A 57,671-nucleotide genomic window follows, 5' to 3' on the forward strand; every position below is an offset into this window, starting at 1 on the left:
AAAAAATGGCGTTGTTACTTGTGTTTCCATCGTCGCTGTGACCAAGGTCACGTCGACCGAAACTTTTAGGCGTGTGTGTTCAGTTTTCAAGGAACCAAAAGCTTTACGGACAGCACCGCTTGAAGCGGCGAGAACTAATATAACACGAGCTTCAAAACATGTCAAACACAACTCGACATTTTTTTGGTCGAATCGACAAATAGCGCTATGTCTTTTCAAAAGGGTAATCAAATGTGGAAACGGATATACATCCTACTGGGTAGAATTTCACAAGAAATGTCCTAAGGGACGAAGCACACATCACATCATACCGATATCGCGCATTCACGCGGACATCCCGATAGATAACGCCTTTTTTCAATAGCCAGCCATAGCCAGCCATAGCCAGCCATAGCCAGCCGCCTCGCCTCACCTGGGAGCTTATCCAACATCGGATATGTCCTCGGCAAGGGATAGGCGGCGAAATACACGGCGTTAGGCCGGACGGCGTTCACGGTGTTGCAACTTTGGCCGCTTGCGGATGACTTCACTGACGAGAATGCCAAAAAGAATGAGCAGGACACCGAGCCAGCGCAGCCACGTGATAGATTCCTGGTTGATAATCCAGGCGCCAAAGACAGCGGTCGGCAGTTCGATGGTGCCAAGGACGCCAGCCATCCTGCCGCCGATGCGCGGAATGGCAATCAGCATCAGTACCGTCGGCAGAACTTGACTCAACAATGCGACCCATCCGCCCCAATAGTAAACCGAAGGTTGATGAAGCATGGCATGAATGGTCGATCCCGGCGGGAACACGATGAAAATCAGCAGCATGGCGACCGTAACCACCAGAGCCGAGCGAAGTTGGGGGGAGACGGCGGGATCGTTATATTCAGACATGTACAAATTGAGCGCATACGACAACGCCGACAACAGCCCCAAGCCAACCGCCCAGAGCGGGATGTGCTGCCACTCGCCACCCTTCATGCCGACTGCCAGCACGGTTCCGACCAGAATGATGACAAGCCCTGTCCACTTGGCCACATTCGGCCACTGACGCTTGATGATAATATCGAGGACCACCGTCATCCAAGCGAACTGGAACAAGAGAATAATGCCAAACGACGCCGGAAGTATGGTGAGCGCCCGATAATAACAGTAACTCACGGAAGCATTACAAAGGCCAATAAACAAAATCAACAGCCACTGCCGACCACTGATTTTGGCGCCGCGCGGCGTGACAAGCGCAATAATCCAGAGGACGGCGAACGCCAACACATATTGAATATTTGTCATCACTGACGCGCTGAACCCATGCGCGTAGCCCAGCCGCAAAATTGGCGAGACAAACCCGTAACACGACCCAGCAATCAGCATCATAAGCATGTATAAGGCCATACCAATCCTCCTCGTGAAAAAACCGGGTCACAGCCCGGCTTTCCAACAAGAAGTATGATACCCAAAAGGAATTATTGCTGCCAATGACTTGCGATGTCGCGGCGATACTGCATCCCGCTAAAGCGTGCGACATCCAATGCACCATAAACTGACTCAATCGCCGCCGGAATGTCCTGTGCCACAGCGCTCACCGTCAGGACACGTCCGCCTGCGGTAACAAGTTGGTCACCACGGAGCGCCGTTCCTGCGTGAAAAACGCAAACGCCCGACGGCCAGTCAGATGCCAGTTCAATCGGCGTGCCACTGTCCGATTTTGCCGGGTACTCGCCCCCCGCGAGCACCACGCACACAGCCGCCTTCTCATACCAGCGCACAGCCACATCACCCAGTTCATCGTGCGCGACGGCCCACATAATCTCAAGCAAATCCGTCTCCAGTAGCGGCAGAACCACTTCCGTCTCCGGATCTCCAAAACGAGCATTGAACTCAATCACCTTAGGCCCTTCCTGTGTCACCATCAGTCCCGCATACAGAACGCCCCTGTACGGAATACCCTCGGCCTTTAGATACTGAACCGTCGGTTCAATAATCCGCTCCGTCGCAAACGCGGTCCAGTTCGCCGAGAGAAACGAGGGAACGGGTGCAAACGCGCCCATGCCACCAGTGTTTGGACCTGTGTCCCCATCGCCGACGCGCTTAAAATCACGCGCTGGAATCATCGGCACAACCGTATTTCCGTCGACAAAGTACATCAGCGACACTTCGGTGCCTCTCAAAAATTCTTCGATCACGACCTTGTGTCCAGACGCACCAAACCGATTCCCCTCTAGCATATCGGCGATAGCACGGTCCGCCTCCGCCAACGTCTGGGCTACAACGACGCCTTTGCCGGCTGCCAACCCGTCGGCTTTAATCACCACAGGCGCACCCAGTTCAGCCGCGAACGCCTGCGCCGGGGCCACCTCTGTGAACACCTCATAGCGCGCGGTTGGCACACCGGCGCGACGCATCACGTCTTTCGCAAACGACTTCGAGGCCTCCAACTGCGCTGCAGCGCGGTTTGGGCCAAATACCGGAATCCCTGCATCCTGCAACACATCCACCAACCCCTCGGCCAGTGGCTGCTCAGGCCCAATGACGACAAAGTCGATTTGCTCCGCCTGAACCCACTCCACAATCTTTGCGTGTTCACGAAGCGGGATATCCACTTTCGCAGCCAATTCCCACATCCCTGGATTCCCCGGCAACGCGTACAACACCGGCTCCAAATGACTTTGCGCCAACTTCCACGTAATCGCGTGTTCCCGCGCGCCCTGTCCAATGACGGCGACGCGCGGGTAATTCCGCAATGTCTTCATCTCGTGTTCCTCCGCTCCTCAGTGCAAAAAGTGGCGCGCGCCGGTAAACACCATCGCAATGCCGAACTCGTCTGCAGCCTGAATGCTCTCCTCGTCGCGCAATGAGCCACCCGGTTGCACAATCGCCGTGACGCCAGCTGCTGCAGCTACTTCCACCGTATCTCGCATCGGGAAGAAGGCGTCCGACCCCATAACGCTCCCTTTCGCTTTCGATCTCGCCTGTTCAATCGCAATCTTCGCCGCACCGACACGATTCATCTGCCCTGCGCCGATGCCAAGCGTCTGCACCTCGTTGGTGAGGACAATGGCGTTCGATTTGACGTATTGCACAGCCCGCCAGGCAAACCGCAAAGCCGCATCCTCGGCGCCTGTCGGCTGGCGTTTGGTCACGACGTTCCACGATGCTGGCTGCGTCGCCTGATCGACTTCCTGCACCAGGAAGCCACCGGAAACACGTTTCCACGTGGTCGCACCCGGCGCCCACAGCGGTTGCTTCATGTCGACCGTCAACAACCGCAGATTTTTCTTCTTTTGTAGAATCGCTCTGGCGTCGGCGGAGAAATCAGGCGCAATGATGATTTCCAGGAACAATTTTGAAAGCCGTTCGCCAAGCTGCGCATCCACTGGACAGTTGAGTGCCACAATGCCGCCGAATATGGAAACCGGATCTGCCTCGTGCGCACGCGTATAAGCCTCGTCAATCGTCGCGCCAATGCCAATGCCGCAAGGATTCATGTGCTTGACAGCGACGACTGCAGGCATTTGAAAATCGTCAAAGCCACGCAAAATCGTGAGGGCCGCATCCGCATCCTGAATGTTGTTATAAGACAGTTCCTTCCCTTGCAGCTGCTTGGCCTGCGCGATGGTCGCCATACTGGCGTTCGATTCTATGTAGAAATGCGCTGCCTGATGAGGATTTTCGCCGTAGCGCAGCGCTTGCTTGGAAATGCCTTCAACTTGGAACGTCGATGGCCAATTGCGCTGCGCAACTGTGTCGTCCGGTTCGTTCGCGGTCGTCGACGCCGAACGCGCTAGGTAGTCGGCAATCAAGGCATCGTAACGCGCAGTGGTCTGAAAGACCTTGCGTGCCAGTTCGCGGCGCAATGTCAGGTCTGGGCCACCCGCTTCGTAAGCGGAGAGGACGCGCGGGTAATCGGCGGGATCGACCACGGGAAGGCAAAATTCGTGATTTTTCGCCGCGGATCGGAGCATCGACGGCCCACCGATATCAATCATCTCAATGGCCAACGCTTCGGTCACGTCAGGGCGGGCGATGGTTTTCTCGAACGGATAGAGATTGACGACGACTAGGTCTATCAACTCGATGCCGAATTTCTCGAGTTGCGCCAAGTGCTCCGCATTGTCGCGACGAGCTAAAAGCCCGCCATGGATATGTGGATGCAGCGTCTTCACGCGGCCGTTGAGAATTTCCTCAAACCCCGTATAAGATTCGACTGTCGTCACTTCGAGTCCGTGTTCCGCCAGATGTTTTGCGGTATTGCCCGTCGATAAAATGCCGAATCCGAGTGATTGCAACGACTGGCAAAATGGCACGATACCCGCTTTCTCAAATACGCTTACAAGCGCCCACTTCTGCACGAATCCACCACTCCTTTGCCGCCCATGCGGCGACTTTTTATCGTAACTCGCAGCAAGCTGCGAACAGCGACTCACCGAAAATGAACAGCGGGCGTACCGGCCACAATCTCACCGATTCGATAGACCGTCTCCCCCTGTTCCTCAAGTTGTTTGGTCACTTGGTCAACTGCTGAAAGGCTGGTGACGACGATATAACCAATCCCCATGTTCCAAACGCGCGTGGCTTCCGTGAAGGTCATTTGACTCTGCTCCAACAGCCACGTAAACACAGGCTCGCGAGGCCAAGTTGCAGCATCAATCAGCGCCGCCGTTCCCTCCGGCAGAACGCGTGGCAGGTTTTCGTTCAACCCACCACCTGTAATATGCGCCATCGCGTGCACAGGCAGTCCAGCAGCCAGCAATTGGAGAATCGGTTTGACATAGATGCGCGTCGGCGTCAACAGCCTATCTGCCACGCACACTGTATCCCCCGGCAACACGTCACGCCATCCCAGCCCGGCATCCGCAATCAACTTGCGAACCAAGCTGTAACCATTGCTATGCAATCCACTCGAAGCGAGACCAAGGATGACGTCCCCCGGTTGTACCTGTTCCCCCGTGATCATCGATGGCCGATTGACCACGCCGACGGTGAACCCAGCAATATCGTACTCGCCTTCCTGGTACATCCCAGGCATCTCTGCCGTCTCGCCGCCAACCAACGCCGCGCCAGCGAGTTCACACCCGCGCGCGATGCCGGAAACGACGCTTTCCGCAACGTCGACATCAAGCTTGCCCGTCGCCAGATAATCGAGGAAGTACAAGGGCTCCGCGCCGACGGTCAGGATGTCGTTGACGCACATTGCGACACAGTCCACGCCCACGGAATCGTGCTTCTTCGCCGCAAACGCCACCTTCAGTTTGGTGCCGACGCCATCTGTTCCAGAGACGAGAACAGGCTCTGGATACTTTTCAAGATCAAGTGCAAACCCGCTGGCAAAACCTCCAATCTGACCGAGCACGCCCGAGCGCTTTGTCTTCTGAGCGAGTGCCTTGTAGCGGTTTGCGGCAGCATTGCCGGCGGCGATGTCGACGCCCGCTTGTTTATAGAGATCCAACTGTGGCACCTCCTACATGGACGAGCTCGTGATGGGGTGAACTGAGGGACTGGTCAATCAGCGCCGTTGGATAGTTTCGCGTGAAACACGCATTGCAAAAGGGGACCGCGTCACCTTTCACGAAGCCGAATCCGGCCATCAAGTCATCCACAGTGAGAAAATGCAGACTATCGGCTTCAATCAGTTCACAAATCTCCTGAACCGTGTTGTTGGCGGCAATCAATTGCCCCTCTGACGCCGTATCGATGCCATAGTGACAAGGGCTCACGTACGGTGGGCTGGAGATGCGAACATGAACTTCGCGCGCACCAGCAGATCTAAGCAATCGAACAATGCGCCGCGACGTGGTCCCGCGCACAATCGAATCGTCGATTAAGACGACACGCTTCCCCTCGACAATCGACCGCACCGCATTCAGCTTCAGTCGCACGCCGACGTCGCGCAGCTCCTGCGATGGCTGGATAAACGTCCTGGCAATATAGCGATTCTTGATGAGACCCGTTTCCAGCGGCAGTCCACTCGCCTCCGCATATCCAGCCGCAGCGGAGACGCTCGAGTCGGGCACGCCAATCACAATATCCCCGTCTGCGGGGTACTGCTCCGCCAAGATGCGACCCAGCCGTTTGCGAACCGCGTGTACGTTCCAACCGTCGACATCGCTGTCCGGCCGCGCAAAGTAGACATGCTCAAACGTGCACATCTTGCGTGCGCGGCGCGTGGCAAAGCGACTGGCGTGCAGGCCTTGAGCGTCGATGCAAATCATTTCTCCCGGCTCGATGTCGCGGATAAATTCCGCACCGATGGTGTCGAGCGCACACGACTCAGACGCCACGACGTACGCGTCGCTTAGTTGGCCAAGCACCATCGGGCGCAAGCCTAGCGGATCACGCGCGGCGATAAGCTCGTCGTTGCCCAGGATAACGACCGAAAATCCACCTTGAATCTGTTGCACTGCAGATGCGACAGCTTCCGTCAGATCTTGTGCGCCAGCCTTGGCGATGAGGTGCGCGATAACCTCCGTGTCGGTCGTCGTCTGAAATAGACTGCCTTCTTGTTCAAGGCGAATACGAAGCCATTTAGCATTGACCAAATTGCCATTATGCCCGATGGCAAAATTCCGCGCGTGCGTGTTCAACGTGATGGGCTGCGCGTTTTGCAATGTATTCGCGCCCGCTGTGGAGTAGCGAACGTGCCCAATGGCCGCGTGACCAGAGAGTCCTTCAAGTTCACCGTGTTTGAACACGTCGGCGAGCAACCCTAACCCTTTGTGACTGTACATATTCGTTCCGTCCGTCGTGGCAATCCCGGCGGCTTCTTGGCCGCGGTGCTGCAGTGCCACGAGTCCGTAATAGGTGAGCGGCGCAGCTTGCGGGTGCCCATAGATACCAAAGACCCCACACTCTTCCTGCGGTCTGTCCAGTTTCTCTGTCTCTATCAGAATGCTGTCCACGCAAAGGTCCTCCCCTTCGTCTCGGCAGTTCACGCAAATCCGTCCAGGGCAGATTGCCCCGGACGCGTCACTTAGTGAGTGGCAGTCAGTTGCTCAGCGACAAAGAATGATGGGATGGCCCCTTCATACGTGGCCACCAGTTCGTTGAGAGGTAATTCTACGAGAAGCGCGCCTTGCAGCTTAACGCAAAGGGTCTCGCCAGTGAGTTCGCCCATCTTCCTGGCTGGCACGTTAAAGGTTGCCGCGAGGCGCGCAAGCGCATCGGCATTCGCCGAAGTGACTGCGACCAAGACGCGGCCCTGCGCCTCAGAGAAGAGCCAGCCGTGCGCGTCAGCCCCATCGGCGACCTCCACTTCTGCACCGATTCCCGATGCGATGCAGATTTCCGTCAGTGTGATGGCGATACCCCCTTCGCTGACGTCGTGCGCCGCTGCCACCAGGCGTGCGCCTGCGACTTGTTGCAACAACTGGTGCAAGCGTGCCTCTTGTGCAAGATTCACGTACGGCGCGTCACCGGCCGGTCCACCACAGACCAGTTCGCCATACAGCGTCCCCGAGAGCGAGTCATCCTCGCGCCCTAAGACCCACAGTTCCGTCGGTTCCAGAACACTTTTCGGCGCACTCGGCACGCGATGCTCAATGCCGTCCATCACGCCGATTGCACCGACCACAGGTGTCGGCTGAATATCGACACCACGTGTCTCGTTGTACAGACTCACATTGCCGCTGACCACTGGCGTTCCAAGCGCCTCACAAGCCTCGGCCATCCCCTCGATGGCGTCGCTCAATTGACGCATAATTTCCGGTTTCTCCGGGTTGCCGAAATTGAGACAATTGGTGATGGCCAGCGGCTTCGCGCCGACCACAGCCAGGTTGCGAACCGCCTCGGCCACAGCAATCTGTCCACCGCGTCGCGGATTCAAATAGACGTAGCGGCTGTTGCCGTCCGTCGCCATCGCAACCGCCTTGTTCACTCCCGGCACCTTGACGAGTGCCGCGTCGTGACCAGGACCAAGAACTGTAGAAGCGCGTACGGACGTATCATACTGGCGATGCACCCACGTTTTGTCCGCCACGCTGGGATGCGCCAGCAGTTGCATCCACGCCTCAGAAATCGCAAGCGTCGTAGGAACAAACTGTGGGACGGGTGGCTTCCAATCCGCAATCGGCCGTTCATAAACGGGCGCCTCGTCGACCAACGCCGCCACGGGCATGTCCGCCACGACTTCACCTCGGAAGAAGAGGCGTAAACGACCGTCGTCGGTCACGCGACCGACATTGGCAACTTCCAGCCCAAAGCGTCGAAAGATTTCAAAAGCAACTTCTTCACGACCGCGCTCTAACACCACGAGCATGCGTTCCTGCGACTCAGACAACATCATTTCGTATGGCGTCATGCCCGATTCGCGCACCGGCACATCATCCAGATTCATCTCAATCCCGCCGCCGGCGCGACTGGCCATCTCCGCGCTGGAAGACGTCAACCCTGCCGCACCCATATCCTGAATGCCCACCACAGCACCTGATGCAATCAGTTCGAGACACGCTTCCATCAGGAGCTTGCCGAGGAAGGGGTCACCCACTTGAACCGCAGAGCGCTCTTTCTCGTGTGGGTCTTCCGCAGACGCGAAGGTTGCACCGTGAATGCCATCACGGCCTGTTCTCGCACCGACGACAAAAACTGGATTGCCGACGCCCGTCGCCGTGCCTGTGACCATCTCGTCGCGTTTGAGCAATCCGACGCACATCGCATTGACCAACGGGTTTCCGCGATACGTTGGACTAAACTGAACCTCGCCGCCAACGGTCGGGATGCCTACACAATTGCCATAGCCACCAATCCCGGCGACGACCTGCTCAAACAAGTACCGCGTCCGACCGTCTTCGAGCGAGCCAAACCGCAAGCTGTCGAGAAACGCAATCGGCCGCGCGCCCATCGTAAAAATATCGCGCAAAATACCACCCACACCAGTTGCGGCACCTTGGTAAGGCTCCACCGCCGACGGGTGATTGTGACTCTCCATCTTGAACGCAACCGCCAAGCCGTCGCCGATATCGACCACGCCAGCGTTTTCTCCAGGCCCCTGCAAGACTTGCGGACCGGTCGTCGGGAACTTGCGCAAATGCGCCTTCGAACTCTTGTAACTGCAGTGCTCCGACCACAGCACACCAAAAATACCCGCTTCGACGTAATTGGGCAGGCGGCCCAATTTCTCGACCACTTGCTGGTACTCCGCGTCTGTCAGTCCAAGTTTCCGGTAGATTTTCTCGTCACGAATTTGCGCTGCCGTTGGCTCCAACAAGGGCACGTGCCTCCTTCATATAACGGTGCATCGAGAGAAACATGCGGCGTCCATCCACCGAATCCATCCACTCCATCACAGCTCGCTCAGGATGTGGCATCAAGCCTAAAACGTTGCCTTGCAGGTTTAGAATTCCGGCAATATTTTGTACAGAACCATTGGGGTTCGCATGATAGGTGAAGGCCACGCGACGGTCAGCTTGCAGTTTTGCGAGCGTCGTATCATCCGCCACGAACCGCCCCTCACCGTGCGCAATCGGAATGCGAATGCGCTCCCCGATGGCATAGTCGGCGGTAAACGGACTTTGGTTGTTTTCGACGACCAATTCGGTCATCTCGCAACGGAATTGCAAATTGTCATTGCGCAACAACGCGCCCGGCAACAGGTGTGACTCCGTCAACACCTGGAAACCATTGCAAATCCCGAGGACGAGTTTGCCTTTCTGAGCCTCTCGCTTGACCGCTTCCACCACCGGTGAAAAGCGGGCGATAGCACCGCTTCGCAAATAATCCCCATAAGAAAAACCGCCCGGTAGCACAATCGCATCAAAATCAGACAGGTCACGCGCGTCATGCCAGATAAGATGTGCTTCGTCGCCCGTCACCTCGCGAATGGCAAAAGCTGCGTCCTCATCGCAATTCGATCCCGGGAACACAATCACAGCCCACTTCATGAAAGGGCGACCTCCTTGAGTGTGTACGCGTACGTTTCCATGACCGGGTTCGAAAGCACACGTTCACACATCTCCTCAACGCGCGTCTGTGCTTCGGACAGAGAGGCACTTTGAACTGTCAAGTGCATGTATTTGCCAATGCGCAAATCACTGGCCTCTGCATAACCTAATGTGTGTAAGGCTTGTTCTACAGCGTGCCCCTGTGGATCAAAAACGGATGGTTTGAGCCAGATGCGAACCTCAACTTCGTACGTTTTCACGTCGGTGACCCCTTTCGCGGTATGCGGTATGCGATGTGTGCTGTTTCACAAGTCTCTCAGAAAATGGCCGTGATGCGCGCGTAAACCTCTTGATACGCGTCTTCGACATTCCCCAAATCTTGACGGAATCTATCCTTGTCTAATTTTTTGCGCGTCTCCATATCCCACAAGCGACAAGTGTCAGGAGAAATTTCGTCGGCGAGGACGATATCCCCGTCGGTCGCCTTTCCGAACTCAAGCTTAAAATCCACCAGAATCAATTGACATGCCGCGAACTTGGCCTGTAGAAGCGCATTGATGCGAAGCGCCTGCGACCGAAGCACGTCTAGTTCCAATGCGGTGGCAAGGCCGAGGGCGAGGGCGTGATCGTCTGTAATCAGCGGGTCTCCCAATTCGTCGTTTTTAAGATAGAACTCGACGATGGGCCGAGGCAGCGGCGTGCTCTCCGGAACACCGAGCCGCTTCGAAAAACTCCCCGCGGCAAGGTTGCGAACGACGACTTCAATCGGGATGATGTCGACCTTTTTTACCAGCGTCTCGCGCGCTGAAATTTGTTCTATCAAATGCGTCGGTACGCCGTTCTCCGACAGGTAGGTAAACAAGAGGTTGCTCATCTGGTTGTTGATGGCGCCTTTGCCGACAATCTGCCCGCGTTTGACCCCGTTAAACGCCGTGGCGTCGTCCTTATAGATGACCTTCACCACATCAGCCTTATCCGTCGCGTAAACCTTCTTCGCCTTTCCTTCGTACAGCAGCGTCTCCACCGTCATCTCATCGCTCCCCTTCAATGTGAAAGCCAGGAATGTGAAAGCCAGGTTCGAGTATTACAGGCCAAGTCGTTCAAAAATCGTATCCACGTGCTTGATGTGCCAACTCGGATCAAAACAATCATCAATCTCCGATGGTGACAAATAGGTTCGCACCGTTTCCGAACTCGCGACCAGCTGTTTGAACGACGTTCCTTCTTCCCACGCCTGCATCGCCAAAGGCTGAACCGTATCATAGGCGGCTTCACGCGACAGCCCCTTGTCAATCAAGGCCGTGAGCACCCGCTGCGAAAAGACGAGCCCATGTGTCCTATCCATATTGCGGCGCATATTTTCCGGATAGACATGCAAATCTGTGAGAATGCGATTCATCCGATTGAGCAAGTAGTCGACCAGAATCGTGGCATCTGGCAAAATCACGCGCTCGACGGACGAGTGGCTGATGTCGCGCTCGTGCCACAAGACGACATCCTCCAACGCCGGCACGACATACCCTCGCAATACGCGCGCCAGGCCGGAAATCTGCTCGCAGGAAACCGGGTTGCGCTTGTGCGGCATGGCGGACGAACCTTTCTGACCCTTGTAGAACGGTTCCTCCAATTCACGGACTTCCGACTTTTGCAAACCGCGAATCTCCGTCGCAATTTTGTCGAGCGTCGTGCCAATCAACGACAACGTGAACATAAACTCCGCATGCCTGTCTCGCTGCAACGTCTGCGTACTGATAGGAGCCGGTTTCAACCCTAGCCGCGCACATACCTTCTCTTCAATGCGCGGGTCAACATTCGCATACGTGCCGACCGCCCCCGAGATCTTGCCATACCGCATGCGTTCACACGCGGCGTCAAACCGCTCGAGGTCGCGTGTCAGTTCGGCGTACCAAAGCGCCACCTTGAGGCCGAAAGTCGTCGGTTCCGCATGCACGCCGTGCGTACGCCCCATCATCACCGTGAACTTGTGCGCTTGCGCCAGCTTTTTCACCGTCGCCAACAACGTCTCCAAATCGTTTCGAATCAGTGCCATCGGCTCGAGCAATTGAGCGCAAAGCGCTGTATCGACGACGTCTGTAGAAGTCAAACCGTAGTGAACCCACTTTTTCTCCTCACCCAGTGACTCGGAAACAGCACGAGTAAAGGCGACCACGTCGTGGCGCGTCTCCCGCTCGATTTCGAGTACCCGGTCGACGTCGAACTTGGCATTCTGTCGAATCTTTTTGGCGTCTTCCGCCGGGATGACACCCAGTTCCGCCCATGCTTCCACCGCCAGAATTTCAACTTCGAGCCACCATTTCATTCGAGCTTCCAAAGTCCATAAGCGCGCCATTTCAGGTCTACTGTAGCGATCAATCAAAGTTGGTCCTCCTCTTTCTCACTTCACTCATATCCTAACACGAATCGCCCGGAATCCGAACATTAATTTTAATTCCATATAAAACGTTCGGATTTCCTGGCGGATTCAGCGAAAAAGAATCGGCGCCTGCGGTATTCCCTCGCAAAACGCCGAATTCCCCCTCGCTTAGCTCACGTAGAACACGTAACGCCAAATCGCGAGAATGACGATGATGTACATTAGCCAGTGAATTTTCACGTGCTCGCGGCGGAAGATCATCTGAATCAATCCGATGATGACAAACGATGCAAACCCAACCGCAATGCCATTGCTAATGCTATATGTCAGCGGCATCGCGATAATCGTCAAAAACGCCGGCAATGCGATGCCGATGTTCTCCCACTCAATGTTGCGAACCGCGCCCATCATCAACACGCCGACGATGATCAGCGCCGGTGCCGTCGCCTGATCAGGAATGACCAACGCAATCGGCGCCAAGATGAGGGCAATCCAGAACAAGATGCCTGTAGTGACGGCCGTCAAGCCCGTGCGGCCACCAGCGGCGACGCCGGAGCCACTCTCGACGAACGCCGTAATGGTACTCGTCCCCAGCAACGCACCGATACTGACGCCAAACGCGTCGACCAACATGGCGCGGCCCAGCCGCTTGTGCCCTGTGTCGCCTTCCAACAGCCCAGCCTTGCTCGCCGTACCGACGAGCGTGCCAAACGTGTCGAACATCTCTACGAACGTAAACGTGAATAACGCGCTCACTAACCCGTAGTGCCAAATGCCGGTCAGACTGAGGGAGCCAACTTCCAGACCACTGAAGTTCGGCAACCACGATCCGTGCAGACCCGAGAGTGACGTAACGCCCATCGGGATACCAATTAACGTCGTCACAATAATGCCGATAATCATGGCACCGGGGATACGCAGCGCCATTAATGCCCCTATCAACAGCACGCCAATCAACGTTAAATCGGTTTGTGGGCTGTGCAACGACCCTAAGTTCGGCTGCCAGCTGTAGTTATCGATGATGTCATTCGGCTTATAGGTCGCATTTTGGGCGCCCGTGAACGACATCGAGATAAGATCACCATCTTTAAAACCAATCATCGTGATAAACAGACCGATACCGACGGTGATAGCCGCCTTGAGTGAATCCGGCACCGCGACGACAAGCATTTGCCGAATTCGAGTCAATGTCAAAATAATAAAGACAATACCAGAGATAAAGACAGCGCCCAGTGCGTCCTGCCACGGCATATGGCCTGGTCCGTGACCGTTTTGGGCCGCAATGACGGCAAAATATGCGTTCAACCCCATACCTGGCGCCAGCGCGATTGGGTAATTGACAAACAGGCCCATCAGCAATGTGACGAGGCCCGACGCGACACAAGTCGCGAAGAAGACCGCCCGCTCGTCCATCCCCGTGCCAGAGAGGATACTTGGATTCAAAAAGATGATGTATGCCATCGCCATGAACGTCGTAATGCCCGCGACGATTTCACGACCGACGGTAGTGTTGTTCGCGCGAAGGCGGAACAGTCGTCCCAATACCCCTTGCTCTTCTATGTGCTCTTGATGTACGGCCAAGAAACTTTGCCTCCCCTAACGGATCCCCCGTGGTCTCTTTATTCCCACTCAATGGTGGCTGGTGGCTTCGACGTAATGTCGTACACTACGCGATTGATGCCGTCCACTTCGTTGACGATGCGCGTGGAGATGCGCGCCAGAACGTCCCAAGGGATGCGGGCGAAATCCGCTGTCATGCCCTCCTGCGATACCACAGCCCGAATGGCAAGCGTAAATGCGTACGTCCGCTCGTCACCCATGACGCCGACAGTTTGATTGCTCGTCAACACCGTGAAGTACTGCCAAATTTCGCGATTTAACCCAGCTTGCGCAATTTCCTGGCGCAGAATGTAATCGGACTCGCGGACAATGGCGAGTTTCTCTTCTGTGATGTCCCCCATCACCCGAATGGCGAGTCCCGGACCAGGAAACGGCTGGCGCCAGACCAATTCACTCGGAAGTCCCAGCTCTTCACCAAGTCGCCGCACTTCATCCTTAAACAGTTCCTTAAGCGGCTCGATAATCTCGAACTGCACATCCTCAGGCAATCCGCCGACGTTGTGATGCGACTTGATGGTCGCAGCCGTCTTCGTTCCGCTCTCGACGATGTCCGTATACAGCGTGCCCTGCACAAGGTAAGCAAAGGGGCCCAGTCTGTCGGATTCCGCTTCAAATACGCGGATAAACTCTTCGCCGATGATCTTCCGCTTGCGCTCGGGATCAGACACGCCGCACAACTTACCAAGAAATCGTCCAGATGCGTCAACCCGCACGACGTCAATCCCCAACTGCCCACCTAGATTTTCCATCACCGCATCCGATTCGCCTTTGCGCAGGAGGCCGTGATCGACAAAGACAGCCGTGAGCTGGCGGCCGATTGCGCGATGGACGAGGGCGGCCGCCACGGAGGAATCGACCCCACCAGACAGCGCGCACAACACGCGTTTGTCGCCAACCGCTTCGCGAATCTTGTCCACCGATTCACGAATCAGGTTTTGCATGGTCCAATCGCCTTTGCAACCGCAGATGTCAAAGACGAACTGGCGCAGTTGATCCATGCCATGAACACTGTGATGTACTTCCGGGTGGTACTGCACCGCGTAAACAGCTTTGTCCGGCGCGCTCATCGCTGAAATTGTGCCGCTGGTGGTTTTGGCATCCAGCTGAAACCCTTTTGGCACATGCGTGACGACGTCGCTGTGGCTCATCCACACTGGCTGCAGTGTGGGCTGTCCCGCGAACAACTTGGAAGCGCCCGGTTGAATTTCCAAGTCTGCGCGTCCGTACTCACGAACTGCACCACGGGCGACATCGGCGTGAAAGGTGTGCGCAATCAACTGCATCCCATAACAAATGCCGAGAACGGGGACACCCAACTCGAAAATCGCTGGGTCTACCTTCGGCGCATCCTCCGCAAAAACGCTCTTCGGGCCACCGGAGAAGATGATTCCCTTGAGGTTTTTGGCACGCAGTTCGCTAACGGACACATCGTGCGGTAGCAGTTCGGAAAATACGTTGAGTTCGCGGATTCGTCGCGCGATAAGCTGGTTGTACTGGCCGCCGAAATCAAGGACGACGACGACTTCATGCTGTGACATGCTGGCACTTCCCTTTCTATTTTGAGGTCCAACCCACGTTGGAACCCCCTTGAGGTGGTTATTTAATGTTCAACTGCAACAAAAAAGGCCGCCCTCGTGGTCTGTTTTCCTAGGTTGCCCATAGGGTTCCCAGAAAAATGGAAAAACAGATACGAAGGTCGGCCTTTTCGCAAACGACGGCCACAACCAGGCAGCAATAGAAAAGCTGCCGAGCTCGCTGGACGCAGCTTGGCGCAATTGATAATGAAAAACCGACCTCGTAGTCAGGCAATTTAAGGTTGCCCGGTAGAGACTGCCAGGCCATATCCCCGGCATTATACGAGTCTCCAAATTACGCACTCATTCTACCTGTGCGGCTCTATGTCGTCAATTGGAGATTTGTGTCGGCTTTTCGACTGATAGAGTAGACGCAGCCATTTCATACTCGTCTGTTGCATGGTCGCCGCATCCAACCCACTAATTTCCCCGCCCCCATACAACACGCGTTCAACGGTCTGCACGAAGGTCTGATATTCTTCCTCTGCAATGCCAACGCGCGCGGCAAACGGCCACAACTCCCGGACGGTCAGCGACTGCTTCAACTGGTACCTGCGACGCAGAGCGCGCAGCAAAAGGGCGTATACGCGAGCAAAGGTTCGCAACGGGTCACGCCCCCACTGACGCTCCAACCGCGCATACAACATCCGGCGCCGCCAAACCATCAGGACGACGGCTGCGGCGACCCCCACGCCTACAGCCACCCACAGCGCGACGCGCCCCACAACGATGACGATACGCAACCCATTGCCACCTTGACCGCCTTGCTGAACATCCGGCTGCTCCGGGTGCTGGGGCGGCACCTGAGGCTTGGCAGGCGTCGGTGCCGAGGTCGACGAATCTGGTGTTGTACTTCCTGCATCCTTCGGGGCGGCGAAGGGCATCTGAAAGTTCGGTGTCGGGTCAAACGGAATCCAACCGTACGTGGGAAAATACACCTCTACCCAAGAATGCGCATCATCGTTGGTAATAGTGTAGCTGTTGAGGTTCGCCGATGAATTCCCGTAATCTGGGGTCCCTGCAGCATATCCAGTCACCCAGCGCGTCGGCACGCCCAGCGTGCGCAACATCACGGCCAGCGCGGAGGAGAAGTTGTTGCAATACCCGACCTTACTCTGAAAGAGAAATTGTGCCACGTAATCCTGGTGTGGCCCGGGTACAGGCACACCGGAGGTCTGATAAGTATAGTTGTCCTGCAAGTACTCCATCAGCGCAGAAACCGCCGCATACTCTGTCTTGGCACCGGCCTGTGCAACAACCTGTTGCGCCAAAGTCTTCACGTCAGTTGGAAGGCTAGCGGGCAACTCCAAGTCGGCGTCCTGAATGTTTCGTGGCGCCTGCGACGCGACGCGGGCAACAGACGTCGTATCCTTCGCTAGTTCCTCGTACGGTGCCCGCAATTCCTCTACCTTGACCTGATAGGTTTGCCCTTTGCGCAGCTTTGGCGCATGAATGTTACCCTGTACATGATCGACAGAAAATGCTCCATGGTAGGCGCCAGGCAGGCTTAGCACATTGTCGATACGATATCCTCCGAAGAGATCGCTCGTATCGACGCTATCCGATTGGACGGTGATTGTCTCATCAAAAGAGACCGTCGGCAGGTCGTGAAACGTATAACCCTCAACGCCTGAAATCTTTTGCCCAACCGTCTGCTCGGCCATTTGGGCATCGGTCAGCGGCGCATAGGACACCCACCCCTTCCCGGTATAATCGGTCAGCGTCTGCCCTCTTAAGTAAGTCGGGTACGGACTTTCTACGGCGAGAACCGGTGTGTTATTTGTGACAAACGATCCGCCCAGATGACTGTTATCCAGTTGGTAACCAATCGTCTGCACGCCAGTGCCGCCACCGGATGCGGTACGGTGAAACGGATTGGGCCACACTGCGGGAGATTTTGGTGTCGTGAACCCGACCAACAGACAAAGTGCCAAAAGCCCGAGAACGGGCGTGTAAAAGCGAATGTCGACCCGTGACTTGTCCGCGGCAAACGCACGCACGCGCCGCAGTTGGTTTAATCCCAAAATGGCCAAAAAAATTATGGAAACCACGACGAGGGCGACATTCGGATGAACGTTCGTATTGCCGTCAATCGCCCCCAACACGACAAGGGCGAGCACATTGTAAAACATCCATAGGCGCAATCGATAACTGGCATAAGTGACCAGCCAAAAGACGACAGCGAGGCCACAGACAAACAAACAGGTCTGTAGGGGATCTTGCAGACCACCGCCGCGGACTGCCGCCACTGCCTGACGAACGAGAATCGCTGGCATGTGAATCAGCGAAAACCCTAGCGAATCCTCATCTGGGCGCCAAAAATAAACCACGTATCCGTAACAGGCGATGAGCGCACCGAGCACGTGCGCCCACCAGCGATGGACGATGGCGGCCGCCACAAAGACGAGCAGTGGAAAAAGAAACGTCTTCGGGCCGTTCAGCAAGCCCAAGTTCGCCACAGGTCCAAAAAAACTTTCCAACCAGACTGCACACAAGAGTGCGTGAACGGTCCGTTCGATGGTTTTAGTGTGACGAAACCGTCGCACCAGACACACCTCCTCTGCGCAAGAAGGACAGTTGATCGACATTGCGGATGAGATATACTGGTATGCCAGCCGCCGACAACCGTTCGTACCCCAGACGCTTGGCGTCTGTCAGCCGCTCTTCCGTCACGGGCACAAACAATTGCACGCGCCCCTGTCGCATGAGGTGCGAAAGGGCTACCGCCATCGGCTGATCAAGCCTCGGCGAAACGACCACGAACAGGGTGCCCCGGTTGGCATCGTCGGCGATGCGCTGCAGAAACGACAAAATATCGCGCGGACTTTGCGGCTGCATCGCTGCGAGCGCCTCCAGACAGCGTGCGAGCAGCGCGCCGTCGAGACCCGCCGGAAAAGACAGGTACGCATCTGCCGGGACGACCATGCCGAACTTACGATGATTGTCATACGCATTGCGAATGAGGGAAGCGGTTATCGACATCGCGACATCGAACTTAAGCGAGCCGTGCGCATCCCCCGTATACGATGCCGTCGTGTTGTCCGGAATAAACATAAACTCCGAGGTCACATGTTGCTCAAATTCCTTGGCCAACAACATGCCGCGTCTCGCGGTCATCGGCCAGTGGATTCGGTTCAACTTATCGCCGCGCACAAACTCGCGAACGCCAATGACGTTGCTGGACTCCTCACTCCTGCGGTGGGTCGGCTGGCGTTCGCCATACTCATCGGGTGCCGTGCCGGCCCAACCGCGCACAGGCACGACTTTCGGGTAGACAATGATGCGCTCTGGTTGCGCAAATGTGCGATGTACGCGTACAAAACCGAGCAAATCCCCCGTTTCCACCGTCATCTCCATCAATTCATAGACGCCACGCGGAAGCTGGTAAACGGTATACCCGTAGTCGATGGCACGCCGCCAAAGCGGTACGTGAATCCGGTCGAGACCCGATGTCTGAAACAACCAGCGATACGGCAGTTGCTCATGAATGCGCAACCAAAATAGCGGCCACATCGCCTGTCGCTCCACCAATACACGAACTTGTAAACTCTGTCCTGCTGTCAACCGATGCGCCGATACGTGCCTTTGAACCCGCATCCCCACCAGCGACGCTGAAAGGGTCAACCACTCGTATGCCGCCAGGGCCAAACAGAAGTAAAACAAAAACCAAGCGAAAAAACCGCCTGTGACCATCCCAAAGTAAAAGAGGCCCCCCATTACGAGAACCGTCATGAGTGCAGTGAGACCCACGCGCACGCGCATCAGCGGAGCGCTCCTTGCGTCGTTGGCACAGGAACGACATTCAGCAATTGGTTGACCACCGTATCGACATCCACGCCGGACAACCGAGCATCAGCCGTCAACAGCAGGCGATGGCCGAGTACATAGGGGGCCAAAAAGCGCACGTCGTCTGGTATGACATACGTCCGATTTGCAATAAACGCCAACGCCTGGGCCGCGCGAAACAACGCGAGACTCGCTCGTGGGCTCGCCCCGAGGTAGACATCAGCAAGGGTTCGGGTCTGTTGCACAAGCGCGACAATATACTTTTGTAGTTCCTCGTCGACACGCACGTCCCGCACCGATGTTCGCCATACCAAGATGTCCTTTGGCTCCACCACAGCATCTATCTCATCAATCGGGTGGCGGCGCTGTTGCCCTTTGAGAATCTGCAGTTCCTCTTCCACAGACGGGTAGCCCATTTGGAACTTCAACAGGAACCTGTCCAACTGGGCCTCCGGAAGCGGAAAAGTTCCCTCAAACTCAATTGGGTTTTCGGTGGCAAGAACAAAGAAAGGCGCAGGCAACGCATACGTTTCCCCATCGGCTGTCACGCTGTGCTCCTCCAGCGCCTGCAAGAGGGCGGATTGCGTCTTAGGCGAAGTCCGGTTGATTTCATCCGCTAAAACTACCTGCCCGAAAATCGGACCCGGACGAAACTCAAACGCCTGCGTTTTCTGATTGTAAATCGAAACGCCCGTTACATCGGAGGGCAATAGGTCCGGCGTGAATTGGATTCGGCGAAAGTGACACCCCAAAGTTTTGGCAGTCGCCCGCACCAACATCGTCTTCCCCACTCCCGGCACATCTTCAATCAGACAATGTCCCCCGGCTAACAGCGCCGTCAACACGAGGCGAATCACTTCGTCCTTGCCAACAATCACCTTGCGAATGTTTTGAATGACCGGCTCAACTTTTGGATTCCACTCATCAAACGTGATAGCTGTATTTGTCTCCGTCACACTTCCGACCCCTATCCGACATGTTTTGTCTGCGAAATGCTATGTGCTTTGCCGACGACATATCCAAACACCTTACATCCACGTAGTCTTTGTGCTCTATCCTACCAAATTGCTAGTTTACAAGCTATGGAAAATTGACAACAGATAGGGAATTGGTTCAAGAGGCTAGAGGACGCATACGGTGCCGCTGGCGAAGGCGGGTACTGGATAAAATCGTCCCTACCGCCTTGGCGCCTATCATGGCAAATTTAAACGCGCTCATCACACGACCGCCCACTAACAATTAAAGGAACGTCAACCCGCATTTGAAAACGGGTCACTTTTGGATCACGACTGGCGTACCGATTTTGACAAGTTGATAGAGTTTCTTCGCGGCTTTGATAGGCAATTCGACACACCCATTACTCTGAGGATAGCCATATGTTTTGCGCGGATATCCGTGAATCGCCGTATTCCCAACTAGGTCCATCACATAAGGCACGCCCTTGATGTGATAAGTCTCTCCATCCGGGTCTGTACCACTCATCGTAGCAGATAGCTCTTTCGCGTGAACGTAATACTGGCCTGGCGCAGTGGCGGCTCCCGTGACCCCTGTATTACATAGCGACTTAAAAATCTGCTTGCCATTTTTATAAAGCGTTAACGTTTCCGGCGACGTTTCGCGAACAACCACTTGCTCATCACTGGCCACAATAAACGGGCGCTCGATAGAGGTGTCCTGCAAGTACTGCCCCGTCTTGCTCACAGGTCCTTGTGGCCCACCAGTGAGCGTCATCTGTACGGTTTCCGTCGGCGACAATGGCTTGTCCGGTATAAATTCCGCAGTCGTGGGGCTCGTCCACTCAACTTTACCTTGCACATTCGGAGTAAAATGGATATCCTGAGTCAATTGTGATGGATTTGCGACAGGTGCGCTAAACGTAAATGTGAATGGCCCTTGGGCTGGCACGTTAAATTGCCACACCCCTGGATTCGTCGTCACCGTCAGTGGCGCAGCAGTTTCACCCTGCAGTGTCACCGCTTTGCGAAGCGGTTTTGATTGAGGTCCAGCGGCTTGCTTCACCACAATTTGATAGGTAGTCCCTTGCACGAGCGCTGCAGGCACCCAAACATCGGTCGACGGTTTCTTCAAGGCCGTGTGGTGTACCGTTGTGCCTTGTTCCCAAGTCATCTGCGAAACAGGGTGGTTAAACGCAATTTCGACACCCTTTATCGCGTTGACCGCAACGACGCGGCTATATTTCAATTGCGGCAACGGTTGCTCCGCCCGCTTTGAGCTGCACCCGACAGTGGCCGCGCAACTCACGACCACCGCGCCAGCAAGTGCGCACCGAACAACACGACTCAAATAGATTCCGTCTTTCTGCACTCTCATCACAATCCTTACGCCCACAACCATTCAGCTATCTCTTAAACTATCTGACGACGCACATGGCGTCAATGTTACAGAGAAGGAAGGAGGTCAACCATGAGCCCCGAGGAACGAATGTCAACGCTACGCCCCGGCCAAATATTTCGGCATTACAAAGGCGGACTTTACACCTATCACGCCATCGGACGACACAGTGAGACCGAAGAATGGTATGTGGTGTACGCCACGAAGACGGGGGACATCTGGATTCGCCCCTACGACATGTTTTTTGAAACCGTCGAGGTAGACGGCCAGGTGGTGCCACGATTCCAGCCCCTTGCAGACTAGGCCGCCGACGTGGCGGCCTGCGCCGGCAGGAGCGCGGTATCCACGGCCAAATCAAACTGCTGGCGGATCCTTATCCGACGGTGGACCGCCGCCCTCCCAATCGAAGTATGGGCGATAGCGAATGCCCGAATGGAACCCGATGATGCAATACAGGACCACGAAACCTATCCAGACCAGCGAAGAGAGATAGGGAACCAGCCATCCGATGAGGCCGAGTAGCCACAAGGGGCTCATCCCAAACGCCTTGAATAACCGGACTTGCCAGCGAATCGCCGCGATGAAGTAGAAAATGAGGGCAGTCGCACAAATGGCGACGCCCACCCAATGCCACAACAAAATCGCGATTCCCCCAACCACGGGTGCCAACAACCACAACCAGTTCCACATTGTCACGCGAGTCGTTCGAAAAAGCGGGTATAGGTTTGCAACTGGAATATATGAAAGCCAGGGTAACGGCACTTTCGCCTTGCGGAACATACAATACTGCGCCGTCGCAAACAGCAAGTACAGGATGACGGCAAAGGCGAGATGCAACGCTAAGAAACCAAACATCATACCCAGCACGAGATGAAACCCGATACTCGGAGGTAAACCGCTCACATACACCTCTCCTCACCTGCTACACAAGGCGTGTCGGCAGGCAACCAGTCGCGAACTCAGGCCACATGCACAACATCCATCCCTATGAATCTCAACTATCATATAGCATATCATACAAAATCAACCACATGGCCTGTGACCAGCCGAGTGGCGTGTTTTCGTTTGGTGTCTCGGTTATGGGTTGATAGAGTTCAGGCAGTTTGAAGTCTGCCGTCATTTGTTCCTGAGCGCGGGCCAAATAGGCGAATGCCTCCTCGCGATGGCCAAGCAGTGCGTGGCAGATGCCTAACCAAGGCAGGCCCATGCACCACTCTGCTTCCTGCCCCTGTTGTGCATAATATTTATCGTCAAGATAGCGAAGGACTCCGTGTCGGCGCAAAAGTGTTCCTTCCACGCGTTCGACAATCATTTCCGACATCCGGGCGGGTAGCAGCCGATATGGATACAGCAAACTAAGCAAAGCCATATCCACCTCTTTGGAACCGCTTTCAGACGGGAGTAATCGGTACAGTGCACAGAGCCCTTGTTGAATCGCTGCCCACGGGACGTCGACGAACGGGCGAATCGCAAACAACCCCGCTACGCAGGCGCCTATGCTGCTCGCATGTACTTCCCGGTTCTCCTCCCACATGCCATTGTCGGCGTCGTGCCAGTATTCCAGCGTAATCAAATACGAAACAAGTAGCGTAAGGATCAATTTGTCCTCATCGTCCCGGAGCATCGCTCGCCCCTGTCGCAAACCTTCGCCAACGCCGAACAAAAAGGCGCCGATTGCGTCATTTTGCGCGTTGCCCCAAGGTTCGTGGACTTCCTCCAGCGTGTCCGCTGTGTAACGTGGATGAATGTACTCGAATGCCTCATGCGGCTTATGGGTCGCATGATACGCTAATTTCCATTTGTACTTGCGGAAAATATCGAACAGACAGTGGTACGTCTCCTCAAATCTTGAATTGTCGCGATGAATGTCCGACAGCGCGATATAACAAACATCTCGAATCCAAACATAATGGTACGTGTTTGAAGGGCTTGCCACATAAAGGCCATTTGCCAGCCGTAGCGTGTCTAAAACCTGCTGCACTTGGTCTCGCATGAAACACCCTCCTCTCCCTACCAGTTTAGACAGGGAGGGTGGAGGGTGTGATCAAATTGGGCCCATATCTTAGCGGACCGCGACTTCGACCGGGAGATTGACATGGACACGACCGTTAATCATGTCAATTTGGGTCTGATAATACTGCTGCAGCGTTCCGACGTCCGACCAATATCCAGTGGCGACGTGTCCGTTCAATGGGATGCCTTTGCGAAGGAGGGCCGGAAATAATTCACGGCCAAAATCATACGGCCGATCCGGCGGAACAAAATGGAGGATTTCTGGTTCAAGAATGTAAATCCCAGTATTCACAAAATAAGACCTATCCCGGTTCCACACATCCGGTTTCTCTTCGAACCGGGTGATATTGGCGTTGGCGTCAAACTCGACAACGCCGTAACCCAGCGGGCATGCCACTTGCGTCAAAACCAGGGTAGCCAGTGCACGGCTGCGACGATGGCTTTGCATGGCCTCGGAGAGGTCAAAATCCGTCAAGCCGTCGCCACTCATCACAATGAAGGTCTGGTCGAGGTGTGCATGCAGCGCCCGGATACCACCTGCTGTACCTAAGGGAACAGGCTCATCCTGATAACGAATCTGGACACCCCATGCACGGCCGTCACCGAAGTAGTTACGAATTGCGTCCGCCAGATAACAAACGGTAATCGTGATGTCGTCAAATCCGTGTTTGGCGAGCAATTCCACAATGTACTCCATTGTGGGTCTATCGAGCAATTTCAGCATCGGCTTTGGCAGTAGCCTCGTCAAAGGTTGTAAACGGGTCCCCTTACCCCCAGCCATGATGACAGCCTTCATATCCAGCCCCCTTATCGTCTCGTGAAATCTTGTGATGTGGCAGTATATCAATTTCTCCTTCGCACTATGACGGAGGTATGCGCTTTCATTCAAATAAAAAACAGAAAATTATATGATCTAGCTATACGCTGATTCGTTACGCTGGAATTGTAAGGGCATAAAAAATGCACAGGCAGCGCCTGTGCATAACCATCATGTTACCTGCTCGGTTTCGTCCCAAGTCAGGGACTCGTCACGGTATCCGCCTTCGCCAGAACAGAGACGCGGTGGTAGACACCCGCCGTTTGTCGGGCAATGTTTTGCCAGTCAAACCGATGCAGCGACCGTTTCGCGTTGTCAGCCAATTGTGCCGCAAACTGCGGCTCTCGCAGCAACCGCCACACTTGATTCGCAACAGATGCGGCATCGCCGGGGAACGCGGTCAACCCGTTGTGTTCGTGCGAGACAATGTCTGAAAGGCCACCCACGTCCGAAACCACTACAGGTACCCCTGCCGCCATTGCCTCCAACGCCACAATCCCAAATGGTTCATACAAACTCGGGAACACAGCCACATTCGCCTGCTCCAGTAAGGCGTTACGCGTGTCATCCCCGACAAACCCGAGAAACTCCACGCAATGGGCCAATCCCAAGCGCTGTGCCTGCGCGCGCAAATCCTCCAGCATCGGCCCGTGCCCGACAATGACAAAGCGCACGTGGGGTGCGCGAGACACAATCGTCGTGGCCGCCTCCAACAAGACATGGACACCTTTCTCGCGGACAAGCCGTCCGACAAATAGCACCATCGGCCTATCTGACGAGCGCCCCCCTCGAAGCTCCGACTTCGTTGAGAACACATCCCATCCGCCCATGCCCTGCGCATCGGCACCATCCTCTGATGAATGCCGCAAAAGCGTTGCATCTACCCCGTTGGGGATCAGATGAACTCGATTCTCCTGTACCCCAAACAAACGAGTAACCTCCCGGGCCATATAGCGACTGCAGACAATCACCTCGTCGGCGTCGTTCGTCAACTCCCGTTCAATTTGGTCAATATGGCGCTGAGTGTCCGTCTGGATGCCTTGGTTGCGGCCATGCTCTGTAGCGTGAATGGTCACGACGAGTGGAAGTCCGTGATGCACCTTTAAAAACCGGGCTGCATCAGCCACAAGCCAATCATGGGCGTGAATCACGTCAAACTGGAGCCCATCTTCCTCTATCAGTTGGCGACACCTCGCCAGCATCGCTAGATTCAATTGAAAGGCAAAATGAATAAAGGCACCGCCATCCGGTTGCCAAACGTGAACGCGGTGCACATGCACCCCGACGACCAGTTCATCATTAGGGTAACCATTCACCTCGGTCGTCACCACGTGCACTTCATATCCTTGTTGGACCAAGTGTCGGCTTAGATCATAGACGTGTCGCGCAAGCCCCCCCACCGTCATCGGAGGGAACTCCCAAGATAGGAGTAAAATGCGCCGTGCTGGCTTCGCCGTTCGTTCATCGCCCGATACAGCGAAGCGATTTCCGCGAGAACAGAAGATACGATAGTCGACATTCGGAAAAATCGGGCTATCGCGTTCCACCTGCTCTAAATAGGCAACATCCATGTCCGCTTTATCCACCATCTCGCACAGGCGACGGCATCGGTTGACATGTCGCTTCGTCCGCTCAATGGCGTAATCCACTGTCGTTTTATTGTCCATCATAAACGCAAAATCACTACTGGCGGCCAGCATCCATTCCCGCACCGCCTGATTGAGCGCGCGGCGCACTGACAAAGAGGGATTTGGGTTGGCATTCGCAAGTCGCGAAAGTGTCAACTCGCACTCGTGTAAGGCGGGATAAATCCAGTCGTTCGTGCCGTTCAACCAGACGTCACCGTAGCCATCCCGCCCCCACGTCGAAAAATGTAGCGTCGTCGTTTGAAAATCGCTATACAGGGCGAGATATTCCGATGGCGTGATCGATTGAATATCGGTTTGGTCAAAGTGCATTTTGCGAAATAACATGTCGAGAAACACAGGACCCTCATACCACCAGTGACCAAACAGCTCCATGTCATACGGCGCAGTCACTACCGGTGCGCGGCCAATCTTCTCTTTCGCACGGGCAATTTGGGATGTGCGATTGCGCAAAAAATCTTCGGCATGCATGGCGGCTTTGGCGCGCGCGGCGACAAAATCATAGGGCTGTTTGTGCTCCGTGTGGCCCGTGATGCGGTCGTATTTGATCCCTGTGTTCAGGCGAATTCCGTCCTCGCGAAACAAAGGCGCCAACTCATCGGAGGACAGTTGAAACCCAATATCGCGATAATATTCACGGTAATCGTAGTCACCCGGATAACCGTACTCCGAGCTCCAAACCTGGTGAGAAGACGACGTGTCGCGCGCAAATGCAGATAACCCCGTCGGCGTCACCACGGGCGCATAAGTGCCAAAGATGGGCGCAGGTGTGGCACTTGTCAATCCATGCGTATCGATAAATACATACTGAACACCACAGTCTAGCAAAATCCTATCTACTCGCGCATCATATGCACACTCTGGCAGCCACATCCCCCTAGGGCGCGTTCCGAGGTGCTGGACAAAGACGTCTACAGCCGTCGCAATTTGCGCACGAATCGCTTCTTCTGTTAGCACATAAGGCAGAAATGCGTGTGTCGCAGCCGACGTGACAAGTTCCACATGTCCCGCCCTCTGTAGCGCTGCAAAAGCCGGCAGGATATTGCCCGCGTGTGCATCAAAGAAGGCGAGCACCTGCTCGAAGCGTTCCCGATACCCCTTCGCAAGTCCCTGCAAGATTGGATTCTCTGCAGTTCTCTCACACTCCTTATCACACAACTGAAGCAGCTTCGTCATGTGCTGGCGATAGCGCTGTTGCAGCGCCTCGTCTGCAAGCATCGAAATAAGTGGTGGCGATAGCGAAAGGGTTACACGGAAATCGACCCCCTCCGCCGCCAGCGTGTGGAAGACTTGCAAAAGTGGGATATACGTCTCCGTTAGCGCTTCAAAGAGCCAACGCTCCTCTATTCTGTTCTCCTCTTCAGGGTGCCGGACGTACGGTAAATGTGCGTGCAGGACTAAATTGAGATATCCGAGTGTCATTCGCTTCTCTCCTCCGACACATGTACGTGATAGCCGTCGAACGTCGCCTCGTAAGGGTAGAGAGCTTCCGCAGGCGACTGAGATCTTCGGTCGCGATGAAACGATGGGTTTGCTGCAACAGAGGAAAATTGAACACTCGGCAACACGTCACCCGCTTTCGCGGGTGGAAGCTGAATCACAGCGGACGACAGAATACAAAACAGTCTATTTTCAAGGGTTGTCGTAGAAAGATGGAGGATATAATTTCGGCCAGGTGACAGTGAATGCAAGTACCAGTTATCATCGTCATGCGTGACTGAATGTTGCGATATGAGCGGGGCATTATAGCCGTCGAACCAACAATCCGTCACGTCGTAGACGCACAAAAACAGCGGTAATGATCGCCAGTTGCAGTGAAAATGCGCGCCAAACAACCACTGAACATGTTCATCGACCTCCCAATAGACGAAAGCGGTAAACGGATCTTTGACCATCGCGACCATCCGACTACGACCAGCTTTCCGCGTCCAGATGTCGTCATACAGGTTGTCCTTCCCCAAGCCATCCACTCCATTTTTCGTTCACTTCAGGATTTGGCGCCGGTCTAGCGGATGCCATCCGCCATCATCCAGAGCCTAGTCCATACATATGTAGGGAAAGAAGCATGGATGCCTTTCGGCGCAACGCGCTCACTTGAAACGTTGTGCAGCGCAGCACCGTCTCATCTATGTAGACCTTTGATGTCCCGAGGCGGGCATCGTATAGTCAATCGTATAGTCAGATGAGCGACGCGTTAGGAGATTTTCCATTGAACAAATTGACCATGCTATTTGTTTTCCTGCTTAGTTGCGCACTCGCGGGATGTGCACCCGCTACACAACACACCGCGACAGCGAGCAACGAATCGAAGGCGTTTGTGTCCAACCCCAACAACGCAACCAAACCAACAGCCGCTTTGCCGGCTGCAAATTCGACCAACACGAAGCACAGGGATGCAAGCGCGGCGGTGAAGATATCCACTGCTTGTCGCGTTCAAATTACAGCGAAGACGGTAACATCAAAACACGACAACATTACGTATCCACAACTGTCCGGACTCTCAAGCCAAACTGTCGAATCAAAACTCAATGCGCGGCTACAGATAAATCCAGCCCACCTCCATACCATCGGCCCAGAGGACAGCTACACAGCAAACTACCAGGTCGTGTTCCAAGCAGGACCACTCTTGGAGATTGACGAAACAGCCTATGATTATCCGCAAGGTGCCGCACACGGTGAACCTATCCAGCAGATGATTTTAATGAACATGGAGACCGGTGCTATCTATCACATGGGGGATTTGTTTCGGGCGGGGTCGGATTACTTAGACGTACTCAGCCAGCAGATTCGACAAGAGGACACGAAATCTATACTCGATAGCAACTTCTCTGGCGTCACTGAAAAGGACGGGTTTGCGATTACACAAACGGGTGTGCGCATCTTCTTCATTCCCTACGAGTGGGCTGCCTTTGCCGCCGGATTCCCGACATTCGACATACCATATGACTCGTTAAAGTCAGTCATCAATGCACAAAGTGATTTATGGCAAGCCCTGCAGCGCACAGATACGCAACAGGACATCCGCGTCCAGACAGAAGACATGAACAGCATCAAATCACTAGGCTATCAACCCTACCGAGTGTCCCCCACAGATGCCGTACCCTGGTTTGCACAGAGCAACACGGTGCAAGACATTCCACTATACGCGTTTAGCGGCACGAAAGGCTCAGGAGCGGGAAAACTATTTTTCTTTCTCGGAGACAAGTACCTTGGCACGGATACCCTCAAAGATCACGCACTGCCTATCAATTTGTACCCGGACGGAAGTGGAAGCATGGTCGGCGAATATTCGACCACTGGGGCAAATGGCGAACTCGAATCATTCACCACCCGGTTTCACTGGAATGGCACGAAACTCACGACAACGCCAAACTTTCCAAGTACCTTCTCATAAACCAATCAAGTGGGAGGGGGCGTCTAGTCCCCCGACCTCTCACACCACCGTACATACGAATCCATATACGACGGTTCATGAAGCCCGGCAAAGTTGCAAGTCCCTCATCTGTAAACGTCGCAGTATGCGTCAAACGGATCACACCTAGTAGCAGGGCCTTGGGACGAGATAATCTCCTTAGGAATCGGATCCGTAAAAAGATTGGGTGTCGTGGGGCACCGCTCGAAATATCACCCTTCACCGCTTCTGGTACTTGTTCCGCAAACTTCGCACGCAGAGTCAGACACACCCTTCCGAAGAAATCCAGTGGCTGTCGGTAGGAATGGACGAGCCGTCTTGGAAGATACACGCACCGTTCAAGTGGGCCATGTCCGCATCGAGGTGAGACGAGGATTCAACCCTACTGATGCACGTTTTACAAAACCAAAAAAGAAAGAAGCCTCCCACAAGTTCGCTGAACTCATGAGAAGCTTCTAGTCTTTCGTTAGATGTGAGGAAGATGTCGGCAATCACTTCTCACCGACGATTCAAACCCTTGATAGAACGGGTTTTTAGAACCTCATTACATCATGCCGCCCATGCCGCCCATATCAGGCATGGATGAAGATGCCTTTTCTTTTTCCGGTTTGTCAGCGACTGCTGCTTCCGTCGTGAGGAAGGAAGCTGCTACGCTGGCAGCGTTTTGTACAGCAGAGCGCGTAACCTTCGCTGGGTCAACGATACCTGCTTGCAGCATGTCTACCCATTCGCCGGTTGCAGCGTTGTAACCGAGGCCAACTTTCTCGTTCTTCAGGCGTTCAACGATGATGGAGCCCTCAATACCTGCGTTCTCCGCAATTTGACGGACAGGTGCTTCAAGCGCCTTGCGAACGAGGTTGATACCCGTCAGCTCGTCGCCTTCAGCCGTGAGGTTTTCAAGCGACTTGATGACGTTGACGAGCGCCGTACCACCACCAGGGACGATACCCTCTTCGACAGCTGCACGCGTCGAGTTGAGCGCGTCCTCAATACGCAACTTGCGTTCTTTCAACTCGGTCTCCGTTGCAGCACCAACCTTGATCACCGCGACGCCACCAGACAATTTCGCCAAGCGCTCTTGCAATTTCTCACGGTCAAAGTCAGAGGTGGTCTCTTCGATTTGGTTCTTGATTTGGTTGATGCGAGCGCTAATTTCAGCGCGGTCACCACTACCATCGACAATGATGGTGTTTTCCTTGCTGACGCGAACCTGACGAGCGCGACCCAGTTGCTCAATCGCCGTGTTCTTCAGCTCGAGGCCGAGTTCTTCACTAATGACTTGGCCACCAGTCAATACAGCGATATCTTGCAGCATTGCCTTCCGACGGTCACCAAAGCCAGGTGCCTTCACAGCCACAGCGTTGAACGTACCGCGAATCTTGTTGACAACCAAAGTAGCCAACGCTTCGCCTTCAACATCTTCCGCAATCAAGAGCAGCGGGCGGCCGGATTGAACAACGCGTTCCAGCACCGGCAGAATTTCTTGGATGTTGCCAACTTTCTTATCGGTGATGAGGATGTATGGCTCATCGAGCACAGCTTCCATCTTGTCGGTGTCCGTCACCATGTACGGCGAGATGTAACCACGGTCAAATTGCATACCTTCAACGACTTCGAGCTCCGTCGTGAAGCCCTTGGATTCTTCAACCGTAATGACGCCGTCGTTCCCGACTTTCTCCATTGCTTCAGCAATCAACGCACCGATTTCTTCAGCACCTGCGGAGATAGCAGCGACCTGCGCGATGTTCTCACGGCCTTGAACCGGCTTGGAGATATTCGCAATCTCCGAAACAACTGCTGCTACAGCCTTGTCAATACCGCGGCGAAGAACCATCGGATTCGCACCAGCAGCAACGTTCTTCAAACCTTCGCGAATCATCGCTTGCGCAAGAACCGTCGCGGTCGTGGTACCATCACCAGCGACGTCGTTGGTCTTCGTTGCAACTTCTTTCACCAGTTGAGCGCCCATGTTTTCATAAGCGTCTTCCAGTTCGATTTCCTTCGCGATGGTCACACCGTCATTCGTGATGAGCGGAGAACCAAATTTCTTTTCCAACACGACGTTACGGCCCTTTGGACCAAGGGTTACTTTAACGGCATCAGCCAGTGCATCCACACCTCGCAGCATTGCGCGGCGGGCTTCTTCACCAAAGCGGATTTCCTTTGCCATGTTTCAAACCTCCCTGACCGTATTATGTAGTCGACTTATTTCTCGACGATTGCCAAGATGTCGCTTTCACGCAAAATCAAAACTTCTTCGTTGTCCACTTTAATTTCCGTGCCAGCATACTTGGAGAAGATCACGCGGTCTCCGACTTTTACGTCGAGTTCGAAGCGCTTACCGTCTTCTACTTTACCTGGGCCAACTGCAAGGACTTCGCCTTCTTGCGGCTTTTCCTTTGCATTATCCGGAAGGAAAATGCCACTAGCGGTTTTTTCTTCACGTTCTACTGGACGCACCACAACGCGATCAGCGAGCGGCTTCAGCATGTGAACAACCTCCCTTTAATAGTTCATCCTCTTTGTTAGCACTCTCGGTCAGTGAGTGCTAACACCATGGTCTATAATAAATCGTTCCGAAACAGAGTGCAACACGTTTTACAAACTTTTATGATTCGCGCCATATAAGTGGTTGTGTCGTCAAATGTCGAATTAAATCACCGATGTCGGATAGATGAAATTGCGAGAGTTGAACGCGCTCGTCGCGGACAATGTCGCCTGTCCAACAAACCGCAATGGCTCCCGCGCCAACGCTATCCAGCAACGGGCGCAACTGATTCAAATCGCGCGCGACCAAGACCTTTGGCAATGGGCTGCGCTTGGCCCCTTCGACCACCAGCCAGTCCAACTGTGCGCCCGTCGAGGCGATGGCGCCGAGCATCGTGCGAATCCAGTCGAAGACATTGGTGTCTGCACTCGCCCAATCGTGCAGCATCCAGCCGCGCCGACTGGCAATCATCGTCCACCGGGCGCCAGCCCGCGCCACTCTATCCGTATCCGACCCGCGCTTCTCCCAATCCGTCGGGTGGTCGGGACTATCGGCGTGGCCATCGTGTTTGATCACGCCGACCCCCGCACCCCCACGGCGCAACCCAGCCACCAGCGCTTCGACGACCTGCGTCTTCCCCGCATCTTGGTAGCCTACGACGGATATCAGCCGCACATCAGTCATTCAGCCAACCACCCACGCCAAGCAGCGCAATATCGCGCTTGCGCACGCGCGTGCCAGCCAAAACACGCGGCAACAACACATCAAACGAGGTTCTATCGTCGTGAATCACCGCGCCTGGCAGACCAAAAATAGCCGTTTTCTCGCGATAAGCGAGCATTAGCATGGCACCGGGAATAATCGGCGTTCCGTGCGTCACCACTTCCGTGGCGACCGTGCGAATCGCCCCCGGTGTCCGATCATCCGGGTCAACCGACATTCCCCCGGTCACACAGACGAGCGTCGCCCCTTGTTCACAGGCAGCTACAATCGCCGCGGCAATGGCCTCTGCATCGTCTCCGACAAACACCTGGGCAACCACCTGAACCCCAAATTCCGCCAGTTTTTGACGCAATACAGGCCCAGATTTGTCTTCCACGCGGCCGCTTTGAATCTCACTGCCCGTGGTCACGATGTGTACCCGCTGCACATGGTAAGGCAATACGTCGATAATGCTGCGTCCGCCATGTGTCTCCTCAGCAATTAACTCGACGGCCCGAATTTTATCAGCGCCAATGACAAGCGGAATGGGCCGGACGCTCGCGACCGCTTGCCCCTCGCGCACATGCGTATAGGGGCGGCGTGTCGAAATCGAAATGTGCTCAATGCTATTCATTGCGGCCACGCGTCGCGCATCCACCCACAACATCCCATCGTGTTTGGCTCGCAACACGACCTTGCCTTCCTCGACCTCAGACTGTACGAGGCCATCGCCAGCCAGGGCGTTCGCCATCATCTGCGCCGCATCCTCTTCGTGCAATTCGCCCTCCTCGAGCTCAAGCACGTAAATGTGACGCTTTCCCATATCCAACAATGTGGGAATGTCTTCTTCGCGAATGACGTGACCGCGGCGAAATTGCCGCCCTTTGAAAACACCAGGGACGATTCGCGTCATATCGTGTGCCAACTGTAATCCGACAGCGTCTTCGACTTGAACCTCACGACGTTTCAAACGCAGCCCTCCATGCCAACCAAGCTTCATAATCTTCCGGGGTGTGCACAGGTCGGATACGCCACTCCGGCGTCCCGTCTGCCAGTGCAACCGGAATGACATGCAATCTATCCAATACGCCCATCAACCGTACCTGACCAGCCGCAACCGCATCCACAACCGCCGCAACCGCCCGGTGGCGATAGCATGCAATCAGAGGTTGCATCCGCCCGTCGCGCAGCAGCGCGGCGCCATCGGCAGCTTCTGAAGCCGCAAGCGCCGCATGGCACTGCTGTAGGACGTCGGTAGTGATGCCCGGCAAGTCTCCCGCAAGAACTCCAACTGTGTTCGCCGTTTGAACGCGCACTGATGTAAACACATGGGCCAGTGCTGTGAGCGGCCCCGACCACGGCACTGCATCCAATTGCCAGTCAATTTTATTCGCGCAAGATACTGGCAAATGCCGTGACACCACATCTCTAACTGGCCCTGGCGCATGCGCGACAATCACGAAGTCGCACAGTGACGCGGCCACCGTCACGACGTGCGCCAAAATCGGCGGCGACAGCGGTGCGCGTGGCAACAACAGCTTGTCCCCCAAAGGTTGCATCCGGCGGCTTTGACCACCCGCTACGACGACACAGATGTCGGGTCCCAACAGTTGACCACACCCTCTTCTGTAATCAGGTAATTCAGACGTCTATCGTGTGTAGCAACCGGCAGCGCCGCTCGTACCTGCCGCTGAAATCCGATGCCGATTGTGCAAACGGCCAACGCACCAGCCAGATAGCGATCATAATAACCCCCACCGTACCCAAGCCGCCAACCGTCCTGCGTAAAACCGAGGCCCGGCACTAACAGAATATCTAGCTGTTCCTTTTGCACCGGCAAAGCGTCAGCCGGTGGTTCCAAAATGCCATACGCACCCGGCACGAGATGATGTGCTTGGTCGACGGCAAACATCTCCATGACGCCAAGCGCCCGGACGCGCGGATAGACGATGCGCCACCCCAGCGCAGAGAGGCCTGCGAAGCATGCCGACACATCAACTTCACCTCGCACAGCGGCATACAAACCTATCGTCAGTGGCTGGTCGTCGCACGATTGCCGTGAACGGGCATACCCCGCGCAAAAATCGAGAACGCTGGCACAAATCGCCTGCTGTGCCCGATGTCTTTCATTTTCTGTTAAACTCATCCTATCGCGTTTTAACAACTGTCGCAAATGTTCCTTTTCCGTTTCAACAGTCAACAAATTCCCTGCTTCCACCAGAAGTTAGCCAGCTCAGGAGCCGGCATACGCTTCTGTATCTGGTTGATAGACATTGAGTTTCAAAAAGATCCACGGGGCGCCGACAGTTACCCACCAGCCGATGAGCAAGTCGCGCAACAGGAGCCATGGCAAAACAGATTCCGCACTTTGTAATCCCCATTGTATCGCAACCATGCCGCCTACGCCGATGACGCCTGCACAAATTCGCTTCCACCAGACTGCTTCAATCGCACTGTGGATGAAACGGCGTTCAATCACGGTGCCGGTGCCGATAGCAAATAGATAGGCCGCGTATTCAGCCCCGCGCGGATCATGGTTAAAATAGAACAAGACTGCGGGAAACAGAATGGCAAATGCCAACGCAAAGTGCCACGGAATGCCACGGTAGCTCCACCAGCGTCCAATTTGCCAGCCGGCGTAACCGATGATAAGGCCAAGTAGCCAGCCGAACACAACGTCCATTGGCCAATGCAAGCCTAGGTATACCCTCGATATACCAATCAGCAGGACGAGGGTCAACAGCGCGTAGCGCAAGACTCTTGTCGGAAGGTAGCGAACGAGGGCCGCCCACAAGGTTATCGTCCCCTGCGCGTGCCCGCTCGGTGTCGATAAACCGGTCGCGGTGCTCAAATACAGGCTCCGGACGCCAGGGACTCCGATGGGACGGGCAATCTGAATGACCGATTTGAGCCAAGCGTTAAAAAACATGCTTGTCAAAAAGACATACGTCAGTCGCAAGCCAAACTGCCGGCTGAAGGCAAGGAACACGATAGGTAAGATGATGAGATAGAACGACTCCGTTCCAAGGTAGGACAACACCGTTGCGACTTTGTCCAAAATCGGCGTGTGGAACGATTGAATCCATAGAATAAAGTGATACTGCCAACCAAAGCCAGCGGGCAGCAAAAACGTATGCGTCGCCATCAGCGCTGTCCTCCTAACGTAGGCCTGTCTAGAATCCCAGTCGCTAGAGTGTATGAGATAAAGGGGAATCGATATGATTGTTTTACAAGTAAGTCATGTGAAAAAGAGTTATGACACCGTCGATGTCCTCCTCGACGCGTCACTAAGTATCCGCACCGGCGACAAAGTAGGGCTTGTCGGAGGTAATGGTGCCGGCAAATCGACACTCGTCCGAATCGTCACCGGACAGGAACAACCAGACGCGGGCCAAGTGACCTGGCGCGAAGGCACAACCGTCGGTTATGTGGCACAATATGTCGATACATCGGAAGATAAAAGCGTATACGCCTTTGTCGCAGAGGCGCGTGCGCACCTCGAGCAAATGGAACAGGAACTCCGCAAGTTAGAGCGGCAGATGGCGGATAAAGCCATCTATGAAGACGAAGCCCGCTTCGCCCAAGTCAGCACCGCCTACGACACGCTGTCGAGGCGCTTTGAAGACGAAGGCGGCTATGCGTGGCAAACCGACATTCGACGGGTGTTGGCCGGCCTCCAATTCCCGAAGGAAATGCACGACATGCCCGTATCATCGCTAAGCGGCGGTCAGAAAACACGATTGTCACTGGCTCGACTATTGGCGACTGGCCCGGATTTACTCGTCCTCGACGAGCCGACCAACTACCTCGATACGGAGACGCTCACATGGCTCGAACAGTATTTAAAAGGGTACTCCGGCAGCGTCCTTGTGGTGTCGCACGACCGCTATTTTCTCGATCAAGTCACCACCCACACCGTCGAACTGACCCAAGGCACGACGACGAGCTATACCGGCAACTACGAAGCATATCTGGAGCAAAAGATGGAGGCGCGGTTGCAACAAGCAAAGCAGTTCGTCCATCAACAAGAAGAAATTGCGAAATTGGAGACGTTTATCGCCAAGAACCTCGCACGCGCGTCGACCACCAAACGCGCGCAAAGCCGGCGCAAGATGTTGGAGCGAATGAATCGAATTGAGCAACCTGATACCGACCCTGCCAAAGTACATCTGGCGTTCAGCGCCAATCGTCCGTCTGGGCGCGACGTCCTGCAAGTCAACGACCTGGCAATTGGCTACGGAGAGACCGTTTTGGCGCGAAATGTGTCGTTTCGCCTCGAACGCGGTATGCGGCTGGCTATCCTCGGCCCCAACGGCGTTGGTAAAAGTACGCTCATGAAGACACTTTTGCACCAATTAAAACCGCTGCACGGTTCCATCGAAGTAGGGCAACACGTGCAATTCGGCTATTACGACCAAGAACAGACGGACTTAAATCCATCGAAAACCGTCCTCAGTCAAGTTTGGGACGAGCACCCCAACATGGATCGGACAACCGTGCGCGGTGCACTCGCGCAGTTCCTCTTTCGCGGCAGCGACGTGGAAAAGCCTGTGTCGGGATTGAGTGGCGGTGAGCGCAGCCGACTCAATCTCTGCCGGCTCATGCTACAGCGCGCTAACACGCTATTCATGGACGAACCAACCAACCACTTGGACATTCCTAGCAAGGAAGCGCTCGAGAGCGCACTCATCGACTACGACGGAACCTTGCTCTTTATCTCGCACGACCGCTACTTTATCGACGCCATCGCTACACACGTAGGCGTCCTTTCAAAGGACGGTCTGACGCTCTACATCGGCAACTATACCGACTACCGGGCGAAATTAGCGGAGAATGACCGGCTACAGGACATTGAGCAAACCACCTCTGCCACAGCGACTGGAAAGGCTGCGCAACAGAGCCGCAACACGAAAGACACGCGCAGCAATACCACACAAGACAAAGCATCCGACAAGGTGCCCAGGCGCCCGGATGGTGACAAATCATTCGCGCACACAACGGGGGAGCACAGCCCTGTAAGCGCACCGCGCCGCCGGATTCGCTCCTCCGATGTGCGCAAAGCGCAAGAAGCTGTGGCGCGCTGGGAGCAGATATCCACAACCTGTGAGGTGGAGATGGAACAAGTGGCCACGGCCCTCTCGGAGGCCGCGCAAAATCAAGATCTGGATCAGATTTACGAGTTAGAGGCCAAGCGAAAAGCGTTGGAAGAACAGCACGAAGAGGCGCTTGTCCGCTGGGAACAGGCTGCCCTGGAATTAGAGGCGTTGGAACAGGCGCTGGCGACGGACGGCGGATAAAGCCGCCCCATCGTCAGCGCGTCATCCTCAGTCAAGGTGGACATATCCACACTATACACAGACTTATCCACAGACAAGTTCGGCGGCATTTCGAGGTTTTTCGACGTTTTTCCACAACATCCACAGCTGTGTAAATGCAACTTATACACAAAGCTGTGGATTTCCTCGCCCGAGCCGCATTTCCATCTCGCCGTCGAGATGAGCCCTTACGCCCACGATTGCCAGGTGTCAAGGGATAGTTGTGCATACGCGTTGAGCGAGAGATCATTCTCTTTGCCCTGCTGAAAGCGATAATACCCGGCGCTCGCAATCATGGCAGCGTTGTCCGTGCACCAACGAAGCGGCGGGAAGACGACCTCCACCCCAGTCGCCGAAGCGAGTGCGGTAAAGCGGGATCGGAGACCACGGTTTGCCGCCACACCGCCCGCGACGACAAGTCGCTGGTAGCCCGTGTGGGCGAGCGCCCGCCTTGTCTTCTCCTCCAGCACGTCAATCACTGCCGCCTGAAAGCTCGCACACACGTCCTTTGCATCTATCTCCTCGCGTCGGTTCCGCTGCTTTGTGAGCGCATTGTTGACAGCCGACTTTAATCCGCTGAAGCTAAAGTCGTAGCCCTCTTCATCCAGCAGGCCACGCGGGAACGCATACGCCTCTTGGTTTCCGTCGTGGGCGAGCTCGTCCACCTTCGGTCCACCCGGGTAGGCGAGGCCAATCAGCCTGGCGACTTTGTCGTAGGCCTCACCGGCGGCATCGTCGCGCGTCCCGCCGAGCTTGGTAAAGCAAAACTGCTCGTCCACCGTCAGCAATTCCGTGTGCCCACCAGACACGACAAGACACAAAAACGGCGGGCGAATCTGCGAATTGAGCGTAGCCGCCGCAACGTGACCGGCGATGTGGTGAACACCAATCAGTGGCTTGCCAGTCGCCAGCGCGTATCCCTTGGCGGCAGAGACGCCGACAAGGAGTGAGCCTAACAGCCCTGGCCCGCAAGTCACTGCGATAGCGTCGACGTCCTGCCATGTAGAGCCCGCTTCCCGAAACGTCTCATCGACGACGCGCGTGATGTCCTCGACGTGGTGACGGGAGGCGACTTCCGGGACCACACCGCCAAAAGCAGCGTGAATCTGCATCTGCGTCGCAGTCACCTCGCTAATGAGTTCCCGGCCATCGCGGACCAGTGCCGCCGACGTCTCGTCGCAACTTGTCTCAATGCCTAAAATGATCAAATTCGTTCTCCTCCGGCTGTCACTCTGTCCATCGGAGATAAATCCACCCACATGATGATGGCATCCTCCTTGTTGTCGGTGTAATAACCTTTACGCAGCCCGACGCGCTCAAAACCGTACTTTTTATACAGGTTCTGCGCCACCGTATTCGAGACGCGCACCTCCAAGGTCATCTTGCGCCCACCGTTGGCAGCACACAAGGACATCAGTGTGCGCAGCAACTTGTCGCCTAGTTTGCGGCCGCGATAATCCGGATCTACCGCGATATTCGTCACATGCCCCTCATCGAGAATCAACCACAAGCCGCCATAGCCCACCACACGGCCATCCAATTCTGCGACCACATAGCGCGCGAGTTTATTCTCTACCAATTCACCAAGAAATGCGGCTCGCGACCACGGCGCCGTAAACGCACGGCGCTCGACTTGCAAGACTTGGTCCAAGTCTTGCAGCAACATCCGACGAATGACCACATCTTCTACTGTACTCACGGTCGCTCGCCTCCTTTTTGCCGCAATTCCAGCTTTACTTCTGCTTCTACAGGCAATGCGTAATCGGGTAAAACGGTGTGGATGCGCTCCCCCGCAAAAACAGGATATTCGTCACGCAACGCGAGCCGGAATAACGCGTCTGCAAACCGCGTGGAAACATCTCCCCACGACAAGGGCAACAAGTCCACCGAAAGATTTACGAGCGCCAACTCGTCCGGCGGAAAGTCGTGGACGAGGACAGCCGGCACGACAGACGTATGCGCAGGAACCTGCGCGAGCCAGTCGGCAATCGATTGAACCTGCGCCTCCGATCTCGACGCCAAACGGCCGCCCACAACCGTAAACCAGGCACCAAACGCCCGATGGCGCCGCGCGAACAACAGAACCAATACCGAGACTTCCGCCCCATCCGCCGGGGCCGGCACCCCCAAACCTGCCGCCAACGCAATCGCGTCGAGCGTCGGTACCGCTATAAGTGGCACCTGCAGCACATGCGCCATCGCCTTGCCGGTGGCCACCGCCATCCGCACGCCAGTATACGATCCCGGCCCAACCCCCACACCGATTCGCTCAACTTCCCAGGGGTGAAAACCGGCCGACTGCATCACAAACGAAATCGACGGCTGCAACAAGCGCGAATGCCCACGCGGTACACGTTGGGTGACGGCCGACAGCAGCGTCCCGTCCAAATGACCCGCGGCGACCGCCATCGCGTCCGTGGCCGTATCCATCACAATCACGCCCATGCGTCCATCCACTCCTGCAAACGTTGTCGTGCCGACGCACCTTCGGCGCGAACGCGAAGTTCCCGTGTCGTCGCGCGGGTATCGTCATCCGCCGCTTGGGAGCCGTGCGCAATGTGAACCGACAAATAGTCGTCTAAATCCGCTTCCACACCGCGCGCCCACTCAATTAACACCACACTAGACCCATCCAGATAATCGTCAAATCCGATTTGCGCTAACATAGCCGGATGCAAAGTGACCGCCTCAGCAGTCGGTTCGTCGTATAACCGATATAAATCCATATGAATCAAGGGCAGCCGCCCTTCATACTCCGCGACGAGCGTAAACGTCGGACTGGTCACAGGTTCAGCGACGCCAAGTCCCTGCGCAATCCCCTGCGCGAAATGCGTCTTCCCGGCGCCCAAAGGGCCTCCGAGCAACACCACGTCGCCAGCCTGCAATACCCCGCCAAGACACACGCCGAAGCGCCTTGTCTCATCTGGGCTCGTCGTTGTCATCAACCATTCGTTTGCCATTGTTGTCTCCCTTTGCGCGCTCGCCCAAACGCAGTTTGCGTCCCCGTCGAGCACGCGTCCAAATCACGCATCATCGCGTTTAAAGTGATTGTATCCCTTCGAATCAAGCACTTCCATCTGACCATCCGACCGCCGCATGACCACGCCATCCCCTTCATCGACGCGACCAATCCGGGTAACGGGCACGTTCAGCGCGCTCGCCCCCGCCAAAAGCGCCGCAAACGCCCGATTCGGCGCCGCGCCCACCAACTCGTAATCTTCGCCGCCGTACAAGGCGTACGACAGTGGATCCCGCTCCACAGCACGCGCCAACTCAACGACCTCCGGCAGCACTGGCAGCTTGTCCGCGTCAATCACGCACCGCACACCACTCGCCGTGGCAATCTCATTCAGTTCGCTCGCCAAGCCGTCGCTCACGTCGTTGAGCGCATGCACGCCCGCTGTCGCACACAGGCTTCCGATGGCAACCCGAGGCTCTGGGCGCTGATGGCGTTCAATCAGGCACGCCTTCGAAATGGCAGACACCGGCGTCGCTTCCTGCATCACTTGCAAGCCCGCACTCGATCCGCCGAGCCGCCCCGTGACGAACAGAATATCCCCCGGTCTCGCGCCAGATCTGGGAATCGGATTCGCTGCCTCCCCGATGACGGTGGTCGTCACGACGAGCGGCCCACTCGTCGAAACGACGTCGCCGCCAATAACATGGCAGCCAAAACGCTCCGTCACTTCGCGGAATCCGTCATATACCCGCTCCAGTCGCTCAGGCGCCCAGCCACTGGGAATCGCGATGGATACGACGGCATACTTCGGCTGTCCGCCCATGGCTGCGATATCGCTCACCGAGACCGCAAGCGACTTATATCCAAGGTTGTAATCCGTCAAGGTCGTCGCCAAAAAATGAACGCCCTCGACCATCGTATCGGTCGTCACCACAAAAGGCGCACCGCCTGTTCGCACGACAGCCGCGTCGTCCCCGATGCCCAAGAGCACATCCGCGCCTGGTTTTGGCAGTCGCCGGGCAAGCGCTGCAATCAGCCCAAACTCGTCCACCTGAGCAGTTCCTCCTGTCTTCCTGAACCTGCTTTCTATTTCATCATAACAGTGTCAAAAGGCATGTTCGACGCCTCTTGTCCATACATATGAATTTGAGTTGACATTGCGGGGTGCAAATATGGAATACCTAATGGCGTGGATTCACAGCATTACATCGGGCATTGTGTCGCTCGGTTACCCAGGCGTCTATATTGCCATGGTCTTAGAGGGACTGGGCATGCCTTTCCCAGGTGACGCATTTCTCGCATTTTACGGTTACGCCGTCTCCGAACAGGAGATGAACGGCATCGCCGTGTGGTGCATCGGTTCACTTGGCTACTTCACTGGCGTCTCCATCATCTTCTGGCTTGTGCGCAAGTTTGGGAGCCTCGTGCTCAATCCACTCTATCGTATTCACATCTTGAGCCCCGAGCGCCTCGACCATACGTCCACCCTGATGCGTCGCTTTAGCGCACTTGTCCTAATACCAGGCCGTTTTCTGCCCGGCATCCGGTCCCTCAGCACCTACGCCGCCGCCTTCGTCGACATGCCCTACAGCACCTTTACAGCATATACCATTGTCGGATCAATCATCTGGTGCGGTGCCTGGATAGGCCTCGGCTTCTGGTTCGGCGAAAATGTGCAGACTTTGCTGAAGCACGTCCAGTCGACCTTGACATGGGTCACGATTGTCATTGTTCTGCTGGCTCTGCTAGTCTTTATCATAAAGCGACTTCAATCGAAAACGAGGAGTGGGCAATGAGCCGTGCGCGTAGAATGGTGTGTTCACAACGAAAAACTAGGTGTCCGAAAGACGATTGAAGAAGTCAAACACTGGCTGCAAAGCCAAGAGGCCGCTACCGCAAATCCGCCAGTGGTGGAATTTGAACGCTACGCCTGTGTGGAAGACTGCGCACAATGCGTCCGCCAGCCGTTCGTCCTCGTGAACCAGCGCGAATCTCTCACTGCCCCCTCCGGCGAAGAATTGACGACACTACTCCTGAACCGATTTCGCGACCAACACAAACCGTAGATTCGCCACAATACATCGCCATCGCACATGCAAATCGGGTACCCCCATTGGTGGGGGGGTACCCGATTCGTCACATTACATTACTTTACGCGATAGTCGTTGTGTCCGTCTGCGTCTCCTGCGCAGGCAATGCCTGCGTAATGGCACCTTGGGGAAAACTGAACACATTCTTGTTGACGATGGTTTGCACCGCGTTGTTCACGGCGCTCGCATCGACGGGTTGTTTCGGATTGGGGATGTTCACGCGAACCTTCTTATTCTGGTCCGTCATAAATGACAAGTACAGCGAAAACTTTGTCGCCACGTTGCTTCACCTCCCCCCTTGCCGTCTTCATACGCGCTTACGCGCCTGTCGTCGGTGCGGTGTTCGTCGATGCATCCTGCGTGATAACCACTTGGTCGACCCGCGCAATCTGCACGAGCGGCTCACCAATGAGCGCTGCGAGTGCCTGTCCGACGGCGAGCAAGTCGTCATCTGACGCGTTCATTGCGACATTCGCATAGTTCGTGTTGCGCATCTTCGGTTGACCACTGGCCGTGGTACCGTTCTGCGTCTGAATTTGCAAAATGCGGCTGACTGGCGTTGTCTGTGCCATTTGTGTCGCCTCCTCTCTGCGCTGTGCGCATGAGAGGAAATGCACTTTTCACTGCCAAACGGGGACAGGGACAAATTGTTACAGGCGCTCATCAATGTCGTCGGGAATTCCGTCAAATATGCCAAAAACCAAATTCAAATCAAGGTCAGCTTAATCCGCAACGATATTGAAATCTCCGTCATGGATGATGGAGACGGTATTCCAGAGACATTGCTACCACATGTGTTTCATCGTTTCGTTAGAGGGAAAGATGGCGAAACCGGCCTGGGACTGGCCATCTCAAGAGCCATTGTCGAACGTTGCGGCGGCGTCATCACTGCTCAAAACCTCGATACAGGCGGCGCAAGCGTAATGATGCGCTTCCCTGCGCCTGCGTGAGAAGCGTTGCGGCGATGTCCCGCACAAAGTAAGATGGCGCCCGCCCCACTGAGCGGACGCCCAACTTCCTCGTCTTCACGCATTTGGACCGTAGTCCGATGCGATGGTCTGATCTGCCCCGTTATAAACTTTTGCCGCCCGGAATACCAGCGTCAATACAACCGTGACGACGATGTTTAGAATCAGCGCCCAAATTCCGGCGTACGCGGATACCGAGGTACCAAACCAATGAATGGCGTAGGTGGTCGATTTATAACCAGTCGATCCCCACATATAAATGCCGTACAAGATTCCAACCAGCCAGCCAATGAGCAGTGCTCGCCGATGAAACCATCCCGTATACAGCGTAAACACGAGCGCGGGCACCGTTTGAAGGATGAGAATGCCCCCCACTTGCTGCAGTGAGATGGCATACTGCTGTGGAAATCCAAGAATGAACACCAACGCGCCAACCTTGACGAGCAAGGATACCCCTTTTGCCACATTCGCCTCGTGTTTTTCCGAGGACTGTTTGTGAAAAAAGGCCCGGTAGATATTGCGCGTAAACAGATTCGATGCAGCGATTGACATGATAGCGGCTGGGACCAGTGCGCCAATGGCAATCGCGGCGAACGCAAAACCTGCAAACCACCCTGGAAACTCCTTGAGGAACAGAAGTGGAACGGCCTGGTTGGTGTTGCTCGTATGAATGCCTACAGCTAGCGCCATCAATCCGAGCAATGTGATGAGGCCGAGGCCAAATGTATACGCAGGCAACAGCGCCATGTTTTTCTTGATGGTTCTCCGGCTATCCGCGCTGAAAATACCCGTTAGCGTATGCGGGTAGACATACGCTGCAAGGGCGGATCCCAATGCCAACGTCGCGTACAGCGTAGCACTCTGATTCGGGAGAATTAACGCGCCTGGCGGATTGTGCGTCGCCAGTGCGGCTTGCGCCACTGTAAACATGCGATGGAAACCGCCCAGCTTAATGGGAATGACCACCACTGCCACAATGACCGTGATATATATCATCAAATCCTTCACAATCGCGATGAGCGCAGGCGCACGCAACCCACTGGTCAACGTATACAGCGCCAACACGACAAACGCCACGATGAGCGGCCACTCGCCTTGTAACCCCATGGCGCTGATCACGGCTTGCATGCCAACCAACTGCAACGCGATGTAGGGCATGACCGCAACAATGCCTGTGACGGCAACGGCCAAGGCCAACCACCTGTCGCCAAAGCGGCCTTCCACGTAGTCGGCGGCTGTGACATAGCCGTGTTTCTTACAAACAGACCACAGCCTTGGCAGGATAAGAAAGAAGATAGGATAGACCACAATTGTATACGGAACAGCGTAAAAAGCCAGTGCGCCCGCTCCATACATCAAGGCTGGCACCGCAATAAACGTATAGGCGGTGTAGAAGTCTCCGCCCACCAAAAACCACGTGACAAGCGTCCCAAACCGCCGACCCGCAAGTCCCCACTCCTCAATGGAATCGAGGCTACCCCTGCGCCAACGGGCGGCAAGAAAGCCAACGACAGTGACTAAAACAAAAAACACAATAAAGACGGAAAGTGCAGTCCACTGCATGACAGTCCCCCCCTTCCCCTATATGTAGCTATTCATTTTTCGTGAGGGCATACACAATCAGGGTAATCACCGAACTAATGATGACCCACAACATTTGGTACCAATAGAAAAAAGGAATCCCCCAGAGTTCAGGCGTCTCTGATGAATAAATTGGAGGAATCAGCGTGCCAACGAGCGGCAACAACAAAAGCAGATACCACCAGCGGCTTCTCCTCTTCTCACCGACCTGATTCACGACGACACCCCCCTCCTGCAAGCAAGTGGACAACAGCAGATAGGAAGCGCTTTCATCTATCCGCTTCCGGTTTCGATTATAGTGCAAACGCAAATTTCGTCAAACGAGTGGCTCAACCCATGATGGACGTCAAATCTGGAAGGTTCGGCGCCCAACTGTCCGACGACGGTCACGCACCAAACCCCATTTCACTCGACGCATCAGCATCGGGTACACCCGTTGGATGATCAGCAGCACCATCAGCGCGGTAAACACCTGACGGGCCACCGGGTGGCCGCAGCCCCCACGGTGCCCACCGCCGCTACAACCGCCTACCGCACGGCAGCCTCGACGAGCGCACGGAATAGGCCGAGAACCTTCTCGTCGTCGCGCCAGAGGTTTTCTGGGTGCCATTGAACCGCGAGCGTGAATGCATCGGCCCCCGTCGACTCTACGCCTTCCACAAGGCCGTCGGGATCCCATGCGACAGCGCGCAGCGACTTTGCGACGTCCTTGACCGCCTGATGGTGGAAGGAATTGACGCGGATAGACGTCTCTCCGCCGAAGCACGCGGCCAAACGGCTCGCGGCATCAATCTTGACGCGATGGCTCAAATGGTTGCGCGGAGCCTTCTGTGAATGCTGAATCTTGCCCTTCCACTGCCGAGGCAAATCCTGATATAATGTGCCACCCAGTGCGACGTTGATGACCTGCATGCCACGGCAAATGCCGAGAATCGGCTTACGCTGTGCGCGCATCATTTGAACGAGCGCAATTTCCAGCGCGTCGCGCTGCGCGATGACGTCGCCCAAGCCATATTGAGGGTCCTGGCCGTAAAGGGCGGGGTCAACATCCTCGCCCCCACTCAACACCAGGCCGTCCAGACGCTTTGCCAATTCGCCCAGCGCCACCTCATCCGTGAGATACGGAATGACCACGGGGATACCGTCCACTCGTTCAATGCCTAGCGCGTAGTCATCCGACAAAAAGACGCCTTGCAGCGGCAGACCTGGCAAATTACTTTGGCGTGTCTGGCGCATACCGGTAAGGCCGATCAACGGTTTTGTCATTTAAATGCCCCCTCGAACCCCACAAGGCCGTTTACTGCCAACTATGCAAATACGCCACCTGTTGGTCTGTCAGCTGGTCAATCGTCACACCCCAGCTCTGCAGACGCATCCTGGCGACTTCCAAATCGAGTTCCCGCGGGATCTTATGCAATCCGGGCGCATAACTGTGCTGGACGACTTCGCGCAACCCGAGTGCCTGTAGTGCAAACGTCATATCCATCACCTCTGCTGGATGGCCATCCCCCGCCGCCAAGTTGACGAGTCGTCCCTCCGCGATAAGATAGATGCGGCGACCATCGGCCAGCTTGTACTCGTCGATATTGGGGCGCACCCTGCGCACAGTGACGGCGAGCGATTCGAGGTCCGGCTTGCTGACCTCCACGTCGAAGTGGCCGGCGTTGCCGAGAATCGCTCCATCCTTCATCCGCTCCATGGCGGCTTTATGGATGACATACTGATTGCCTGTGACGGTGATAAAAAAGTCGCCATGCGCTGCAGCCTCGACAATCGGCATCACAGAAAACCCATCCATGGCGGCTTCGACGGCACGAATAGGATCCACCTCCGTCACAATCACCTTAGCCCCTAACCCCTTTGCGCGCATGGCCACACCTTTGCCGCACCAGCCATACCCGACGACGACGACCGTCTTGCCAGCGATGACCAGGTTGGTCGTACGCATCACGCCATCCCAGACCGACTGGCCTGTCCCATAGCGGTTGTCGAAGAGATGCTTACAATCAGCATCGTTGACCGCAATCATCGGATATTTCAGAATACCCTCGTCACTCATCGCGCGCAGGCGAATAATTCCCGTCGTCGTCTCCTCACAGCCGCCGACAATGCGCGCAGCCTGCTCCGGGCGTTCCCGGTGAAGGATGGTGGCGAGATCAGCCCCGTCGTCAATCAGCGCTATCGGGTCGTGATTCAGTACCTCGCGCAAATGCGCCTGATATTCTTCCTGCGTCGCCCCATACCAGCCGAACGTGGTGACCCCCCGCTTCACCAGACCCGCAACTACGTCGTCTTGTGTACTGAGCGGATTGCTCGCAGCAATCGCCACATCCGCACCGCCAGCCTGAACAACCAGTGCCAAATACGCAGTTTTCGCTTCAAGGTGCAGACACATGGAGATGCGCTTGCCGGCAAACGGCTGCGTTTGGCGAAACTGCTCCTCCAATTGGCGCAACAGTGGCATGTGCTCCCGCACCCAGTCAATTTTCAACTCGCCTTGCTCAGCGAGTGCAAAGTTCCGAATTTGCGATTTTTCCCGTGCCTGATTCATTTCATAAACTCCTTTTCCTTACACTGAGCCGCAGTTCGGCCAGTTATGCACCAGTCAGTACAGCGTTTTCTGGCATCTTCTGGACACATTGTATATGAAAAAAGGGCGGATTCACATCCGTCCTTGTTCCGCACGAAGATGCAATTTTAAAAATCTACAAGTCCGAGGCTGATAAGAAGTCCGTCATTAACCATCTTCATCATGGTGTCGTCCAAGTGCGTGATTTTATCCGTCAAACGTTGCTTGTCGAGCGTGCGCAGCTGTTCCAACAGGACGACCGAATCCCGCTCCAAGCCGTACTTTTGCGCGGGGATCTCGACGTGCGTGGGCAGCTTCGCCTTCTGAATCTGGGCCGTGATAGCCGCCACAATCACCGTGGGACTGAAGCGATTCCCGATGTCGTTCTGAATGATGAGCACCGGGCGAAACCCGCCTTGTTCAGAGCCGACTACGGGTGACAAGTCCGCGAAGAAAATGTCCCCTCGTTTGACGTTCAATCACTTACACCCCGCTTACTAAGCGTTCCACCGTGCCTCCCGCTTCTTGCTCCAACAGAAATGACTCGGAAGCAATCCGCAGATTTAATCCGGCCATTTCTTGATACCCTTGTTGCATCTGTTCACGAATCTCATGTTTACGGTGCGCTGTTACATACATACGCAATGCTTCTCGTACAATTTCACTGCGATTTGCGCTATCCGTTCGAGCAAAGCCATCCACTTGCTCTAGCAACTGCTCCGGAACGTAGACTACCATGCGTTTTTTTCCGGACACGCGCGGCACCTCCACTGCTCTGGTGACACAATTCACATGGGCTATTATAGCTTTCCACCCAGGGCAGGTCAAAGTTTGTAATGAAGAAGTTTTCCAATTGCGGTGCAGCGGTGCCACACCGTGTCAAAAGGTCTATTTAGCATACAACTTGGGTACCCGCGGATTCACCTGACAGGCCATCTCATATGAAATCGTTCCGGCGAGTGACGCCACATCCGACAATGATAACACGTTTCGCTGAATATTGCGCGCCTGCGCAAACGTCTCAACCAACCATGCAGCTCTATCCGCTGGCAACCGCGCATTCCACGCTTCTATCGTCCACGCCGCAGGCGGCTCAATTCCGAACAATGTCACAAAATCTCCGACGCGAGCGGTCGGAATGTGAGAGACGTCAATCATCAACTGATCCATGCAAACGCGTCCTACCACAGGCGCCAACACCCCGCGCACGAGCACCTTCCCAACATTGGAAAGGACTCTTGGATACCCATCAGCATACCCAGCCGCGACCGTCGCTACGCGCATTTCTTTATTCGCCGTAAAGGTCGCACCATAACCAATCGTCTCACGAGGTGTGACCGTTGCAATCCGCGTGATTGCACTATAAAAGTGCATCACGGGCTGTAACTCCGGCGCTGGCAACACAGACTCGTCCGGCGAGTAGCCGTACGCCACAATGCCGATACGCACCATGTCGAAATTCCATTTCGGATTACGCAAGACACCGCCACTGTTCGAAGCGTGTACACATGGAACTTGATAGCCTAGCTCACGCAACTGTCGCGTCATCCCAACAAAGCGTTCTACCTGCTCTACTGCGTGGGCATCCGACTCCCCATCAGAGCATGCCAAGTGCGTGGAAACGCCGGCCCACTCCATATCCGGTCGCTTGACAATCTGCGTTATCACGACCTTCGCATCCTCGATGGATTTAAACCCCAGTCGATTCATCCCCGTGTCAAACGGCGTATGCACGCGCAACGGACGACTCATTTTCGGAAGTTGCGCGATATCCCCCCACGTATCCGTATAGGAGACATCAATCTTATTCTCCGCTGCGACGACTAACTCCTGCGGACCGACGGCTCCCAAAATCAGCACCATCCCGTCATACCCACAAGCGCGCACCTGCAAACCTTCTTCAAGAGAAGCGACACCGACCGCTCTGACGCCTTCCTCCCGCAGCACTTGAATAATCGGCCCGACGCCATGCCCGTAGGCATTCGCCTTCACCGTGACTAATAACTCTGTCCCCGCTTGAATTCTCTCTTTGACCACGCGTAAATTATGCGCGAATGCGCGTAAATCAATGACAGAAAAAGTAGCGCGATACACCGTACCTCCACCCCGTTTCCTTTCAAGTGTAACAAGGTGTGTCTAGTCTGCCTAGCACAAGCTAAAGCCTCATTGTGAACAGTATTCGATATCCGTCGAAACGGCGCCGCTATATTCCCTCCTAATTACATGAAAAATTGGGCCCAGATGGGCCCAATTTTCCGTTCTCCCGAATACCCGTGGATACCCGAACCATTCACAAAAAGAAGTGTGTCACGTGCGGAATCACGCGAGCGCGCCACAAACGAAAATCTGCAAACTTACTTACCGACCTCGCTCAACGTCGAAATCGCAATTTCCTCCAATTGCTGCTGATTGAGATCATTACTCGTAATGGCATACTCCACGCCGTTGTTCAACCAAGTGAGACTCGTCACGTTGTTCGCATCCGTGAACACGGCTGGGACGCCGTAAAGATCAACCAATTGACCATCCGGATCTCCTTGCGATCCCGGCGTTGGCCGCCACTCTTGCAACAAGTAATGATGCTCGCCACCGTACTTCAGAACGGCACTGGTTTCGCTAGGTTCCGACAAGCTCGTCATCTTTGTCCCAAACAAGTTCGGCGGTTCCACGTAACCAAATGCCTGCTCCTCGTCACTCGTCATCGTCGTTTTCGTCTGACTGCTGACCAATGACTGTGGATCAAAATCCGCTTGTTTGAACTGAACGTCTGTCTTAAAGGAGTTAAATTTGAGCGTGACCGCCGGCTTCCCTTCTTTATCCAGAAGTTTCACAGATTTCGGCTGTAAGGTCTTTGCATCTAGCACGATTTGCTGTGTGCTGATGGTACTCGATGCGGGTGTGACTGGCATCGTGTAGATGTACTCCCCATTGCTCTTCGTCATCTTCGCGTCCTTATTTGTCGTAATCTGCTTGAGCAGTTGGTCGTACAAGTAGATCTGACCTTGGTTCTTGGCCCAGTCCCCGTTGAATCGGAAGACCTTTTGAAGCGACGGACTGACGATAAACATACCGTTGTCATTGTGGACAATCACTTGATGCACTTGTTTATCTTGATTTCCAAGCGTGATTTTATAGGTTGTGGGTGACTCGTAGGACACTTGCACAGAGTAGGTCTGCGTATTGTTGTCCATTTGCACCGTCATCGTCGCGTCGCTTTGATAGTTCTTGCTATCTAATTGCTGGGCTTGTGTCTGGATTTTCTGGTTGACCGATTTGCCGGTCGGGACGCCGCAGCCGACGACAACGCCACCCACCAGTCCGAGTGCCAACACGACTGCCGTAACCTTTCGCATAGCCACCTCGCCTTTCTCCGACACACACCATTCAAGTCACACCTCAAGGTCGCTCACTGCCTCAGCCCTGTCGAAAAACGTCAATATTGCGCGGGAAATGTAGTCGATGACATCCGAAGCGGTCGTGCTAATCGGCGTCAGCGCCGCTCCCGCAAGTTCCCCTGCGCAACCGTGCAGCCATGCGCCGAGCGATGCCGCATCAAACGAATCCAAGCCCTGTGCCAACAATCCGCCGATGATCCCCGCCAATACGTCACCGCTACCCCCAACAGCCAGTGAGGCGTCTCCTGTCGGATTGATGCGTACAGCGCCATCCGGTGTGGCAATAATCGTTCGATAGCCTTTGAGCAACACAACAGCCCCCGTCGCTCTGGCCAATTCGGACGCCGCCGCCAATCGATGCGCCTGGACGTCTGCAGTGGTCCACCCCAAGAGTTGCGCGCACTCCTTTGGATGAGGCGTGAGTACGAACTGCGGCCCGACGCACCGCAACCCATTCGCCTGTCGCACCCCGGTGAGACCATCCGCATCAATCACACACCGTACCGGTTTTTGCGCCTGCTGAACGGTCTGGATGAGACTGTGCACGTGCTGTGCACTCGCCGCCCCCAATCCAGGGCCATAGACAATTGCGGTACAGTCGTGCATTGCAGACGCCTGGTCGCTGACCATGCGCACCACATAATCGGGTCGCGGCGCATGGTCCAATGGCGCGCCCGTTGCGAGAATCACAAGTCCCGCACCAGCCCTCGCGGCGCCAGCGGCGGCGAGCATTGCCGCCCCCTGCATTTCCCCTACATAAATGCCGCAGCGCCCGTACGACCCCTTATGGCTCAACGCTTCCCGACTGCCCCATTTGCCTCGCAGTTGGGCCGGGTGGACATAAGACGCCAATCCCTCCTCCGGGAGCGGCGCTTTGATACCGATGTCGGCGACGTGTACGGTACCCGCATAAATCGCACCTGGTGTCACTGCAGTCCCCAGTTTCTCATAAGCCATTGCAATGGTTTCACTCGCCTTCACACAGGCGCCATCAACTTCCCCAGTCGACGCATTCACACCAGTCGGAATATCGACAGAGAGAATCGGCGCCTTGGCCTCATTCATCTCGTCAACCATCGCTCGATACGCGCCTGTCAGGGGTCTAGTCGTCCCAGTCCCGAGTAGCGCATCGACGATGAGATCACAACGTGCGTCACGTAAACTCCCGGGTTCATACACCGTCCACAAAACGCCCGCCGCTTGAGCCATGTCGAAGGCCAGTTTTGCGTCACCTTGCAGTGTCAAAACTGGATCTGTCGCGCTAACCACCCGCACATCGCCACCATAGTGGTGCAACCACCGGGCCGCCAACCACCCGTCTCCTCCGTTGTTGCCTTTACCACAAACAATCAGCACCGATTTCACACGACGTCTTTGAACAGCTTCTGCAACTGCCTTTCCCGCATGATCCATCAGGACGATGCCAGGAACCTTGAGTGTCTCGATGGTGTCGTGATCGAAACACCGCATTTGTTCACTCGTGACCAGATACACACGGTACCCTCCTCGAGGATGCTATATGGATATTCGGCGTGTCCCAACAATATGTACAAACATCCGGGCGGCGCCTGTCCGTTAGCGACGTTCCCAAATCGCGGTTGCAAAGGCGATAGACTTCTCATGACTGATGCTCACGTGAACCCTATCGGAAGCAGGCAGTTCTGCCAACGCGGACGGCGCCTGCGCCCGAACCTGAAGTCCCTGTCCGCTGACCAGGACAATGTCGACGTAGCGCATGGCCAAGTTGCCAAGTCCGCAACCAATCGCCTTCGCCAACGCCTCTTTCGCAGCAAATCGGCCAGCGACGTACTCGATTTGTCGCGCTGTGCCATACCCAACCGCCATCTGCCGCTCCTTAGGACCAAGCACTTTGTCAAAAAAAGCTTGGCCGCGGCGTTCGATGGCCGCCCGGATGCGCTCTATCTCGACAATGTCGGTACCTACGCCCAAAATCATCGCAATGCCTCCCCAACAGTTGACTCCCATTTTACAGGATCAGTCCGTATCTGGTAATGGACGGGACGTGAAATAGCCGAGGTTTTGTGGCACAATCGTAGAGAACTCAAGCGGAGAGGCGGAACTAGTGTGCAACATGCGCTCGACTTATTTTTAGTTTTAGTCACGGGTGTGCTATTTGTTCTTTTGGTTCGTATTCGACCCGGTGGGAAACCTTTATCAAAAAAGAAGGCCGCTGGATTGTTGATTGTTGGGTTCATCATCGGCGTAATTTTTGTCACCACCAACTCGCTGTACGTCACACCGACGGGCCTGTAAGGGATATCTGGACAAGGTATAACTGGAATAAGAGAGGTCAAAAAGGGACGGACGAGCTTGTGAACGAGAATTGGAGGAAACGACGAACGTGATCGTATTAAAGAGTAGGCACGAAATCACCTTGATGAAGGAAGCCGGGAAAGTCGTCGCCGGCTGCCACGAGGCACTGCGCGACTTCGTTCGCCCTGGCATCCGCACGTTGGACATTGATGAGTTTGTCGAGTCCTTTATCACCAAGTACAACATGGAGCCAGCACAAAAAGGCTACAGGGGTTACCCGTATGCATCCTGCACATCGATTAACGATGTCGTATGCCACGGCTTTCCAAGCGACTACGTCCTACAAGATGGCGATATCATCACTGTCGACATGGTCGCACTGCACAAGGGGTTACATGCGGACTCAGCGTGGAGCTACGCAGTCGGCAACATCAGCCCGGAGGCACAACGCTTACTAGACGTCACAAAAACCGCCCTGTACAAGGGAATCGAAGTAGCCGTAGAGGGGAATCAGATTTCCGACATTGGCCACGCGATTCAAACGTACGTGGAGGCACAGGGCTTCTCTGTGGTGCGTGATTACATCGGCCACGGCATTGGCCGCCAAATGCACGAAAGTCCAGAAGTGTTGCATTTTGGCCCGCCGCATCGCGGAGCGCGCATCCGCAAAAATATGGCGTTCACGATTGAGCCTATGGTGAATGTGGGCAGCTACGAATGCAAGCTGGACGACGATGGTTGGACCGCACGGACACAGGATGGCAGCCTCAGTGCCCAGTACGAACACACATTGGTTATCACAGAAAACGGACCAGAAATTATCACGGAACAAGCGTGAGAAAATAACGCCACACCCATTTAGCGTATTTCACTATCACGGTGTGATACGCTAAACGGGTGTGGCGTTTGTATTTATGTAGGCAATTGCGCGCGTGTGCACCTTGCACCCGTAGACTAACCGGCGCAAGCTTAGCCAATAAGCATTCTTCCCAACTCACCGAGAATATACGAAGCACCGCCGACTATCACGCCGACCAACGTCATTTCGAGGCCACTGGCCCACCAACTGCGAACCGTCATGCGCGCCTTCAGTGCACCGACGATAAAGTGGGCGACAATGCTGATGATGGCGGCCAAAATCAGCGCTGGTGTACCGCTCATGAAGAAGAATGGCAATAACGGAATCACGGCGCCCACCAGTGTGGAAAGTCCACCGAAGATGGCAGACTGCCAAGGGTTCCCACGATTGGTTTCGTGAATACCCAATTCCTCCTGTGCCATGGCGTTGAGAAACTGCTCTTTATCCGACGCAATCTGTGTCGCAATTCGCCGGGCATCGTCTGATGCGAACCCCTTCAACTCATAAATTAGGGCCAATTCCTCCATCTCGTGCTCGGGATCTTCCTCAATTTCCTGGCGCTCCGCGTGCAATTCGGCCTCCATCAACTCATTTTCGGATTTCGTAGCGAGCCAGGCGCCCGCCCCCATCGACAGCGTACTGGCCAATGCGCCGAACATCCCACTGACGAGAATCGTCTGATCTTGATTGGTGTACCCGGCGACCCCCGCGATGATGCCAAATAATGCGCCAAGCCCGTCATTCACACCGTAGATAGCATCCCCTAACCAGCCGCCAGATTGATTTTTGTGCCAGCGCTCGGCATTCCAAAGTCGCCGCAACATGCGCTTGGGACTCCCCGTCTCCGAGGACTCTGCCAAATGCGCAGCAATATCCGCATGCGCGTGCTCATCCGCGTCAATCTGATCATAAATCGCGGTGTATTCTGGGTCGTCAATCACGTTGCGCTGCGACTGATACCACGTATCGTTCCCTAGTTCAATCCGCTCAATTTCATCTAGTAATTGCGTAAGGCTTGTGGCCTTCGGCACCTCCAACACTTCCGGTGATGCGGCCGTCTCGGCCCCGAGTTCGTCCAACTTCTTCTTCCACAATTGCGCATGGCGATACTCGACGTCAGCGAGCTTCAACAAGATGCCCTGACGACGGCTGTCTTTTTCCCGCGCAGCTGCCGCTTCATATAACTTCGCGGCCTGGAGTTCGCGCCTTATGTTCTCGCGCAGCGTCTTCTCCAGATACTGAGTCACCGCAGCACCTCCAACACTTCCTCGAATACACAAGCAGCCAGTCCGATGAACTGGCTGCTTCACGTATCGGTTGAATTCAACTGTCATCATGCATGCCGGACGACAATTCGTCAAGCGAAGAAGTGCTGACATCACAGATCTTTCGAAGCTGGGTAACTAGACCTTTGGTGTTTCGCAAGTAGGCTGTCATCAATATCAAAGTGGGCGTCAGAAAAAATTTTCGCTAAGTACTCTAGTGGCGTCCTGGCCACTTCTCCGTACGACTTACGCGTGTACAAATCTCTCGCATTCGGCAATTCTTGCTTAATCTGTTTACGCAGCCTGTTCCCAGCTGAGTCGGCATCGACCAAAATATACACATCATCTTGCTGAAGCGGAACAATTTCATTCTCTACCCGTTCGTAACTGAGCGTACCTTTCGTGCATACCACCTCGACATCTTCACGAATGACGCGAAGTATTCGTGCCTTGTCTGTTTTGCCCTCAACGATAATCACCTTTCGCGAAGTCGATGATGTATGCATATCGTCCAACTTCCTTCCCTGAGATGAGAACCGCCAACCTGCACACTACCATGGTATGTTACATCTTAACGTTTTTCCTCCACTGTCATTCTACAAGTTCTTCTAGACCACAATCCAATTTGCGCAAATTCCTCGCGTTTTGGCAGGTGCTGCGGCAGTTGCCCAAGCAGATGTGTTTTCTGACCATATACTAAACGGTACGAAAAGGAGGAGAACGTATGACAGGTTCATCCCAGGTCGACGCAACACCCTGCTTTCTTCCGCTCTTTCTTCTGTTCGGTGGGCTCGCCGGAAGTCGTGCTGCGGCCGGACCACGTGCATACGGTCGTTATCCGTTACAACAAGGATATTCCCGCGTGCCGGGTTATCCCCCTCGCGGCGGCTTTGGTTATGGCACACCAGGCGGACCAAGTTATTATTCCCCTTGGGTCATTCACCCAGGTGGCGCAGGTGCCCCAATCGGCAGACGGCCTGGTTGGTTTTAATCTGACGATGATAACCTTCCCCCACCAGTTTACGCATACCAAAGCGATTCTCTGCGCCCAGTGCCGAACCCCGGAACTGGGCGCAGTGTTATGTACGCACGCGCTATACGTCCACCCATGGTTTCAGAGAAACAAGCGTGGCCCCAATCGGTGACCACGCTTGATCGAAAGTATGTGGACGACGCTCATTAGCAGGTCGTTGTCGGTGCCGTTGTGTATGCTGGCACGAGGAGGAAGAACAGCACAAAGATGATCAGGAACACAACCGCCCACCGGGTATAGCCTCCGAAAACACCGTACATGAAAATCCCTCCTTCAGAAATTTGTGCTTCACTGCACACTCCCATACAATTCGGGTAGCATGACCAGGTTTCGGGATATTCGTCTACCCGCAACAAATTGGGCGGTTCATAGCCGCAACAAGTCAGTCGCAGCCGGGGGGATGTAGATGTTCAAAGAAATCAGCGACACAGAGGTATTGGAGGTTGTCCAAAAGGAAAAAAAAGTAATTCTATTCTTTTATACACCGCTGTGCGGAACCTGTAAACTCGCCCGGAGAATGCTTGAGATTGTCGCAGCGACGCTGCCCGGTCTTGTCATTTACACATGCGACGCAAATTTTGCCAGACCTTTGCTCGAAGCATTTGAAGTGCAAAGTGTACCGGCACTCGCGTACCTGCGCGACGGCGAACTCTCTTATCTACAGTTTGCGTTTCCCGGTGTCGATGATCTTTACGCGCGCATCAAACAGTTTTTCAGCGAAT

General features: G+C 55.1%; 57 protein-coding genes and 1 riboswitch (1 of these 58 running past the window's edge). Of the genes, 10 read left to right on the forward strand and 47 right to left on the reverse strand.

What is annotated here, in order from left to right:
* Positions 1-474: 474 nt before the first annotated feature.
* The 16 genes from J3482_RS03190 to J3482_RS21490 all read right to left on the reverse strand — a co-directional run bounded on the left by J3482_RS03190 (position 475) and on the right by J3482_RS21490 (position 21,536).
* A complete protein-coding gene (locus J3482_RS03190) occupies positions 475-1,377 on the reverse strand; it encodes an EamA family transporter (protein WP_206922052.1) in 903 nt (300 codons plus the stop codon).
* 71 nt (positions 1,378-1,448) lie between these two features.
* Complete coding sequence (gene purD / locus J3482_RS03195) at positions 1,449-2,735, reverse strand: phosphoribosylamine--glycine ligase (protein WP_146821485.1); 1,287 nt, start codon at positions 2,733-2,735, stop codon at positions 1,449-1,451.
* A gap of 18 nt (positions 2,736-2,753) precedes the next feature.
* Positions 2,754-4,334, reverse strand: a complete 1,581-nt coding sequence (gene purH / locus J3482_RS03200) for a bifunctional phosphoribosylaminoimidazolecarboxamide formyltransferase/IMP cyclohydrolase (RefSeq protein ID WP_146821487.1) — start codon at positions 4,332-4,334, stop codon at positions 2,754-2,756.
* Between the two features lie 71 nt (positions 4,335-4,405).
* A complete protein-coding gene (purM, locus tag J3482_RS03205; RefSeq protein ID WP_146821489.1) occupies positions 4,406-5,431 on the reverse strand; it encodes a phosphoribosylformylglycinamidine cyclo-ligase in 1,026 nt (341 codons plus the stop codon).
* A complete protein-coding gene (purF, locus tag J3482_RS03210; protein WP_438938564.1) occupies positions 5,418-6,881 on the reverse strand; it encodes an amidophosphoribosyltransferase in 1,464 nt (487 codons plus the stop codon). Before purF ends, purM begins: the two co-directional genes overlap by 14 nt.
* A 71-nt stretch (positions 6,882-6,952) precedes the next feature.
* Positions 6,953-9,184, reverse strand: a complete 2,232-nt coding sequence (purL, locus tag J3482_RS03215; RefSeq protein ID WP_146821491.1) for a phosphoribosylformylglycinamidine synthase subunit PurL — start codon at positions 9,182-9,184, stop codon at positions 6,953-6,955.
* Entirely contained in the window at positions 9,153-9,857 is a 705-nt protein-coding gene (gene purQ / locus J3482_RS03220) for a phosphoribosylformylglycinamidine synthase subunit PurQ (RefSeq protein ID WP_146821493.1), read from the reverse strand. The genes purL and purQ overlap by 32 nt, the downstream gene beginning before the upstream one ends.
* A complete protein-coding gene (gene purS, locus J3482_RS03225; RefSeq protein WP_146821495.1) occupies positions 9,854-10,117 on the reverse strand; it encodes a phosphoribosylformylglycinamidine synthase subunit PurS in 264 nt (87 codons plus the stop codon). Before purS ends, purQ begins: the two co-directional genes overlap by 4 nt.
* A 56-nt stretch (positions 10,118-10,173) precedes the next feature.
* Complete coding sequence (gene purC, locus J3482_RS03230; protein ID WP_146821497.1) at positions 10,174-10,887, reverse strand: phosphoribosylaminoimidazolesuccinocarboxamide synthase; 714 nt, start codon at positions 10,885-10,887, stop codon at positions 10,174-10,176.
* 54 nt (positions 10,888-10,941) lie between these two features.
* Positions 10,942-12,234 (reverse strand): adenylosuccinate lyase, encoded by a 1,293-nt coding sequence (gene purB, locus J3482_RS03235; RefSeq protein ID WP_206922053.1) that lies wholly within the window; start codon positions 12,232-12,234, stop codon positions 10,942-10,944.
* Positions 12,235-12,399: 165 nt separating this feature from the next.
* Positions 12,400-13,773 (reverse strand): NCS2 family permease, encoded by a 1,374-nt coding sequence (locus J3482_RS03240; RefSeq protein WP_146821600.1) that lies wholly within the window; start codon positions 13,771-13,773, stop codon positions 12,400-12,402.
* Positions 13,774-13,850: 77 nt separating this feature from the next.
* Entirely contained in the window at positions 13,851-15,389 is a 1,539-nt protein-coding gene (gene guaA / locus J3482_RS03245; RefSeq protein WP_206922054.1) for a glutamine-hydrolyzing GMP synthase, read from the reverse strand.
* A gap of 240 nt (positions 15,390-15,629) precedes the next feature.
* Positions 15,630-15,731, reverse strand: a riboswitch (purine riboswitch).
* A gap of 2 nt (positions 15,732-15,733) precedes the next feature.
* Positions 15,734-17,971, reverse strand: a complete 2,238-nt coding sequence (locus J3482_RS21485; protein WP_206916054.1) for a transglutaminase-like domain-containing protein — start codon at positions 17,969-17,971, stop codon at positions 15,734-15,736.
* A complete protein-coding gene (locus J3482_RS03255; protein ID WP_146821505.1) occupies positions 17,949-19,187 on the reverse strand; it encodes a DUF58 domain-containing protein in 1,239 nt (412 codons plus the stop codon). Before J3482_RS03255 ends, J3482_RS21485 begins: the two co-directional genes overlap by 23 nt.
* Complete coding sequence (locus J3482_RS03260; protein WP_328702202.1) at positions 19,187-20,167, reverse strand: AAA family ATPase; 981 nt, start codon at positions 20,165-20,167, stop codon at positions 19,187-19,189. Before J3482_RS03260 ends, J3482_RS03255 begins: the two co-directional genes overlap by 1 nt.
* A gap of 316 nt (positions 20,168-20,483) precedes the next feature.
* Positions 20,484-21,536, reverse strand: coding sequence for a L,D-transpeptidase (locus J3482_RS21490; RefSeq protein ID WP_206916047.1), 1,053 nt, complete (start codon positions 21,534-21,536; stop codon positions 20,484-20,486).
* Between the two features lie 99 nt (positions 21,537-21,635).
* On the opposite strand from J3482_RS21490, the gene J3482_RS03270 reads away from it, so the two are divergent.
* On the forward strand, positions 21,636-21,866 hold the full coding sequence (locus J3482_RS03270) for a DUF1653 domain-containing protein (protein WP_236017849.1): 231 nt from the start codon (positions 21,636-21,638) through the stop codon (positions 21,864-21,866).
* A 51-nt stretch (positions 21,867-21,917) separates the two neighbouring features.
* Here J3482_RS03270 and J3482_RS03275 read toward each other — a convergent pair whose 3' ends face one another.
* The 5 genes from J3482_RS03275 to J3482_RS03295 all read right to left on the reverse strand — a co-directional run bounded on the left by J3482_RS03275 (position 21,918) and on the right by J3482_RS03295 (position 28,000).
* Positions 21,918-22,466, reverse strand: a complete 549-nt coding sequence (locus J3482_RS03275) for a hypothetical protein (RefSeq protein WP_206922055.1) — start codon at positions 22,464-22,466, stop codon at positions 21,918-21,920.
* Positions 22,467-22,557: 91 nt separating this feature from the next.
* Entirely contained in the window at positions 22,558-23,556 is a 999-nt protein-coding gene (locus tag J3482_RS03280; protein WP_146821511.1) for a glycoside hydrolase family 15 protein, read from the reverse strand.
* Between the two features lie 69 nt (positions 23,557-23,625).
* Positions 23,626-24,372, reverse strand: a complete 747-nt coding sequence (locus J3482_RS03285) for a nucleotidyltransferase family protein (protein WP_146821513.1) — start codon at positions 24,370-24,372, stop codon at positions 23,626-23,628.
* A gap of 221 nt (positions 24,373-24,593) precedes the next feature.
* Entirely contained in the window at positions 24,594-27,461 is a 2,868-nt protein-coding gene (locus J3482_RS03290) for a 1,4-alpha-glucan branching protein domain-containing protein (RefSeq protein ID WP_206922056.1), read from the reverse strand.
* The gene (locus J3482_RS03295; protein ID WP_206922057.1) at positions 27,458-28,000 is read right to left on the reverse strand and encodes a DUF4912 domain-containing protein; all 543 of its coding nucleotides are present in this window, start codon (positions 27,998-28,000) and stop codon (positions 27,458-27,460) included. Before J3482_RS03295 ends, J3482_RS03290 begins: the two co-directional genes overlap by 4 nt.
* A gap of 248 nt (positions 28,001-28,248) precedes the next feature.
* On the opposite strand from J3482_RS03295, the gene J3482_RS03300 reads away from it, so the two are divergent.
* On the forward strand, positions 28,249-29,433 hold the full coding sequence (locus J3482_RS03300; RefSeq protein ID WP_206922058.1) for an RsiV family protein: 1,185 nt from the start codon (positions 28,249-28,251) through the stop codon (positions 29,431-29,433).
* A 562-nt stretch (positions 29,434-29,995) separates the two neighbouring features.
* Here the strand turns inward: J3482_RS03300 and groL are convergent.
* The 7 genes from groL to J3482_RS03335 all read right to left on the reverse strand — a co-directional run bounded on the left by groL (position 29,996) and on the right by J3482_RS03335 (position 35,786).
* Positions 29,996-31,621: a chaperonin GroEL gene (groL, locus tag J3482_RS03305; protein ID WP_206916036.1), complete on the reverse strand. Its 1,626-nt coding sequence runs from the start codon at positions 31,619-31,621 to the stop codon at positions 29,996-29,998.
* A gap of 35 nt (positions 31,622-31,656) precedes the next feature.
* Positions 31,657-31,941 carry a co-chaperone GroES gene (gene groES, locus J3482_RS03310; protein WP_146821520.1) on the reverse strand — a complete coding sequence of 95 codons (285 nt, stop codon included), beginning with the start codon at positions 31,939-31,941 and terminating at the stop codon, positions 31,657-31,659.
* 118 nt (positions 31,942-32,059) lie between these two features.
* Positions 32,060-32,623, reverse strand: coding sequence for a molybdopterin-guanine dinucleotide biosynthesis protein B (locus tag J3482_RS03315; protein WP_206922059.1), 564 nt, complete (start codon positions 32,621-32,623; stop codon positions 32,060-32,062).
* Positions 32,616-33,611, reverse strand: a complete 996-nt coding sequence (locus J3482_RS03320) for a molybdopterin-binding protein (protein WP_146821522.1) — start codon at positions 33,609-33,611, stop codon at positions 32,616-32,618. Before J3482_RS03320 ends, J3482_RS03315 begins: the two co-directional genes overlap by 8 nt.
* A complete protein-coding gene (mobA, locus tag J3482_RS03325) occupies positions 33,598-34,248 on the reverse strand; it encodes a molybdenum cofactor guanylyltransferase (protein WP_206916031.1) in 651 nt (216 codons plus the stop codon). Before mobA ends, J3482_RS03320 begins: the two co-directional genes overlap by 14 nt.
* Positions 34,221-34,844 carry a 5-formyltetrahydrofolate cyclo-ligase gene (locus J3482_RS03330; RefSeq protein ID WP_206922060.1) on the reverse strand — a complete coding sequence of 208 codons (624 nt, stop codon included), beginning with the start codon at positions 34,842-34,844 and terminating at the stop codon, positions 34,221-34,223. Before J3482_RS03330 ends, mobA begins: the two co-directional genes overlap by 28 nt.
* 30 nt (positions 34,845-34,874) lie before the next feature.
* A complete protein-coding gene (locus J3482_RS03335) occupies positions 34,875-35,786 on the reverse strand; it encodes a phosphatase PAP2 family protein (RefSeq protein WP_146821525.1) in 912 nt (303 codons plus the stop codon).
* 73 nt (positions 35,787-35,859) lie between these two features.
* On the opposite strand from J3482_RS03335, the gene J3482_RS03340 reads away from it, so the two are divergent.
* Positions 35,860-37,938 (forward strand): ABC-F family ATP-binding cassette domain-containing protein, encoded by a 2,079-nt coding sequence (locus tag J3482_RS03340; protein ID WP_206922061.1) that lies wholly within the window; start codon positions 35,860-35,862, stop codon positions 37,936-37,938.
* Between the two features lie 206 nt (positions 37,939-38,144).
* On the opposite strand, the gene tsaD is transcribed toward J3482_RS03340, so the two are convergent.
* The 5 genes from tsaD to thiL form a co-directional block, all read right to left on the reverse strand.
* On the reverse strand, positions 38,145-39,164 hold the full coding sequence (tsaD, locus tag J3482_RS03345) for a tRNA (adenosine(37)-N6)-threonylcarbamoyltransferase complex transferase subunit TsaD (RefSeq protein ID WP_206916025.1): 1,020 nt from the start codon (positions 39,162-39,164) through the stop codon (positions 38,145-38,147).
* Positions 39,161-39,622: a ribosomal protein S18-alanine N-acetyltransferase gene (gene rimI / locus J3482_RS03350; RefSeq protein ID WP_206922084.1), complete on the reverse strand. Its 462-nt coding sequence runs from the start codon at positions 39,620-39,622 to the stop codon at positions 39,161-39,163. Before rimI ends, tsaD begins: the two co-directional genes overlap by 4 nt.
* A gap of 29 nt (positions 39,623-39,651) precedes the next feature.
* Complete coding sequence (gene tsaB / locus J3482_RS03355; protein ID WP_206922062.1) at positions 39,652-40,401, reverse strand: tRNA (adenosine(37)-N6)-threonylcarbamoyltransferase complex dimerization subunit type 1 TsaB; 750 nt, start codon at positions 40,399-40,401, stop codon at positions 39,652-39,654.
* Positions 40,392-40,916 (reverse strand): tRNA (adenosine(37)-N6)-threonylcarbamoyltransferase complex ATPase subunit type 1 TsaE, encoded by a 525-nt coding sequence (tsaE, locus tag J3482_RS03360; RefSeq protein ID WP_206922063.1) that lies wholly within the window; start codon positions 40,914-40,916, stop codon positions 40,392-40,394. The genes tsaB and tsaE overlap by 10 nt, the downstream gene beginning before the upstream one ends.
* A gap of 63 nt (positions 40,917-40,979) precedes the next feature.
* Positions 40,980-41,966 carry a thiamine-phosphate kinase gene (thiL, locus tag J3482_RS03365; RefSeq protein ID WP_206922064.1) on the reverse strand — a complete coding sequence of 329 codons (987 nt, stop codon included), beginning with the start codon at positions 41,964-41,966 and terminating at the stop codon, positions 40,980-40,982.
* Positions 41,967-42,087: 121 nt separating this feature from the next.
* On the opposite strand from thiL, the gene J3482_RS03370 reads away from it, so the two are divergent.
* A complete protein-coding gene (locus J3482_RS03370) occupies positions 42,088-42,711 on the forward strand; it encodes a DedA family protein (RefSeq protein WP_146821531.1) in 624 nt (207 codons plus the stop codon).
* Positions 42,712-42,714: 3 nt separating this feature from the next.
* Entirely contained in the window at positions 42,715-42,981 is a 267-nt protein-coding gene (locus tag J3482_RS03375) for a DUF1450 domain-containing protein (protein WP_146821532.1), read from the forward strand.
* A gap of 85 nt (positions 42,982-43,066) precedes the next feature.
* Here the strand turns inward: J3482_RS03375 and J3482_RS03380 are convergent, their stop codons facing one another.
* Both J3482_RS03380 and J3482_RS03385 read right to left on the reverse strand, forming a co-directional pair.
* Positions 43,067-43,285 carry a DUF2922 domain-containing protein gene (locus J3482_RS03380; protein ID WP_146821533.1) on the reverse strand — a complete coding sequence of 73 codons (219 nt, stop codon included), beginning with the start codon at positions 43,283-43,285 and terminating at the stop codon, positions 43,067-43,069.
* A gap of 37 nt (positions 43,286-43,322) precedes the next feature.
* Complete coding sequence (locus J3482_RS03385) at positions 43,323-43,577, reverse strand: DUF1659 domain-containing protein (protein ID WP_146821534.1); 255 nt, start codon at positions 43,575-43,577, stop codon at positions 43,323-43,325.
* Between the two features lie 39 nt (positions 43,578-43,616).
* Between J3482_RS03385 and J3482_RS03390 the strand changes: the two genes are divergently transcribed.
* Positions 43,617-43,955, forward strand: a complete 339-nt coding sequence (locus J3482_RS03390; protein WP_146821535.1) for a sensor histidine kinase — start codon at positions 43,617-43,619, stop codon at positions 43,953-43,955.
* A 75-nt stretch (positions 43,956-44,030) separates the two neighbouring features.
* Here J3482_RS03390 and mctP read toward each other — a convergent pair whose 3' ends face one another.
* The 10 genes from mctP to acpS all read right to left on the reverse strand — a co-directional run bounded on the left by mctP (position 44,031) and on the right by acpS (position 53,474).
* Positions 44,031-45,536, reverse strand: coding sequence for a monocarboxylate uptake permease MctP (gene mctP, locus J3482_RS03395; RefSeq protein ID WP_146821536.1), 1,506 nt, complete (start codon positions 45,534-45,536; stop codon positions 44,031-44,033).
* A 28-nt stretch (positions 45,537-45,564) separates the two neighbouring features.
* Entirely contained in the window at positions 45,565-45,771 is a 207-nt protein-coding gene (locus tag J3482_RS03400) for a DUF3311 domain-containing protein (protein ID WP_146821537.1), read from the reverse strand.
* Between the two features lie 311 nt (positions 45,772-46,082).
* A complete protein-coding gene (locus tag J3482_RS03405) occupies positions 46,083-46,820 on the reverse strand; it encodes a gamma-glutamyl-gamma-aminobutyrate hydrolase family protein (protein WP_146821538.1) in 738 nt (245 codons plus the stop codon).
* A gap of 31 nt (positions 46,821-46,851) precedes the next feature.
* Entirely contained in the window at positions 46,852-48,105 is a 1,254-nt protein-coding gene (locus tag J3482_RS03410; RefSeq protein ID WP_146821539.1) for an adenosylhomocysteinase, read from the reverse strand.
* Between the two features lie 146 nt (positions 48,106-48,251).
* Positions 48,252-48,602 carry a type II toxin-antitoxin system PemK/MazF family toxin gene (locus J3482_RS03415; RefSeq protein WP_021297381.1) on the reverse strand — a complete coding sequence of 117 codons (351 nt, stop codon included), beginning with the start codon at positions 48,600-48,602 and terminating at the stop codon, positions 48,252-48,254.
* Positions 48,603-48,606: 4 nt separating this feature from the next.
* Entirely contained in the window at positions 48,607-48,879 is a 273-nt protein-coding gene (locus J3482_RS03420) for a CopG family ribbon-helix-helix protein (protein ID WP_021297380.1), read from the reverse strand.
* A gap of 132 nt (positions 48,880-49,011) precedes the next feature.
* Positions 49,012-50,217 carry an alanine racemase gene (alr, locus tag J3482_RS03425; protein ID WP_206922065.1) on the reverse strand — a complete coding sequence of 402 codons (1,206 nt, stop codon included), beginning with the start codon at positions 50,215-50,217 and terminating at the stop codon, positions 49,012-49,014.
* A 260-nt stretch (positions 50,218-50,477) separates the two neighbouring features.
* On the reverse strand, positions 50,478-51,476 hold the full coding sequence (locus J3482_RS03430; RefSeq protein ID WP_223203993.1) for a LolA family protein: 999 nt from the start codon (positions 51,474-51,476) through the stop codon (positions 50,478-50,480).
* 36 nt (positions 51,477-51,512) lie between these two features.
* A complete protein-coding gene (locus tag J3482_RS03435) occupies positions 51,513-53,012 on the reverse strand; it encodes an NAD(P)H-hydrate dehydratase (RefSeq protein ID WP_146821542.1) in 1,500 nt (499 codons plus the stop codon).
* A gap of 81 nt (positions 53,013-53,093) precedes the next feature.
* Positions 53,094-53,474, reverse strand: a complete 381-nt coding sequence (gene acpS / locus J3482_RS03440) for a holo-ACP synthase (protein WP_146821543.1) — start codon at positions 53,472-53,474, stop codon at positions 53,094-53,096.
* A 129-nt stretch (positions 53,475-53,603) separates the two neighbouring features.
* Here acpS and J3482_RS03445 point away from each other — a divergent pair, with 129 nt between their 5' ends.
* Together J3482_RS03445 and map are read left to right on the forward strand one after the other, a co-directional pair.
* Positions 53,604-53,792: a hypothetical protein gene (locus J3482_RS03445; protein WP_146821544.1), complete on the forward strand. Its 189-nt coding sequence runs from the start codon at positions 53,604-53,606 to the stop codon at positions 53,790-53,792.
* An 88-nt stretch (positions 53,793-53,880) separates the two neighbouring features.
* The gene (gene map, locus J3482_RS03450) at positions 53,881-54,630 is read left to right on the forward strand and encodes a type I methionyl aminopeptidase (RefSeq protein ID WP_146821545.1); all 750 of its coding nucleotides are present in this window, start codon (positions 53,881-53,883) and stop codon (positions 54,628-54,630) included.
* Between the two features lie 131 nt (positions 54,631-54,761).
* Here the strand turns inward: map and J3482_RS21495 are convergent, their stop codons facing one another.
* Together J3482_RS21495 and J3482_RS03460 are read right to left on the reverse strand one after the other, a co-directional pair.
* Entirely contained in the window at positions 54,762-55,898 is a 1,137-nt protein-coding gene (locus tag J3482_RS21495; protein ID WP_223203984.1) for a VIT1/CCC1 transporter family protein, read from the reverse strand.
* Positions 55,899-56,029: 131 nt separating this feature from the next.
* Positions 56,030-56,422, reverse strand: coding sequence for a toprim domain-containing protein (locus tag J3482_RS03460; protein ID WP_146821546.1), 393 nt, complete (start codon positions 56,420-56,422; stop codon positions 56,030-56,032).
* Positions 56,423-56,640: 218 nt separating this feature from the next.
* On the opposite strand from J3482_RS03460, the gene J3482_RS03465 reads away from it, so the two are divergent.
* Both J3482_RS03465 and J3482_RS03470 read left to right on the forward strand, forming a co-directional pair.
* Positions 56,641-56,907 carry a hypothetical protein gene (locus J3482_RS03465; protein WP_206922066.1) on the forward strand — a complete coding sequence of 89 codons (267 nt, stop codon included), beginning with the start codon at positions 56,641-56,643 and terminating at the stop codon, positions 56,905-56,907.
* Positions 56,908-57,355: 448 nt separating this feature from the next.
* Positions 57,356-57,671 carry the 5' portion of a thioredoxin family protein gene (locus tag J3482_RS03470; protein ID WP_146821548.1) on the forward strand. The gene runs 17 nt beyond the window's last position, so the window shows 316 of its 333 coding nt (coding positions 1-316); it begins with the start codon at positions 57,356-57,358; the stop codon falls past the right edge of the window.

The sequence above is a fragment of the Alicyclobacillus suci genome, from assembly GCF_017329615.1.
Taxonomy (GTDB): Bacteria; Bacillota; Bacilli; order Alicyclobacillales; family Alicyclobacillaceae; genus Alicyclobacillus; species Alicyclobacillus suci.

What these genes read in the sequence shown, in the direction of transcription:
- J3482_RS03190 (WP_206922052.1), bottom strand. Translation starts at nt 1,377, where the DNA reads ATGGCCTTATACATGCTTATGATGCTGATTGCTGGGTCGTGTTACGGG.
- purD (WP_146821485.1), bottom strand. Translation starts at nt 2,735, where the DNA reads ATGAAGACATTGCGGAATTACCCGCGCGTCGCCGTCATTGGACAGGGC.
- purQ (WP_146821493.1), bottom strand. Translation starts at nt 9,857, where the DNA reads ATGAAGTGGGCTGTGATTGTGTTCCCGGGATCGAATTGCGATGAGGAC.
- purC (WP_146821497.1), bottom strand. Translation starts at nt 10,887, where the DNA reads ATGACGGTGGAGACGCTGCTGTACGAAGGAAAGGCGAAGAAGGTTTAC.
- guaA (WP_206922054.1), bottom strand. Translation starts at nt 15,389, where the DNA reads ATGTCACAGCATGAAGTCGTCGTCGTCCTTGATTTCGGCGGCCAGTAC.
- J3482_RS03255 (WP_146821505.1), bottom strand. Translation starts at nt 19,187, where the DNA reads ATGCGCGTGCGCGTGGGTCTCACTGCACTCATGACGGTTCTCGTAATG.
- J3482_RS03270 (WP_236017849.1), top strand. Translation starts at nt 21,636, where the DNA reads ATGAGCCCCGAGGAACGAATGTCAACGCTACGCCCCGGCCAAATATTT.
- J3482_RS03280 (WP_146821511.1), bottom strand. Translation starts at nt 23,556, where the DNA reads ATGCGAGACCAAGTGCAGCAGGTTTTAGACACGCTACGGCTGGCAAAT.
- J3482_RS03285 (WP_146821513.1), bottom strand. Translation starts at nt 24,372, where the DNA reads ATGAAGGCTGTCATCATGGCTGGGGGTAAGGGGACCCGTTTACAACCT.
- J3482_RS03290 (WP_206922056.1), bottom strand. Translation starts at nt 27,461, where the DNA reads ATGACACTCGGATATCTCAATTTAGTCCTGCACGCACATTTACCGTAC.
- groL (WP_206916036.1), bottom strand. Translation starts at nt 31,621, where the DNA reads ATGGCAAAGGAAATCCGCTTTGGTGAAGAAGCCCGCCGCGCAATGCTG.
- groES (WP_146821520.1), bottom strand. Translation starts at nt 31,941, where the DNA reads ATGCTGAAGCCGCTCGCTGATCGCGTTGTGGTGCGTCCAGTAGAACGT.
- J3482_RS03315 (WP_206922059.1), bottom strand. Translation starts at nt 32,623, where the DNA reads ATGACTGATGTGCGGCTGATATCCGTCGTAGGCTACCAAGATGCGGGG.
- J3482_RS03335 (WP_146821525.1), bottom strand. Translation starts at nt 35,786, where the DNA reads ATGGCGACGCATACGTTTTTGCTGCCCGCTGGCTTTGGTTGGCAGTAT.
- J3482_RS03340 (WP_206922061.1), top strand. Translation starts at nt 35,860, where the DNA reads ATGATTGTTTTACAAGTAAGTCATGTGAAAAAGAGTTATGACACCGTC.
- rimI (WP_206922084.1), bottom strand. Translation starts at nt 39,622, where the DNA reads ATGTTGCTGCAAGACTTGGACCAAGTCTTGCAAGTCGAGCGCCGTGCG.
- tsaB (WP_206922062.1), bottom strand. Translation starts at nt 40,401, where the DNA reads ATGGGCGTGATTGTGATGGATACGGCCACGGACGCGATGGCGGTCGCC.
- tsaE (WP_206922063.1), bottom strand. Translation starts at nt 40,916, where the DNA reads ATGGCAAACGAATGGTTGATGACAACGACGAGCCCAGATGAGACAAGG.
- J3482_RS03370 (WP_146821531.1), top strand. Translation starts at nt 42,088, where the DNA reads ATGGAATACCTAATGGCGTGGATTCACAGCATTACATCGGGCATTGTG.
- J3482_RS03385 (WP_146821534.1), bottom strand. Translation starts at nt 43,577, where the DNA reads ATGGCACAGACAACGCCAGTCAGCCGCATTTTGCAAATTCAGACGCAG.
- J3482_RS03390 (WP_146821535.1), top strand. Translation starts at nt 43,617, where the DNA reads ATGCACTTTTCACTGCCAAACGGGGACAGGGACAAATTGTTACAGGCG.
- mctP (WP_146821536.1), bottom strand. Translation starts at nt 45,536, where the DNA reads ATGCAGTGGACTGCACTTTCCGTCTTTATTGTGTTTTTTGTTTTAGTC.
- J3482_RS03405 (WP_146821538.1), bottom strand. Translation starts at nt 46,820, where the DNA reads ATGACAAAACCGTTGATCGGCCTTACCGGTATGCGCCAGACACGCCAA.
- J3482_RS03410 (WP_146821539.1), bottom strand. Translation starts at nt 48,105, where the DNA reads ATGAATCAGGCACGGGAAAAATCGCAAATTCGGAACTTTGCACTCGCT.
- J3482_RS03430 (WP_223203993.1), bottom strand. Translation starts at nt 51,476, where the DNA reads ATGCGAAAGGTTACGGCAGTCGTGTTGGCACTCGGACTGGTGGGTGGC.
- acpS (WP_146821543.1), bottom strand. Translation starts at nt 53,474, where the DNA reads ATGATTTTGGGCGTAGGTACCGACATTGTCGAGATAGAGCGCATCCGG.
- J3482_RS03460 (WP_146821546.1), bottom strand. Translation starts at nt 56,422, where the DNA reads ATGCATACATCATCGACTTCGCGAAAGGTGATTATCGTTGAGGGCAAA.
- J3482_RS03465 (WP_206922066.1), top strand. Translation starts at nt 56,641, where the DNA reads ATGACAGGTTCATCCCAGGTCGACGCAACACCCTGCTTTCTTCCGCTC.